Below are 42,113 nucleotides of genomic sequence, written 5' to 3' on the forward strand. Positions count from 1 at the left end.
TATTTAAAGTATTAGATTATAATTGACATGTGTTATCCACTTATATTTGCATATGAACTCAGTTATGTTTACATTTGTAACAACTTAACTATACAAACATTAGTTTACAATGGTAAACAAGGAAGAATTTATTAAAAGACTAGAAAAAGTGTTGGAGTTTTACGACTTATCAGCCTCATCTTTTGCAGATAAAATTGGTGTACAACGCTCTTCTATCTCTCATATATTATCTGGTAGAAACAATCCGAGTTTAGATTTTGTGATGAAGATTCTTCAAAATTTTCCTGATGTGGAATTATATTGGCTCTTAAATGGTAAGGGTAATTTCCCTCCTAACGAAGATCAACATACGCCAACTCTCCCAAAGGAAAATATTATCCCAGCAGAAAAAACGAATGTTGATTCTAACGAAACTATTAAAACTGAAATTCCTCCTGCTATAAATAATACCTTTCCTATTTCTGAAAAAAATGAAATCGCTCGTATTGTAGTTTTTTATAAGAATGGTACCTTTGAAGAATACAAAAACAAACAATAGATGAGACTTTCTATTTTAGCTTGCATTCTTTTAATCACACTTACTTCTTGTTATCAAAGAGAACGAAACTGTAAAGATTTTAAAACTGGAGAATTCGAATTTACTTATACTTTAGATGGTGTAGAGAAGAAAAGTAGGTTTATACGAAATGATACTTTAGAAATTGATTATTACGAAAATCGAATTGATACAAATTCTATCCGTTGGATAAATGATTGTGAGTTTATCGTTAAAAAAATGAATCCTACTTCTATGAAAGATTCCAAAGCTATCCATATGAAAATATTAGCTACGGAAAAAGACTCTTATATTTTTGAATTTTCAGCTGTTGGAGATCAGAAAAATAAATTTAAAGGAACGGCCACTAAGATTAAATAAAATAATTTACCCTAAAAAAAGCCCTTGTTTTTACTTAAAAGTATAGAACAAGGGCTTTTATATGACTATAGGTTTGAAATAAGATTACTTTTCACTTCTAATAATCTTTAATATTCTACTGTACATTATTTCTGACTATACCTCTAAAATTTAATAAATCATTATTACTTTGATTAGTAATGGTATTTTCAATTCTATTTATCAATCAGCCTTCTATGATAATTTATCTGACCTAGATGATAGTTAAGGTGACTTAATAAATGAACTAGTAAATATTCTATCGTTTCAACATTTGGAAACTTCATGATTGGATATTCCTCCTTCAAGTCTCTCTCTGTAAGCGGACTCAACGAGTCTTCGATCATTTTTATAGTTCCTTGTACACTAACTATCAACTCGCCTCTAGGAACATCTTTTTGAGTAAATTCAAGCTCTCTATTTCTTATATAACCCGTTTCACCTATTTCTTTCCCTATGAAAGTACGTAAGTTTCCAATTAAATGCAATGCTAAATTCCCTGCTGAATTGGAAATCCCTTTTTCTACTCGCCAAATATGCTCTTCATCATTATAAAGTTCTAATTCAGTGATTAACTTATTCAAGTCTCTTTTAAAAAAGGTAATTAGCTCGTTTGGATTCATTTGTTTGATTCTTTTAAGTAAAAATATATACACTTACTCCAGATGCAGTTTTATTCAACAAGGATTTTATATATCCCTGTTTGAGTGTCCAATTCAGAATTTGATACTCTTATTTCATTATATTGAGAAAAACTACAGCAGTTTTCAGATTTTCGCTCCACATCAACATATAAGTCAAAAATATGATCTTCAGAAATATTAATATTTAGATTTACTATTTCTGTTTCCCAACCAATAGACCCAATTTGAATAAGATTAAGATTGTCTTCAGAAATAAATGTGTATGCTACAGATTGGTTATCATTCAAACTGTCCGTTATTATGATATCTTCAGGGTTATAAGTTTCATTGGTAAACAAATTTTCACCACTTGTTTTATCCAAAACTTCAAACAGGAAAGTGTTAGGAGGTGTAAAACAGTCTTGGTCACAGTTATCATCATTGTTACAACTTTGTAAAATGATAATCAATGTGAATAATAATAAATTTATTCTTTTCACTTAATGCAGTTTTAACTGGTATTGGTTGTTAAAAATACATATAAATGTTAATAATAGTCAATATAGATTCGTGTATTTATGTTATGTTTTTACATAGAGAACAATTGGAGTCTCCAACTAACTTCCCATTTTTATCAAACTCATATTTACAACATTCATTAAACTGTTTCTTCAAAATATCTTTGGCTCTCTTAATTCTAACTTTTACATTTTCAAGAGTGATTCCTAATTCTATAGCTGCATCTTTTTGTTTTAATCCTTTAATATAAATCATCTCTATTACTTGCTTATAAATATCCGGCAATTCATTTATAAACCTATCAAAACAACAGATGTGTTGGTATTTATGTGAAGAAACCTCTTTATTTACATCCAATGTATTCGAATAAACTGACTTTTCATTAAAGTAATTTGCTATTTCGTTACGTGCAATTTGATAAATCCAAGCCTTTACTTTCTCTTCTCTATCAAGGTTAGGTAAATTTTTATGGATTTTTAAGAATGTATTTTGAAAAATATCGTTTGTAGCGTCTTTACTTTTAACTTTTTTGAGAATAAAGAAATACAATTCGTCATTAAAGTTATTCCATACCTGTAGCGTTTCCATAACAAAAAAATAAATTAATAAAGGTTAGCACTTAATCTAACCTTTATTAAAATTAACAGCAATTACATTTATCACATTCGCATTTAGAGCAAGGACATTTATTTTCCAAACAATTTCCACAATTGCATTTAACGCAATCACAATTTGTGCATTTACATTTACTCATGACTTTTAGATTTATAGTTCACTAAGTAGACTAATAAACATTAAAAAAGATACATTTTTTTATCATTTTCTGTAATTTTCAATGTTATAAAGCGATTAAATACATAAAATTTCTCTTATTCGGGTACCTTTATAACTTGTCCTGTTACAGAACATGTAGACTTTACGGTGTTATACATTGTACCAAATTTTTCAATATTCTTTTTTAGGAGATCAATATTTAAATTCTCATCATCACTATAAACCTTTAAGTTGTAGTTAATCTCATCCATTCTTGGAGGTTTCTCCAATCGGATTGCTTCAACTGTTATTTCAGCCTTATCATAATTAAACTTCATCATGGTAGAAAAACGCTCTACATTTTTAAGAACACAGGCCGAAAAGGAACCCAAAAAGAGCTCCGCTGGATTTGGAAGTGTACTTTCTGCAGCTGGAATAGTTCCAAAAAGTAAATTCGATTCTTTAATTTCTATTGAAGCATTATTTTTTGAAGAGGAACTAGCAGTAACTTTATAATTCATTGCGATGTATTTACGTTAATAGCTTTAGATGTGTTTCGATTATGCAAATAATGAAACACCTAAATTTAGCAAATAAAAATTATAGTTCCCCCTATTAGCTGAAGGATTTACGTTAGTAGCTATGATTATATTAAGAGATAACTTGCAGTAGTACAGACACTTTATTTTGCATCCTTTTTTAATTTATTAGGACTGACCTTTTACTACAAAAAATTTGTTGTTCATTATTTAAGTCTTTCCTCAATAGCATTTTTATAATCTAAAAGCCTTTGCGCTATTTTTAGATTATGGTCTTTATCTGAAGTCAATCCCATAGAATCCATTTCTATTTTACTCAACTGATTTGCTATTATCTTAGTTCTTTGTTGGTAAATAGTTATTCTATATGTTGACGTGTTCCTTTATTATTCCTCTTAGATATTCAAAATCAGATTTCAAATGCGTACGATTTTTCTCGATTAGAGTAAGTAATTCAATTTTTGAGTTGTCCTTTAATAAAATAAACATTTTTCCATTAAAAGTATCCTTGTATTTATTTATTTCATATACCAAATCTTGAATATTTTCAGCATCATATTTTTTGGATTCTCTTGTTGAAAGTAATTCTATAGAATTTGGTGAAAAAACTTTTTTATACTTACTATTCTTTGATAATTTATAAGCGTTTCCAATCATTACAAAACCTGTTCCACTTAAAAGTAAAAGAATGATTCTCAAGAACAGATTCATAGGAATGTCCATTCTATTAATCAAACCCGCAAAGAAAAAGCACAGCAGAATAATTAATATTCCAACGATATATTTTACAATTACTTTTTTAGTCTTTCCAATCGTAAGTTTTTGAGCGTTCACATCATAATCAAAAATTAAATTATGTCTTTTAAATTTTAAATCTAACGTGTATAATATTTTTTTATCCATATGTCTGCATTAAGGTTTGCCAACGTTTTGTGTAAGATTTGGTTAAGAATAAAAGTATTTAAAATCTCTAATAAAGAATAAATATACTAAAAAAAGAGTATATATTTCGGGATAAAATTTAACAGTTATAAACTATATCTTATGTTGCGCCCGTTTAGAGAGTTTAAATAATGAATGATGCTTGAAAACTGTTTTTTATACGTAACGTCTTGGTCAAAATCTCTATTTTTTTCTGGTTATAAGTTTAATTATTTACAAAACCTATATTTAGATGCATTGGCAAATATCAACTTCTATTCAACCAATTTTGCCATTGAACGTATTTCTTTATTAATAATAACAGCGTTTTCCTTGTCTGTTATGATAGAACCGTGATTTGCTTCTACATAAAGTTGCTTTCCATTGGTAGATAATTCTTTGAGTTCCTCTTGCATTTCAAACCATTTTTGAGCATCCCCATACTGATCTGTAGCTGTAAAAACTAAAACAGGCAATGAATCTAATGTAGTTGTGCTACCTGCTCTAAGTAGAATGTCATTATTTATAGCATACTCTTTAAGATACCTTCTATACACATCACCAGATTGCACAAGAAGATCCATTTTACGGTTCTGGCACTCTTTTGGTAAGCCTCCATCAATAGGTTTTGAACTAGTTATTTGATTATAAACTCCCATAATTCCAAGGTCGGAAAGTATGGAAAGAGTTTTAATTAAGAATATCTGATTTTCCTCAAACAATCCATTTTCTGCCAATCGCTCCCATTGTTCTGGGTGACTCGAATCTATAAAAACCATTCCTTTTACTTCATTGGGATATAGATCTCTAAAAATCCGATTATAAGGACCACCCATAGAGTGCCCCACTAATATATAAGAAGGCTTTTCTCCGCTTTCTTCAAGCAATTCATGTAATTGGTGTGCATAAAATTCTGATGTTATACTATCTTTACTTGATTCGCTAAACCCTTTCCCTTCTCTATCATAACGCACAACTCTCATGTCTTCTTTTAATCCTTCATTAATCCAATGAAACATATCTGTATCGCCCCCTGCACCAGATTCTAATACAAGAGTTGGTAAATCATTTTTATTCCCCTCTGCTCTTATATGAAGTTTAGTTTCATTAACACTCACCAATTTCCCTGGCGGAACAGGCTTCGAACTAAATAACCGGAAGCATAAACCTGATATTAACACTAGAATAATAAACCCTACTAAAATTTTACCAATCCACTTAAGTATTTTCATTGTAGTTTTCATAAATGTTTTCAAGGAGTTTAAACAAGATTAGTTCTGTCTTAAAACACCAAATTTAACAAATAGAAGTTGGAATACCCTACTTATTGTTATGTATAAAAAATATGATAAAGCGTGTATTGAAGAATAAAAAAGCTTAGAGATTCAATTAATAGAATATCTAAGCCTAATATAAGAGTGTCTAATATTTGGAAGAAGTGATTTGCTTTTTACCTCAGTTCTTTGCTGTGTGCAGTTTTTTATTTCAGTAGCTTTTTAATATCCATTCTCTGATGTAAAATTCTAACGATTTCGACAATTTCATTTTCGACCTTTCTGTAAAAAATCAGATGTGACTTGATTTTTGATACTCGATAATTTTTTCGAGTTTGCTCCGCGGATTTTCCAATCAGATAGTTGTCCGATATAAATTCAATTTCATCAATTATCAATTCATAATATCTGTCAGCTTGCTCTTTAGACCATTTGTGAAAAGTATAAACCCAAATATCATTTAAATCATCAATCGCTTGTTTACTTATTCGGTATTGACTTATACTCATAAGTGTTTACGATGTAATTCAGCCAGGTTTTCTTTCGGATCAAAATTTTCAATAAAACCACTATTTTCTCCGACTTCAAGAGCTTTAATTAGTTCTCTTTCTTTTTTCTCTTCACGTTCTAGTAGCCGTAATGCAGAACGAATAACTTCGCTTACAGAGCCATATCTACCTGAATCTACTTCTTCTCTGATAAAATTCTCAAAATGATTTCCGAGTGATATTGATGTGTTTTTTCCCATTCGACTATAAATTTTACTCAAATATACCAAATCTTGGTAACATAGCCTAATTGCACACATCTAACAAACGAACTAGCTATAACAATTCAATTAAGAAACTATTTACGGGAAACCGTAATCAGAAAAAAAGTATAGATTAAAGAGTATAGAATAGAGAAATGCCTTCTGCAAATTTGCAGATTAGCGAATTTGCCATACTAAATATTAACTTTGACAAACTAGACTAGCGCTTTTCATAGGTACCATTGTTTACAGTAGTTTTTATTTTTTCATTCCTGTATTCTATATAATATTCTTTATTTCCATTTTCAATAACCGCTTCAAAAGCTTCGTAATTTATTATCTATGTGCAGTTTTAATGCCTGTAAATACAACAAAGCATGCAGAGATATTTATGAACGAATTGTAGCAAAAGGGAAGAGTAAAAAACTGGCTTTAATAGCTTTGTGTAATAAGCTTCTAAAACAGGCTTTTGCCATCGCCTAATCAGGTTTAATATATGATGATTCTTATAGAAGTACTTTAGTGAAAAGTTAATGCTTTTTTACTTGTTTTTTACCACAGTACTTTGTTATATGCAGGCTTTTAACCTCTCATAATTTTTAATAGTTCTTGAATTTCTATAGTTGAATCTAATTTTCCATATCCGTTTAATGTCAATTTTCGTATTTTTTTGAATTTGTATAAATTATTAATAACACCTGGCGTTGTATATTGAATATCAAAATACCAGTGATGGTTATCAAATTTTAAATTTAATTCACTGAATATATTTTGAAGACCTTCTAGAATTTCCCATAATTCTTTTAACGAAATATCATATTTAAAAGTTTTTTTTCTCTTGTCGTTGTGAGCGTAATATTTATTCCGTAAACCTTCTATTTGCTCAAATTTTGTAGAAATCGTTGATAAATTATCACATAAATCATTTAATTCTTGTAGTGAAATTGAATTTTCCCAATCTATTCTTTTTAAGTTTATTTTACAGAATTCAAGAAGCTTTTGAATATTGTGGTCTTCCTTTTTTCCAATTAATTTAAAAATATCAATAATGAATAGTCTTATGTAGTTTCTATATAGTCTATTAAAAAACATAGACTCGGTTAAGATTTCTTTCTCTTGTGAATTATAACTTTCGCTTAAACTTTTAATATCCTTTTTTATAAATTCTAGTTCGAGTAATGTATCTCGAATTTCAGATAATCTTTTTTTTAAAATTAGTGTTTCAGCTCTCATTTTTCTCAGCTTGCATATAACGTGTTTGTATAAGATTAGTTGCGTGGTTTAAGCACTAAATTTAGTAAATAAAGCACAGATAGAAAGTCCGCAAGGACTTTCGTAAGTAGGCTATAACCAGCAATTAATTTTATACGGTGTTGTGCCTAGTTTATTAACTTCTTTATTTTTGTTATCCATTCCATTTCAGTTTCTTCTTTAAATAATGGTTTTTGCAAAATCTCAATATATTTTTCTGCAAATCTTATTTTATTATAACCTTGGTTGTCATCGAAAAAATCTTTAATGTCGTCTTTTTCGCTATCTCTTAAATCAAAAGTAGAATAGGAGTTAGTTGCATTATCTCTAACTTCACAGTTTTTTATAATGTTTTTAATACTCTCATATTCTTCTGTAAATTCAATTAGTGTTTGTTTATAAACGTATGGACTCAAACAATCTTCAATTTCCGTTGGAGGATTCATTGAGTTTCTATTTACATCTATAAGCTCTGTTTTTAAATTCTCTTTTTTATTGTTCCATAATCTATAAAAAAACAAATTTTTATTATTATTTTCATAATCAACTTCAACCCTTTCAGAATCTGTATCAATAAGACAAATTACTTTTCCGTTTATAGTATAATCTGGGTCTTTAATTGGAGATAATAAATTGTTATATAATTTTCGAACTTCTTTGAAAGACCCTAAGGGAAGTATTCTTAATTTATTATTTTCAATTTCATTTTTGAACATTATTTCAAAATATATTTTTTCTGAAAGACCTTCACAAACTATCCAGTTATAAGGTTCGTCTTTTAAAATTGAAAATAAAATAGATTGAACTAAGTCATTATAGCTTTTCATATTATAGTCAATGGGTAATTTTCCCTTAGCTTTTTTTCTTGCTTGTGTGATTGTTTCTCTATAATTATAAAGATTAAAGAAATCAGCAGAGTTTTCATTTGATGATTTCTTACGTATAGAAGTTGCACTACCATTTAACACAATAGGAAGAAATCCATACCAATGAGTAGATATAATTATTTGATGTTTGTTTTTTGTTAAACTAAAAAGTTTTTCAAATTGGTCGTAACAAGCAGAAATATGTAACGAAGCTTCTGGTTCATCTACTGCTAGAATTATATTTGAATTTGTGTTTTTGTTTTTTAAAAGAAATGAGTATGCGACATCGATTAGTGCTTTTCTTTTCTCTCCTGAGCTTAATTCGCTGACAGGTATTAGTTTAGATCCGTTTTTCGGCTTTTTGTTTAAAACTTTAATTGAAAAGTATGCCTCAATTATTTTAGAAACTAAATCAGGCATTGTTAAGCTGTTCTTATGATAGCCTTTATACTCATATTCCTCTAATATACTTTCAACATCTTTAACGAAAAAATTTAAATCTTTATTAATTTGTTTTAATGTTCCTGGTTTAATTGCTTTAATAATTTCATCTTGAATGTTTTTATCCATCAGTTTCTGCATTTCTACAGTTTCTAATTTTGTATAGGTAAATACATCAGTTTCTACGGGAATATATAAGTAAGAATAATGTGAGATGATGTAGTCATAAAAACCTTTAAAATACTCTTGTATTTCTTTTTCAGAAGGTTTTACTGAGGGTTTTTCCCCGATAAAATCGAGATAGTTTTGATAGCCTCCAAAATATATAGAATTATCATTGTGTTTTTTACCAACAATAAGTATGAAATAATCATCTTTATTATATGACTTTTTTAATTCACCTATATGCTCATTAAATGCAGATGAACTTTTTGTCGGAGCTTTAAGATTATTGTTCCAAATAAAATTAGATAATTTTTCAGCTTTTTGAAATAGTTCTTGGTCAGCTAATTTTGTATTTCTTAATTTTTCTTTTTTAATTAAGAAAACTGGAGCTATATATGGAAAGTTATCTCCACCAACACCTTCATTTTTAGCTTCGTTATTTATTGGCCAATTGTTGTTTTTTTGATTTAAAACACAATCAATAGCTTCTAAAACAGAACTTTTTCCGACACCATTTTCACCAATTAAACTAGAAAATCCAACTCCTTCAGAAATAGGAATGAAAGTAATTCCTTTATAAATTTTAAAATGTCTTAAAAATATTGATGTTATCATTCAGTTTTTTTCTAATTAGGCACAACTATTAGATAAACGCACTCACGCTTATTTCTCGCTCAAATATAGTAATTCAATTAAAAAAATATTTACAGGAAACCGTAATCAGAAATAAGAGAAAAGATTAAAGAGTGCAGAATAGAGAAATGCCTTCTGCGACTTTGCAGTTTTACAACTTTACAATACTAAATATTAACTTTGAAAAACTGGACTAGTGCTTTTCATAGGATACGGTGTTGGCAACAGTTGTTACTTTATTTTTATTGATGTTGAATAAATTTTACTCAAACCATTTGAATTTTCTGTAATATATTTTTTAAATTCTGTAATATTGTTAAATTTTTTTGGATTAAGGTTTCTTCTTTTGCTTGTAAAATATAAGATTTGGTTTTCCTCATCATAAAAAGGGCAATATTCCATATATTTCGTATTAATGGGAGTCCCTAAATTTTTCGCTTTTTGCCATTCTCCACTTTTGTCTTTTCTTGAAATGTATAAATCACCACTTCCTTGACCATCTTTCTCATTATATTTTGTGAATAACAGAAAATTTTCTTTTTTGGATATAAAAGCATTAAATTCATATCCATCACTATTTATATTCCTACTCAAAAGGATAGGAGCTAAATATTTATCGTTTTCCCATTTACAAAAATAAATATCATCTTTCCCTAAACCATTTGGAGAATCCATTGTGAAATATAGATTGTTGTTGTCGCTAACTGAAGGGTAAAATTCATCTAAATCTGAATTAATAGGTTTTCCAATGTTTTTAGGCTCGGACCATTTATCATCTTTATTATTTCTGTCAACATACCAAATGTCAAAATCTTTTTTATCATTATTGTTTGCATCTATTGGTTTGTCCGAAACAAAAAATAGGCGGTTTCCATTTGCGGATAAAAATGGCTCTAAATACATATACGAATCGCAAAAAGGTAATAGTTCAGGTTCTAGCCATTCGTTATTTTCTTTTCTGATACATGCAATTTGTGAAATTTCTGAAAAAGGACTTTGTATAGTAAAAAAAGCTTCAGTTCCATCGTTAGAAATGCATAAATCTCGTACATTGTTAAATTGATTTAGTTTCTCATTAAATTGAATAATTTCATTTTCATTTTGAGCTAATAATGAATTTGAAATTAAAATTAACAGAATTATTAATTTAATTTTAATCATAACTATTTTTCTGTTATTTTTTTCTAATTGTTGCCAACGGTTTAGCTATGAACAGTACGGTAGCAAACCAGCGTTTGCTTTCCGCCACGCACATAGCGAAATCTTTTGGTTTTCTTTTTTTCTTTGTCCCGCTAAAAAGCAAAATCCCAAAGATTTTGTAAGCATCATAAAAATACACAAACCCAGCGACTAAGCTCGAAGCCCTTATTGTTTATAGGTTTTGTTGTATGCCGTTTTTATGAGACCCACAGGACATCCACTTTTTCAATAGTCCATTTCTTATTTTTTTGCAAATGAAAAATTAATCCTTCTCCACAATCCCCACTTCCAGCGCATATAAATGATGTATAAACTATGGCTTCATCATACTTTTCATTATAACTTATTGAAGAAATTTGAATCATTCCAATATGAGGGCTTTTGACATCTTGGTCTCTCAAAACCTGTAATTCGTACCGGTCAAAATTCTTTATTTTAGTTATGTCCCACTTTTGTTTTGCTCTAAAATCATCGGTTGAAAATTCACTTAACTCATGGAAAGTTAAATAGCCTTTTATATCCTCAATATCTGATTCTCTTAGATTTGTATGATTCAAAACAAGTAGTGATTGGTATTCTTGAGATTCATCAATCCAACCCAGCCCATTTTCATCATCAGATCTGTGTCCTAGAGAATGATTCAGGACTTCGGATATAATTTCATAATTATCCTTTTCCTTTACTTCTAATTTGCATGAAGAAAATGCAAAACAAAAGATTATGAAGAATATATAAATACTGGTGTTTTGTTTCATTTTTTAAATGGCATACAACTATCAAACAAACGCTCTCACGCTCATTTCTCCCTCAAATATAGCAATTCAATTAAAAACTATTTACGGGAAACCGTAATCAGAAAAAAAGAGTGAAGATAAAAGAGTACAGAATAGAGAAATGGCTTCTGCAAATTTGCAGATTCGCGAATTTGCAATTTTACAACTTTACCATACTAAATATTAACTTTGAAAAACTGGACTAGCGCTTTTTATAGGTACCATTGTTTACAGTAGTTTTTATTTTTTCATTCCTGTATTCTATATAATATTCTTTATTTCCATTTTCAATAACCGCTTCAAAAGCTTCGTAATTTATTATTTATGTGAAGTTTTAATGCCTGTAAATACAACAAAGCATGCAGAGATATTTATCAACGAATTGTAGCAAAAGGGAAGAGTAAGAAACTGGCTTTAATAGCTGTGTATAATAAGCTTCTAAAACAGGCTTTTGCCATCGCCAAATCAGGTTTAATATATGATGATTCTTATAGAAGTACTTTAGTGAAAAGTTAATGCTTTTTTACTTGTTTGTTACCACAGTACTTTATTGTCATACGTTTTTTTAATTTTGGTACGAAGTCAATTTCCCGTTTTCAAAATATAGATAAATGTTGTCGTAAACCCATTGTTCGTGAACTCCCCAAGAACCAACAGTTCTGTTGATGTCTTTGGGACTTCCTAATGAGATAGTTGCCATTTCTCTGTTCATTCCAGTCCAATAATATCCTTCTTTTAGTTTATCAAAAGTTTTTTGTCCATACTTTTTAATATACTCTTTTTCTAATTTGGCATATTCTCCTTTTTTAAATTTAAGCTTGTTTTCGTATTCTAATCTTTTTAATTCTTTTTGTTCTTGCTTTTTTACTTTTATAAATTCATATATTTTTTCGTTCTTTTCAATCCACATCTCACTCATATATCCACAAATTGAATCAGTACAAACTCCAAAATAACCATCAAAATAATCTAATAAAATAACTTCTTTTTTTTCTGTCAATTTGGTGATTATTTCTCCCATTACGTTTGAAGATTTTTTTATGTAAGCACCTTCTCTTGCAGTAGAAACTAAAGATGAGTCCGAGACCATTTTTTTGATTTCTTTAGATTTCAAAACAGCTATTTGAATTTCAACTTTTTTTAATGAATCATTTAGTTTATTTATGTCAGTAGTCAAATCTTGTTTTAACTTTTCTAAATCTGAAATTTCCCTTTCTTGAGATAATACATTTAAGGAAACTAAAAGTATAATTAAAGTAATGATTCTCATTGATTTTCGCTTTTTTTTTTAATATTTACCAACGTTAAATATATGCATTCGTGCGAGCGGAAATACAAGGAATTTCAAGCTAAGCACGAGCACTGTTTGTATTGCGTTATTGCAGATATTCCTGTCCTCAGACTTAAACCACTAACTTCGCATGATGTATATATAGCTTAAGTTAGCAATTCCTTAAATTAGATATATTAATCAGAAAGAAAAAGCGTAGAATAAGGTTATGATATACGTTGAAACCTAGATTTCGTCAACATTGAAAACCCCTACGCTTTACTACTCTAAATTCGTTCAGTTCCCTGCCTGCCGGCAGGCAGGTGTGAGACTTTGGATCTCGTTTTTAAGTTGTAGAATTCTCAGTAGTTATTTCTTTCCAATCCTTTTTTTATTATGAGTAAAGTTAAAGAATTTATTGGTATCGATGTTAGTAAAGATTTTATTGATGTTTATGATTGTAAAGGTGAGTTTCATCAATTTACAAATAGTTTGTCAGGCTTTAAACAATTAAAGAAAATCACCAATAGTTTGTCTCATTGTATTGTTGAAGCTACAGGTTATTATCATATACAATTAGCCTATTTTTTATTAGAGCATGATATAGCAGTCTCTGTAGAGAACCCTTTGAAAGTAAAGCGTTTTATCCAGATGAAATTAAGTAAGGTAAAGACTGATAAGAGTGATGCTAAACAACTTTATGAATACGGACTAAATCAGAAGCCAAAATGTTGGGAGGGTCATAGTAAGAACCAACAAGAATGCTTGCAAATAGTAAGGTTATTAAGTGTTTACACAAAACAACCTACTCAATTAAAAAATAAAATTCACGGCGAATCTGTATTGGGAATCCCTTCCAAAGAGGTTTTGAAATCTTTAAAAAGACAGTTGAAAAATATAGATAATGAGCTTGTGAAGTTGGAAGCTATATTGTCTGAAAAAGTGAAATTAGCGTATCAAAAAGAAGTAACTTTATTAAAATCAATTCCAGGTATAGGCGAGAAAACTGCATTAATGTTGTTGGTGTTTACAAATGGTTTAAAGCAATTTAAATCGGCCAGTGAACTTTGTAGTTATGCAGGTATTACACCTACCACGAGAGAGTCTGGAACGAGTATAAAAGGTAGACCTAGAATCAGTAAAATGGGTAATCCTAAACTTAGAAATTTACTATTCATGTGTAGTTTTAATGCATGTAAATATAATCGCGCATGTAAGGCGCTTTACGAGCGTATTGTTACAAAAGGAAAGAGTAAAAAGTTAGCATTAATTGCCGTATGTAATAAACTACTTAAACAAGCTTTTGCTATTGTGAAAAATGGAATGCCTTATGATGAAAACTTTGTTTCAAGATTGAGGTAAAATCCTTTGGTTTTTACCTCAGTTCTTTGTTGCCCACCGTTTTTTTTATTCATACAGATTGAGCAATCTGCACGTTTTCCTTTTCTTTCAGATATTCAGAAACTAATTCGCTGTAACACATTAAATTCCCATACAATGTACAACCAAGGTCAAAATTTTCCACATCATATTTTTTCAAATTTTGTGTCAAATTTCCTGTTCCTGCAAATCCGCCCGAAAAGTATTTTAGTTCGTCATTCTTTAAGTCATTTGCAAATCTCTTGTTCATTTGTTCGCAACTCAATTCGTGATATTCCGTTAGCGTTTTTTCATAGCGCTCAATCGAATAATGTTCAAAAGTCAAGTTTACGGTCAATGATAAAGCTATTAACGCAATTCCAAAAGCGAAATAAGTCAGAATTCGGCTTTTCATTTTTAATTCTCTTGGCAAAAAGTAAAAAATAATGGTCAGTACGACAAATATTGCTGGTAGATAAAATTCCGTTTGATATCCGTTGTCTTTTAAGTTTAGATAACTAAAAATTCCGAACCCAATTCCGAGGATTAATATTGGTAATATTGTGTATTTTAATTTCGCGTACATTTTTTTTTCAAATGTGTGGTAACCATTAGATAAACGCACTCACGCTTATTTCTCCTTCAAATGTAGCAATTCAATTAAGAAACTATATGCGGGAATCCGTAATCAGTATAAAAAGTGAATAGATTAAAGAGTATGGAATAGAGAAATGCATTCTGCAAATTTGCAGATTAGCGACTTTGCAGTTTTACAACTTTACAATACTAAATATTAACTTTGAAAAACTGGACTAGTGCTTTTCATAGGTACCATTGTTTACAGTAGTTTTTATTTTTTCATTCCTGTATTCTATATAATATTCTTTATTTCCATTTTCAATAACCGCTTCAAAAGCTTCGTAATTTATTATTTATGTGCAGTTTTAATGCCTGTAAATACAACAAAGCATGCAGAGATATTTATGAACGAATTGTAGCAAAAGGGAAGAGTAAAAAATTGGCCTTAATAGCTGTGTGTAATAAGCTTCTAAAACAGGTTTTTGCCATCGCCAAATCAGGTTTAATATATGATGATTCTTATAGAAGTACTTTAGTGAAAAGTTAATGCTTTTTTACTTGTTTTTTACCACAGAACTTTGTTGTGTGTAGTTTTTTATGTTTTGAAAAATTCATCCATTATTCCAATCAATAATTCTGATTCAATAATTTCATTAAGAGATTCAATATTTTTATTAACAAAATCAAGGTCTTCCATTATTAAATTTTGTTTATCTAAAATTTCTCCATCTAATTTATATCCAACCCAAATATGATTTTTAATATCTCTTTTCAATGACTTTAGTTCTCCAAATTTATCGTTATGAGCAAATATTGATGAGTAATGCTCCATAGTCAATAGTATTTTTTGAAACTGACTGACTTCATCTCTTGTTAAATTCGGTGATTGATTTATAATTTGTCTGTCTAATTCTCTAAAATCTATTGTTTTACTTATGATGCTAAACCTATATGCAGAATGTATGATTTTCTGCAAATTGAACAATACCATAAAAGCATCTCTCGGATGAATTGTGTTTTTATATTCTTCAAATTGTTTTTTAAATAGTGATGTTGCTTTAGAAAATGGTATTTTTTCGGTTCTTACATTATTTCCATCAATTATACTAAAGTCAATAGTATTTAGAGTTAGCTCCTGATATGCAAAAATCAATTCCTTTTTCAAATACATAACAAGAGCTGTCGCTTCTTTTATAAAATAGAAATCCTCTCCGTGTAAAGAGGATTCCTCCCAAGGAACTTGTTTCCCATTTGTATCTTTTAAAACGTTAGTTCTTGTGTTTTTGAATGCTCTTTCTAGTGGTATATTCGGGATTTTTAAATTATTTAAAAGATGTTTTGTATATATACCATTTCTGTCTTCTTTCCTTTCGATTGATGTCATATTTGGACTAGTTGCAAATGCAATCAATGTTCCCATTGGTGCAACCATTCTTGCAAGTCCTCCTGTAATTCCTTTTATTCCTGATTTAAATGGATTATTTCTACAAGCATCTAGAATAATTAAATGCATAATTTGAGATTGAATATCAATGTTTAATAATAAATCTGAAGCATTGATACAGAAATAAGGGATTTCTTCTGTTATAGAAACATTAGCATCTGAGGGGACAATGAAATTATCGCCTTCTATTTGAAGTCCGTGACCAGAAAAATATATAATTGAGATTGTATCTTTTGAAATCTTTTTCTTGTAATCTGCTAAAGATTTAATTATATCTTTTTGAGTTGGATTGAGTAAAACTTTAGTATTGAAACCACACTCTTTTAAAAAATCTGAAACATCTTCGGCATCATTCTCACATTTATCGAGTATATCGAGTGATACATATTTATTAATTCCGATTACTAATGCTTCTTTGTTCATTCTAGATTTGATTCTGTGGAAATTACACACAACGTGTTTGTATATGGTTTGTTGCGTGGTTAAGCAACTAAATTAATAAATAAAAACCGAATAGAAAATCCGCGAGGATTTTCGTAAGTAGGCTAGAATTAGCAATAAATTATATACGGTGTTGTGGTGTCGTTTTTAATTTTTCTATCAGTTTGTCATTAAATTCAATTAGTTCAACAATTTCGGAATTCCAACTGTCCTCAATTATTTCTCCAAAACCTGTATAGAAAACGTCCCAATTGAGATTGAAACTTTTTCCAAGTTCAACTATAAATCCGCTCAAGTCATTTCCTTTCTTTTGTAATTCCGCCATAAACCAATTTCCAAATCCGTTAGCAGATTCTAATTCACTTGAAAATGACAAATAATATTTTGGAATCTCATTTTCGTAAATAATTGTTTCATTATACTCTATTTCCAAAAAAGGTAAGAATCTTTTGCTTCCTTCTCCTTGAACTAAATAAGATTCAGTTTCTAATATTACTTTATCCATTTAGATATTTTGGTTCGTTAATTTCCTTTTCAAATTCTGTTTGTCTAAAAAATGGCCAAACTTGGCCATCTCCAGTTTCTTCATTTTTCAATTCATTCTTTTCCGATTTTTTAGGGTATCTTTTGATAGTTATTAGATTTAAAATCCATTTAAAAGGATTCGAGAATTTTGGGTCTTTCCATTCGTATTCATTGTCAGATTTTAGAAATAGAATAAATCTCTTAATATGGTTTTCAGCCTCAACAGTCAATTTATCTTTCCCAATATTTTTATGTTTCCTCAAATCATCATAACAAAACCAAAACTCACTTTCAACAGCTCGAACTCCTTTATCATCTGTTCTGTAAATCGGTTCTATTCTGTCCATAAACTCAAAGTTAGTTATTGTTCCAGATAGATAATGACGAAGGTTTTCGGCTAATATGTTTCTATGATTTCTGTTCATTTTAAGGGTTTCGTTAAATGCACCACAACGTGTTTGTATATGGTTTGTTGCGTGGTTTAAGCACTAAATTTAGCAAATAAAAACCGAATAGAAAATCCGCGAGGATTTTCGTAAGTAGGCTAGAACTAGCAATAAATTATATACGGTGTTACCAGCAGTTATTTTTCATTCACTATGCTTTTCATAATCTTCTCTTTCCCAATATCCATTTTCAAATCGATTATTCATAATGTCCTGTCGTAATTCAGTTAAGACAATTCCCAACCAATTTGTTCCTTTCCATTTTAATGGGTTTTCAGAATTTTTATTATCAGAAGTTAATCCAATTCCCCAAACATTATCATAAGGACTTGCTTCAACTATCGTTTTACCTTTAGTTGAAAGTAATAAATTCAAATATTCAGAATTTTGCTCAAATTTTGCTTTATTTCCCTTATATACAATGTCTAATGCGTTTTGATTCCAGATTTTTAAGTCAAAGTTTTTTACTTCACGACCTAAAGATTTCTGTTCTCTCACATTTTTAGTCATCATTATTTTTTCTGCAATTTCATTGTCATTAAATAATTTAGCCTTCCCGTACATCATATATTGTTCAGCACTATTAAAAGTTAAACTATCAATTTTGAATTCAGATTTATGCCATTGAGAAAATGGGTGCTTTGTTTCGTAAAAGAAATAGTATTCTTCTTGTAAACTTTTAGGGTTATACCACGAAATATCTCCTCCCGATAATCCTAATTCTAAATATTTAGTGTTGAAATAACCTGGTTCAAAAGATTTTAAAGGAAAATCTGGAGCAGTAATAAAGCAGGTTCTCTTTTCGTTTGCTACATTTATACCCCTTTCCAAATGTCTACGAAGTAATTTTGGTAAATGACCGTATTCTATTAAAAATTCTAATAGTTGTTTAGAAAAGGCATTTTTATTTTCAGTAAAATCTTTATCCAATATAACTTCGTGCAAACTTGCGTGCATTTCTCCGTGAGTTAATTCCGAAGTTCCGATTTTATGTTGATAATAACTGAAGTTCATTTTTTTTCTAATTGCTGGTAACGGTGAGTATAAGAAACGTAGGGCGGGTAATAAGCAATACGTTTCGTGTTGGTACTAAGCCAAATATAATATTTTGCTTTTATTTTTTTGTTGAAAATGCCAAATTTTATATTTGGCGACTTTATAAATAAACACAGGTTTTCAAATTAAGCCTAAACCGCTTTATGTTTTTTATACATTGTTGTAAAGCGTTTTATAGGTCTTTAATTTCATCATCGTGTATTTTTAGTAAATCTCCTGTTTTAAAATATATTTTCTCTAATGATTTAAATATCTCGTTTAATTCAATTTTTTCTGAGAGTAATAGAAGAGAATGAAGCAAGAATCGTAAAGAATTCAATCCCATATAAATAGAAAATGACATTTTTTCAAAAAGGTGAAATTTTCTGACAGATTTCCCTATATCAGAATCTCCAATTACGAATGATTGTAGATAATTGAAAGTATCTTCAGACCCCGAATGAATAGAATCGGAAGCAGAACTAAACAATGTTAAATATTCATTTTCAAGATTACAAGATTTAAATCTATCTCTTGCATTTGGCCATTTGTGGCTTTTTAAATCAAAAGAATCATTCATCATTTTTTCCATTGGTTCAAAATCTGATCCTACTTTTTTAGAAAAGTCTATATCTAAAGAGTTTTTTGCATTGAAATCATTCCATTTTCTTACTTTATTTTTATGATGTTTTATATAATTATTCAGGTTTCATTTGGCTCTAGAATCATTGTCAGAACCAAGAATGTAGATTATGTTTAAAGAATACTCTATGGAAACTCTTGATAATACTTCAATAGATGTAAAACTTTTTTCATTTAAGTTTAATTTTATTGATTCAATCAATTCAATATTTGAATAAAGAACTTTAGATATTACTACTCTTATTAATTTTGGAATTTGTTCAAATTGTAATATGTCTATATCCTCAATAAGTTTAATTGTTTGATTAAGATATTCTTGGAAAGTTTCAATTTGGGATTGATGTTTTTTAAAATAGTTTCCTCTTCTAGATAAATCTTGAATAAAGTCTTTTTTTGAAGTTTCTTCTTCTGTCACTTTGGTAATGCTTTACAACTATTAGATAAACGCACTCGCGTTTATTTCTCCCTCAAATATAGTAATTCAATTAAGAAACTATTTACGGGAAACCGTAATCAGAAAAAAAGAGTAAAGATAAAAGAGTACAGAATAGAGAAATGCATTCTGCAAATTTGCAGATTAGCGACTTTGCAGTTTTACAACTTTACAATACTAAATATTAACTTTGAAAAACTGGACTAGTGCTTTTCATAGGATGCACGTTGTTCTACGCAGTTTTTATTTTATTCCAAATGGTTTTTCTTTAATCCCTACTAACCAAATTCTACCATATTTATCTGTCAAGTATTTAGAAATTCTCTGATTATTTTCTCTTGCATTTTTCATTGAAATGGGATCGACGGCACAATTTTCTTTTATTAGCCCAATTCCATATTTTTTCTTAAATTCTGAATATTCAGCGGGTATTGAATTATCAATACTGTGCACTATAAAATTTACATTTTCGTCTAAAATTCTATTTTCAATTTGCTCATCTGTAACTTCTAACCCTAAATACGCTGAGTGATATTTAGAAATTAATTGAATTTTAATAGTGTTCTTTCTGTTAGTAATTCTTTTAGGATAAGAAATTAATGCGATAAAATCTTTTGTATCAAATCTAAATTGATATTTTCCTTTTTTTGGCAATGTTATTTTAAAGTTTTCAATTTTGGATATTGCAATTTTTTCATCAGTTTGATTAATATAGAATTCTCCTGAAATGGATTTTTTGCTTGTTATATTTTCAAAAATTACTTCTGCTACTACTCTTTCATTTGTTCTAGTTGCATTTGCAACAGTAAAAGCCATAGTTAAAATCACTGTTAGTAGTATATTTTTCATTATTTCTATTTTTTTAAAGCGTAATTAGTTTGGTTATGCTACTCGGTTAGAGAAAATGTTTCTTAGTTTGCCAAATGTTTTACAACGTGTTTGTGTATGATTTCGTTGCGTGTTTCAGCGCTAAAGTTAGCAAATGTTTTATTTTAATTTCTCTATTATTCTATCTACCGTATTACTTAAATGACTATGGGTTTTATTTCCTTTTTTATTGGTGACAATGAAAACTCCTATTTGGTTTTCTGGAATAAGAGTTAACCAACTAGAAGTTCCAAATGTTCCTCCATTTTGGAAAATTACATTCGGTTTGTTTTTGTCAATAAATATTTGCCAAAAAAGACCATTATCAAAATCGTCCCATAATCCGAGTAGATTCTTGTGGGAAATTTTAATCACATCGTTATTTTGATTTAAATGAAAAGCAGTATATTGCATCATATCACTAATATTTGAAACAATACCTCCTGCTGCTTTCATTGGCATTTCCGGTTCAAAAGGCATTCTTTCGTTCTTATCATTATAACCTTGTGCCAAGAGTTTTTTATCTTTCTCGGTCAAAGTTATTTTAGTGTTTTCCATTTTTAAAGGAGTCAAAATTTTACTTTTTAGGATTTCTTCATATGACATATTGTAAATATTCTCCAAACAGAAACCTAATAAATTTGCTCCAGGGTTTGAGTACCCAAATTTTGATCCTGGAGTTGTATCTATTTTTACATTATGGAGTTCCTTGAAAAAATCTTTTTCATTAAAACCTTCTTGCAGTTCTTTAATGAGAAAAGGAAGTTTTTCTTGATCTGGATTATCAAAGATTTCAGATTTGTTAGGGAAAATAATTGGTAGACGACTTCTGTGAGTTACTAAATGTCGAAAAGTAATTGGGTTTCCTTGATATTCTAAATTTGGAAAATCATCCTTCAAATATATGCGAATATCATCATCCAGTGTGACTTTTCCCTCTGTTACAGCTTGCGCTAGTAATACTCCGCTAAAAGTTTTTGTCAAAGAACCTATTTCATAAATTGTTTCACTTGTGGGAGGAGATTTTACTCCTTTGGTTAACTCACCTTTATGGAATTCATATATTTTCCCTTTGAAGTAAACACCTACGGATGCACCATCTATTTCTTGTTTAGAAATTAATGAATCTAGTTCGCTTGAAATTAATTCACCTATATCATCAAACTGAGAGCTCTTTGGTTTGCAACTAATAATAAGTATGAGGAAAATAAATGGTAGTACTCTTTTAAATTTTAGTGTCATTTTTTATTTTTTTATTAAAGACGATTCTTTTTTTGAAGTGTTGCAAGTTTTACAATAATATTTGCTAACATCAAAATAAACCTCCATTTAGGTCAAAAGGTGTCCCGTTTAGGTCTTTTAATGATGTTTTTGGGTCCATTAACTGAAGTTTTAAAGGCATCGGTTAAAATTTTAGGTGATCAACCTAAAATTTTAGCTAAAAAGGTTAAAGTTTTTGGCCTCCCAACCTAAAGTTTTAGGGTCGAGACTTAAACACATCTATTTTTTATCTATATACATCATTAAAACACCCTAACGGGTCTTCAAATCACCTAAAACTTTAATAAACATGCTCAAATCTTTCAGTTAAAAGGCTTAAAACTTTAGGGTAAGACCCTAAAATTTTAGGTAATGGAGCTAAATGCTTATGTCTAGCAGCTAAAAACATCATTAAAAGACCTAAACAGAGGTTTAAAAGATCTACTAGTTGTATGATTTTGATGGTATTTATAGTTAAAAGGCCTAAAAATGTGACTAAAAAGGGTAAATGCATGCAAAAATCCCTTTATAGCTGTATCGTCTTTTGTAAAACTATAAGTTTTGCGGTAAATCATCATACAAATTATCTCACCGCTGCGGTATATAGAAGATCCTGCAAGGGTGCTATAGAGAGCATCAGATGTGTGTTACTGTCCAAAAAGCAACAGATCTATTAACTACGCCCCAATAACACCACATTTTCAGGGGAATTGGAGCGTATAAATAGTATTTAATTTATAAACTGTACGGTTTTACTATTTCAGCAGCTAATATTATAACGTAACTACCTTGCCTGTTTTTACAGATTCGTCACATGCCAAAGCTACTTTCAGGCTGTTTACTGCATCTTCTAAATGCGCGGTAAGATCTGTATTATTAGCAATCGCATCCAGAAAATAGCGTTGCTCTCGGTTGCACAACTCCTGGTGATCTGGCTCGTCTTTTAAATGGATCCAGTCATCTGGTTTTGTAAATTCATTATCTTCATCAATAGCAGCGTGGTGCACCTTTAATTTTTCAGTTTTAGTATGACTATCAATCGTATCAGATTCTCCAGCGGCACTAGCTTTATCAGCAACAATAGAAACACTTCCTTTAGGTCCAAATACATCTTTTATAAAGAAAGCAGTATCGCTCACCATTGGTCCCCAGCCGGCTTCATACCATCCTACAGAACCATCATCAAAGCGTATTTGTAGTTGTCCGTAGTTATAGTTATCCTCCGGAATATCGTCTGTAAGTCGCACTCCTATGGCGCTAACTTGCACAGGCTTTGCGACTGCCATTTGGCACATTACATCTATATAATGCACGGCACAATCTACAATAGGACTCAGTGTTTTCATTAAATTACGATGTACATCCCACATATATCCGTGACTCTGCTGATTTAAATTCATTCGCATTACCAATGGTTTCCCCATGGTTTGTGCTACTTCTATAAATTTTTGCCAAGATGGATGGTGTCTTAAAATATACCCTACAACCACTTTTCTATTCATCTTTTTTGCCACTTCCACTACCCTTTCTGCGCCTGCAGCCGTACTAGCAATTGGCTTCTCTAAAAAAACATGACACCCCTGCTCTAATGCTGCAATACTATAGGCTTCATGCGTGTCTGGATAGGTAGAAATACAAACGGCATCTGGTTGGGTTTCCTTTAAAGCGGTGTAATAATCTGTGTATAGCGGGTATTTATTCCCTAATGCAGCATTTAGAACTTCTTTACTTTTTCCGGTGGAAACAAGCCCACATATTGCTACTTCTTCATTTAATTCGTGGTATGCCTTTGCATGAGATGCGCCCATGTTTCCGCAGCCTACCACCAATATTTTTAGTTTACTCATTTTAGTTTTTGGTTTTCGGTTTCTTATTTTAAGGTTTACTAATACCTAGTTGCTCAGCTCTAGTTACTACAAATTAACAATATAAAATACATAAGCAAAACTACCTAACTCCAATGGAGCGTGCTCCCGTTTGGTAGTAAAAGTCTGTCTGCCATTTGTGGGCTGTGCAATAGCTTTTTCTGGAAATAGCCATACTTTTATGCTCTTTGCAAAAAAACAAGTTTTTATTAGTACGTGTTTGTTTTATTACTGTGAATATTTTAAATAATTTTGCAGCGCCAAATAATAGGTATAACACTTTTTAAATATACAAAAATGAAGAATACAGCTTTAACAGATATTCATATTGAGTTGGGTGCAAAAATGGTTCCTTTTGCGGGGTATAACATGCCTGTGCAGTATGAAGGTGTAAATATAGAACATGAAACTGTAAGATCGCAACTGGGCGTTTTTGATGTGAGCCATATGGGGGAATTCCTAATTGGAGGGCCTAATGCCTTAGCTCTTATTCAGAAAGTGAGCAGTAACGATGCTACAAAATTAACTGTTGGAAAAGCGCAGTATTCTTGTTTACCTAATGAAGATGGTGGTATTGTAGATGATTTAATTATCTATAAAATGAAGGAAGAGCAATACCTATTGGTGGTAAATGCTTCTAATATTGAAAAGGATTGGAATTGGATTTCTAAATATAATGAGGCTATTGGTGCAGATATGCGCAATGTGTCAGACGATTACTCGCTTCTTGCTATCCAAGGGCCAAAAGCGGTGGAAGCTATGCAATCTATCACTCCTGTTGATCTTTCTGCTATTAAGTTTTATAATTTTGAGGTTGCTGAATTTGCTGGTGTAGACAATGTTATTATCTCTGCTACAGGATATACTGGTAGCGGTGGTTTCGAAATATATTGTAAAAATGATGTTGCAGAGAAAGTGTGGAATAATGTGCTGGAAGCTGGAAAGGAATTTGGAATTAAACCAATAGGACTAGCGGCTAGAGATACTTTGCGATTGGAAATGGGGTATTGTCTCTACGGAAATGATATCGATGATACGACTTCTCCTCTTGAAGCTGGATTAGGATGGATAACAAAATTCTCTAAGGATTTTGTAAACTCTGAAGCGTTACAACGACAAAAAGAAGCTGGGGTCTCAAAAAAACTTGTTGGTTTTGAAATGGTAGAACGTGGAATTCCAAGACATGGTTATGAGATTTTAAATGATAAAGATGAGGTGATCGGAAAAGTTACCAGCGGAACAATGGCTCCTTCTTTAAATAAAGGTATCGGTATGGGGTATGTTTCTACAGAAAATACTGCGGAAGGTACTCCTATTTACTTACAGATAAGAAAGAAAAAAGTTGCTGCCAAGGTTACAAAACCTCCATTTTATAAAAATAAATAAAGAGAATTAGAGTTCTCTTAAAAAAGAAAGGCAAATTTATTGAAAAGGATATTGATTTTAGGAGCTAGCGGATTTATTGGAGGGGCACTTTATAAAGAGTTATGCCCTTACTTTGATACTTATGGCACCTATCACACAGGTAAGATTTATGCTGATAATAAGCACTTTTTTCATTTTAATATGGAAACAGACGACTTGTTTGAGGTGCTTACCAAAGTGCGACCCACTATTATTATTTCTGCCTTAAGGGGTAATTTTGAAGCACAGATAGATACGCACCTCGATTTGGTGGATTACTGCCGTGCTAGCAATAGTAAATTAATATTTTTGTCTTCTGCTAATGTTTTTGATGCTTTTAGCAACTACCCTTCTTATGAGTTCGATAAAACGCTATCGATGAGTACTTATGGGAAGTTTAAAATAAAGATTGAAACTGCGCTGATGCAACTTCCAGAGAAGAATTTTGTGATTGCAAGATTGCCAATGGTCTTTGGAAGTAGCTCTCCGCGGATGAAAGAGCTTAAATATTTTCTTGATAAAAATGATGCCTATGAGGTGTTTCCAGATTTGGTGATGAATGTTACCAATGCCGATAAACTCTCGCAGCAGATTCACTATATCGTTAATAGAAATAAAAAAGGAATTTATCATTTGGGGAGTTCAGACCTTATTCACCATGATGAGTTTATAAAAGAAATCCTTGAAACTATTGGTCACGAAAAGCCTTTGCTTAAAAATGTGTATACCTCTAATTTTGATCGCTTTCTAGCTGTACTTCCAAAGGATAATATGCTACCAAAGCACCTTGTTTTTAGTCATTATGATATTATTAATGAGTTGGATGTAAGTTAAATATGCCTTTCAATCTCTTAAAGAAACATATCGCCAAACATATTACCCTCTCCAAAGAGGAGTTAGCCATCTATTGTGCTTCCTTTTATCCAAAAACACTCTCCAAAAAGGAATATTTATTAAAACAAGGGGCTATCTGTAAGTTTGAAGGGTATGTTACCAAAGGGTGCTTACGTGTTTTTACGCTTGATAAAAACGGAAAGGAACATGTTTTATATTTTGCCGTTGAAGATTGGTGGGTAACAGATATTGATAGTTTTACCAATGGAACCCCCTCCTATTTATCTATACAGGCGCTAGAAGACAGCGAGGTATTGCTTATTGATAAAGAAGGTAAGGAGCTGCTCTATGAAACGTTGCCTAGTATTGAAAAACTATTCCGGGTGATGTCTCAAAAAGCTATGGTTGTATTACAACAAAGAACAATTAGCAATAATAGTAAGACTGCAGAAGAACGCTATTTAGATTTTATAGAAAAATATCCTCATATAGTACAAAGGCTTACAAACCTACAATTAGCCTCCTATTTGGGAATTACTCATGAGTTTTTAAGTAAAATTAGAAGTAAGATTATCTCAAAAAAGCAATAACTTTATCATTTATTGAACTTGTTCAATGTTTTTTAGTACTGATATTCACAACTTTGTACTATCAATAAAAAACAACAAAATGAGAAAAGTAATTTCAATCGTAATCTTAACAACATTAATTCTATTTAATATGGAAGCACAAGCACAAAGTTTCAAAACTATCCAAAACACTAATTTAGATGTAGATATTTACTACGCCACAGAGAATAGTTTCGGTGTTGCATCTGTAATTGTTTCAGGAGAAAAAGAAGCAGTTTTAATCGATACACAATTTACATTAGCAGATGCAGAAACTGTAGCTCAAAAAATAAAAGCATCAGGAAAAACCTTAAAAACTATCTATGTATCACATGGAGATCCAGATTTTTACTTCGGTTTAGAGGTTTTTAAGAAATATTTCCCTGAAGTAACGGCTTATGCCGCTCCAGAAACAGTAGAACATATTAAAGCTACCGCTCAAAAGAAACTAGAAGTTTGGGGCGAGAGATTAGGTAAAAACATAACTTCGAATGTAGTATTGCCACAAGTTTTAAAAGGGAACTCTATAGAAATAGAAGGAAAGAAGCTAGAAATTATTGGTTTGGAAGACTCCCCTTCTAGAACTTTCGTATGGATACCATCAATCAAAGCAGCTATAGGAGGTATTAATGTTTTTGGAACATCGTTTAATGTGTGGATGGCAGATGCCCAAACTCCAGAAGCTAGAAATCAATGGCTTTCTGTATTAGACAAAATAGAAGCTTTACAGCCAGATATTGTTATTCCTGCACATGGAAATACAGAAAGCGCATTAGACGCTTCTGCAATAGCACACACCAAAAGCTATATTAAGTTCTATGAAGAAGCTTTAAAAGCAAATAAAACTTCAGAAGAGTTAATTAAAGCTATAAAAGCTAAATATCCAACATTGACTTTTGATACTGCGTTACAAATTGGAGCGAAAGTGAATACTGGAGAAATGAAATGGTAATAAGACACATCTTCAGCTTAGCGATACTTTTTGTATTGCTAAGCTGTACTATAAACACAAACAAGATGACAAATTTAGAAATTATAAAAAGCACCTACGAAGGAAAAACATCTGAAGAGAATGGAGAAAACCTAGCTAAATATGTAGCCAAAGATATCTCCTGGACAGAAGCTGAAGGATTTCCGTATGCAGGAACTTATATAGGTTTAGAGAACATAGGTAGAAATGTTTTTAGCAGATTAGGAAGTGAATGGATTGATTATAAATTTACTCCTGAAGACTATCTTTCTGATGGTGATAAAGTGGTTGCTTACGGAACATATACAGGAATATATAAGAAAACAAATCGCCCATTTAAAGCTAGAGTTGCTCATATTTGGAAGCTTAATGAAGGGAAAATTATATCTTTTGAGCAGTTTGTAGATAGTAAAATGGTTACTGATGCTATGTAAAAATCATTCCACAGTAAACTTATAATAGCAGCACAACGTTAGTTTTTTTATGTAACGTTATGTTGCTATTTTTTTATCTCTTCCTTAGAAGCTTTCACACTTCGGAAACCTTCTATAAATACAGCACTTAGAATAAGTTAACTAAAACTTTGATTGATGTAACTTTTAAGTTACCTTTATCGTGATGAAAAGAGTTAGGAAGTAATACAATACAAGAATTATTTCGAAGATTTTTTACTTGCACAACCAAAAAAGGTTCAGGATAAAATATTTAAGGTTATTGAAATGATTGAAACATATCAACATGTACCAAAAACATATTTATCTGCGATTAAGAACCATGCAGGGCTTTATGAAGCACGAATTAAATTAGGATCCAATATATGGAGAGTTTTTTGTTTTTTTTGATGAAGGAAAATTAGTTATACTTTTAAATGGATTTACAAAAAAGACTCAAAAGACACCTAAAAAAGAAATAAATAGAGCTATCCGATTAATGAATAATTATTACGAAGAAAAAAATAGTAAAAATGGAAACTAAAAGCTGGAAGGATATAAAAGATAGTGTATATGGAAAGAAAGGTACTGACCGAAGAGATGAACTCGATAGAGATTTTGAATCATTTAAAATTGGATTGCTATTACGAGACGCTCGCGAGAAAAAGAACCTTACTCAAGAACAATTAGGCGAGCTTATTGATAAAAAACGAACTTATATTTCTCGTGTGGAAAACAATGGTAGTAACCTTACTTTAAAAACTTTATATGATATAGTAGAAAAGGGACTTGGTGGAAAAGTAAAGATTTCAATAGAAGTATAACACTCCTAAAATATTAGTTTTCTTATTACAGATTTTCCTTAGAAGCTTTTACACTTCGGAAACCTTCTATAAATACAGCACTTAGAATAAGCATCCCACCAATAATAGTATGCCAAGCGGGAAATTCTCCTAAAAACACGACCCCCATTAATATCCCATAAATAGGCTGCACACTACTCATAATACTAGCTGTGGTGGCGCTAAAATGCTTAAAACTCATTAATAATAATGTATGTCCTATTGCGGTGGTTACCAATGCCAGAAAAGCAATGGGTAGCAACTGCTCTTTTACAAGGGTAAAGTCAGCCTTAAACAACAGCGGACTCATAATAAATACAATAATCACTAGCTGATAGAGCATCAGTACAGAACCGTTGTACTTCGCTACTTTTGGTTTCATAAGAATATTACGAAGCGCATAAAAAAAGGCAGAAGTAACACCAAATAAAACTGCTATAAAGTGCTGATTCTTAAAACTTACTTCTGGCACCAAAAAGTAAACTCCTGTAAGTACCAATACCGCCAATGCAATGTGTGCTTTTTGGAATTTAGTTTTTAAAACTAGAGGCTCCAAAAAGGAGGTAATTACAGGATAGGTGTAAATAGAAAGCATCCCAATGGCAACACTGGAGAGCTTTAACGCATAGAAATAAGTAACCCAATGAATTCCAAAAAACACCCCACAGAGTAGCACTACTTTAATATCTTGACGATCGGCAATCTTTAAATTAAACTTTTTATACCTACAGAAAGCATAGATAAATACAACAGCTAGAATAGCTCTAAAAAGGATAATCTGCTCTGGCGGTAACGCTATGTATCTCCCTAAAACTCCCGAAGTACTAATAAGAAGTACAGCGAGGTTTAGTTCCAATATGTTTTTAAAATGTTGTTTGGTTGCAGTCAATGAAATAAAAATCTATCTCAAGAAATAATTCTTAAGATGGTTAAATACTAAATAAATGTTGGTGTTATTTACGCCTAAAAGTAAGTTATCGAGTTAACTCTTTCGCTTTTTCTTTGATAATATCTCCTACTGGTCGGTTTTGGATATTACTTTCTAACCACGAGATTATATCTAAATATAAGAAAGCACGCTTCTCATAAGGGTGATTCTCATACTTTTTAAGCGATTTATGGAGTTTTTTAAACTCGTCTTTTAATTCACTTGGGAAAATCTCTCCTAAGTTTCTTAAAAACTTAATCATTTCCTTTTGTACGGCATGGAGGTCGTTCATCTTTAATAAAAACTTATAGGTGCTCTTAAGTTGGATCTCCAAATGGTAATCCATTCCAGCCTCATAATGCGCAACCAAACTTAAAACCCTAGCAAAACACATAAGATCCTCTCTCATGGTTAGGTTTTTATTATCAATAATCTTTTTAAGATATAAAATACACTTCTTATTGTCTCCTACTCCAAAATATAAACACGCAATTTTATAGTACAATACCATAATATGGTGTTCATCAATTTTATCACGATGTAATTTTACACCATCTACAATCTCCTTTTCTAAATAAAGACCGTCTTCAAAAGTACCTTCTAAAAAATGTAGGTTTATTTTATTGCTATAGGTATATAAAAATGCTAAAACCTCCAAGTTATCATTCTTCGGGAATTTATCACTAGCAATTACCTCTTGTAGTTTTGTGAGTGCTTCTTTAAATCCACGACGATTTTTCACATAAAACATCGACTCCAATAGGTAGTTATTTCCTTTTAAGAAAAATACAGGATTTAAGTAAATCATCTGTTCATTTTCATAAAACAACTCCACCCATCTTAGGGAATACTTATAACACGATAAAAAATCTTGAATAAGAAAACTATACCAAAGTTGTGCTTTATAAAGCCATAGCTTCTCTCTAAAGTCTAATTCTGAAACTTTAAATTTCGGCAAGTGAGCTTTATAATATTCAGTAACCCATTTATATTCCTCGTCGCTTTTTACGTATCCAAATTTTAACATGATCCCGTATAACTGAAGCGACAAGTTGGATAATTTACTTGTTAGCACATTCTGCATGCTTAATTCTTTGGCTTGAATTGCCAATTCGTCCGCACGACCACTTATACTCCGGGTTATATATTGAGTTTCTATTACTTTTTCAAGCTCTACAATCTCATAAGCTACTACCTTTTCTTGGTTTTCTATGGCTAGAGACTTCGCTTTATCTAAGATTTTTAAACTCTGCCTGTAAAGGCCTTTATGATATAGAATAGTAGCAAAATCTAACTGCTCACGAATTTGCAAACGCATATTCTGATTTACAGGATTTAATCGTAAGCTAACTAAGATCTGCTTGTATAAATGAGCTTTTAAATTGGAGAGCTGCTGCTTTTTAACAATCCCACTTTTTAAGATTTCAGATTCTTTATAATCATTCATCTTATCTAAGAGATTGAATAATGCCAAAAACTTAGCATCAGCATTTACTCCTAACCTATTAACATACAACTTAAATTGTCTCTTTTCTGATTTAGAAAGGGACTTAACTAATATAAATAAAGTGTCTTTTTGTTGACTTGTCATTGTAAAAATAAAACTTCAATTAACTGATTATCAATTAATTATTATTCGATAAGTATACTTAAGCATTGTAAAGAAATGGTTAAGCGGGCTTAAAATTACGAATACATAATATAAATTCGTATAACAAATTTGAAATTACATTAAATTATCAAGATGAGTAAAGAAAAAGTCCAAATCTTTGACACGACATTAAGAGACGGGGAACAAGTACCTGGATGCAAGCTTAATACAGAACAAAAGCTTGTTATTGCAAAACGTCTTGACGATCTAGGTGTTGATGTAATCGAAGCAGGTTTCCCTATTTCAAGTCCGGGAGATTTTAATTCCGTTTCAGAAATAGCTAAAATAGTAAAAAATGCAACTGTATGTGGGCTTACCCGCTCGGTAAAGAAAGATATTGAAGTAGCTGCAGAAGCTATTAAGCATGCTGTAAGACCGAGAATACATACTGGAATTGGAACTTCAGCTTCACACATAAAATATAAATTCAAATCTACTCCTGAGGAAATTATAGAGCGTGCTGTTGCCGCTGTAAAATATGCCAAAACATTTGTAGAAGATGTAGAATTTTATGCAGAAGATGCCGGTCGTACAGACAATGAATATTTAGCACGTGTTTGCGAAGCTGTTATTAAAGCTGGAGCTACGGTATTAAATATCCCAGATACAACAGGATATTGCCTACCCGAAGAATACGGTGCTAAAATGAGATACCTTAAAGAGAATGTAACTGGTATAGACAAGGCTATTCTTTCTTGCCACTGTCATAATGATTTAGGACTAGCAACTGCAAACTCTATTGCTGGTGTTGTTGGTGGTGCCAGACAAATAGAATGTACTATTAATGGTATAGGAGAGCGTGCAGGAAACACTTCTTTAGAGGAAGTAGTTATGGTATTACGTCAACATCCATATTTAAACTTAGACACGAATATAAATTCTAAGTTATTATATAGTACTAGTAAAATGGTTTCTGAAAGTATGGGAATGCCTGTACAGCCTAATAAAGCTATTGTTGGTGCGAATGCTTTTGCTCACAGCTCAGGAATTCACCAAGATGGGGTTATTAAAAACAGAGAAACCTATGAGATTATCGACCCTGCAGATGTAGGAGTTACAGAGTCTGCAATTGTACTTACTGCTCGTAGCGGACGTGCAGCCTTAGCTTATCGTGCTAAGAAAGTAGGTTATGAATTAACTAAGTTACAATTAGACGAAGTTTATAAAGAATTTTTAAACTTTGCAGATAGAAAGAAAGAAATCGTTGATAGTGATATTCACCAGATCATCGAAATTAGTAAGATAGATATTAAAGCAATTGCTTAAAACTGTTTTTTATAGCATTCTTTATACAAATAGAATGTTATAAGAAGATATTTATTTAGCCTCAGGGTTAAAATGATTAAAAAAAAGAATTAATGAGTAAAACGTTATTTGATAAAGTTTGGGATAGCCATGTGGTACATACTGTAGAGAATGGACCACAAATATTATACATAGATAAACATTTAATTCATGAGGTTACGAGTCCGCAGGCATTTAATGAGCTTGAAGAACGTAACATTCCACTATTTAGAAAAGACCAAATTGTAGCTACAGCAGATCATAATGTACCTACAAAAGACCAACATCTACCAATACAAGACTTATTGTCTAAAAAACAGGTAGAGATGCTTACCGAGAACTGTAAAAAACACGATGTTACTCTTTATGGTTTAGGACATCCGTATCAAGGAATTGTACATGTGATGGCTCCAGAACTAGGAGTTACACAACCGGGAATGACGATGGTTTGTGGAGATAGCCACACCTCTACTCACGGTGCTTTTGGTACGATTGCTTTTGGTATCGGAACAAGTCAGGTGGCACAAGTTTTTGCGAGTCAGTGTTTATTGCTTTCCAAGCCTAAGAGTATGCGAATTACAGTAAACGGAAAGGTTAAAAAAGGCGTTTTACCAAAAGATGTAATTCTATATATCATTGCAAAATTAGGAACCAATTCTGGAACTGGATATTTTGTAGAATATGCTGGAGATGTTTTTGAAGCGATGACTATGGAAGGCCGGATGACGGTTTGTAATATGAGTATAGAAATGGGTGCTCGTGGAGGAATGATTGCACCAGATGAAACTACTTTTGAATATGTAAAAGGAAAAGAATTTGCTCCTAAAGGGGAAGAGTTTGATAAGAAAGTAGCCTATTGGAAAACATTACCAACAGATTCAGATGCTGTTTTTGATAAAGAATACACTTTTGATGCAGCAGACATCGAGCCGATGGTAACTTATGGTACCAACCCAGGGATGGGAATAAAAATTACAGCTGCTATTCCTATTCAAGATGACGTTTCTTTTGAGAAGTCTTTAGCTTATATGGGCTTTAAAAAGGGAGAAAAACTATTAGGGAAAGACATAAATTATGTTTTTATAGGAAGTTGTACGAACTCTAGAATTGAAGATTTTAGAATTGCTGCGGAATATATTAAAGGGAAACAAAAGGCAAACAATGTAAATGCATTAATAGTTCCTGGATCACAGCAAGTAGCAAAACAGATTAAAGAAGAAGGTATTCAAGATATATTTGAAGCTGCTGGTTTTGAAATGCGCCAAAGTGGATGTTCTGCCTGTTTAGGGATGAATGAAGATAAGATTCCCGCTGGAGAATATTGTGTATCTACATCAAATAGAAACTTTGAAGGACGCCAAGGGCAAGGAGCGCGTACCATTCTTGCGAGTCCGCTAGTAGCTGCTGCTACTGCAATTGCAGGAAAAATAGTAGATGTTACCGAAGAAGTAGACGCTTTAGAATTGGTTTAATAAAATATAAGAGTAACGTTATAAACTGGGTTTTTAAAATAGGATACTGAATTTAGTCCACTATAAATTAAAACACGTAGTTTAATATCACAATACTCGATACTAACAATATATAATGGAAAAGTTTACAACATTAAAATCTAAGGCGATACCATTGCCAATAGAAAATATAGATACTGATCAAATTATACCTGCTCGTTTTTTAAAATCGACAAGTAAAATAGGATTCGGGGAGAACCTTTTTAGAGACTGGAGATATGAAAAGGATGGTTCTGAGAATAAAGATTTTGTTTTAAACGATACTACCTATGAAGGAAAAATCCTAGTTGCAGGAGATAATTTTGGATGTGGGAGTAGTAGAGAACACGCAGCCTGGGCGTTAACTGATTTTGGACTTAAAGTAATTGTTTCTAGTTATTTTGCTGATATTTTTAAAGGAAATGCTCTTAATAACGGATTGCTACCAATACAAGTAAGTCCTGAAGCATTGAAAGTGATGCTAGACACTATAAAAGAAAATCCAGACACTAACTTTGTGGTAAATTTAGAAGAGCAATTTATCGCTATGGAAGGAACGGATATAAAAGAAAGTTTTGAAATCGATGCATACAAAAAGACATGTATGGTAAATGGTTATGACGACATCGATTTTTTAGTCAGCAATAAAGATAAAATCGAAGCATTTGAAGCTTCTAGAAAATTTTAATACAACACACCACTATGAATATAGATATAGCAGTATTATCGGGTGACGGAATTGGTCCTGAAGTCACAAAACAAGCCATAAAAACATTAAAAGCAGTCGGAGAAGTATACAATCATACATTTACTTTTAAAGAAGCCCCTGTTGGTGCTATTGCTATCGACCAGACTGGAGATCCATTACCAGAGAAGACTTTAAAATTATGTCTTGATTCTGATGCGGTTCTTTTTGGAGCTATTGGAGATCCAAAGTATGATAACGATCCTTCTGCAAAAGTACGTCCAGAGCAAGGATTACTTAAATTAAGAAAATCGCTTGGATTATTTACTAACATCCGTCCAATAAAGGCCTTCCCTACTCTAATTGAGAAATCTCCATTAAAGGAAGACCGCATTTTAGGAACCGATCTTACTATTTTCCGTGAACTTACGGGAGGTATTTATTTTGGTGAGAAAAAACTAAATGAAGAAGGAAGTGTAGCTTCCGATCTTTGTGAATATTCAGATTATGAGATTGAGCGTATTGCTCATTTAGCTTTTAAAGCTGCTCGTGCAAGAAGAAAAAAATTAACGTTGGTAGATAAAGCCAATGTATTGGAGACTTCTAGACTATGGCGTAAAGTGGTTACCAATATTGGGAAAAGCTATGATGATGTAGAATTAGATTTCCTTTTTGTTGATAATGCAGCGATGCAAATGATTTTGAATCCGAGTCAGTTTGATGTTATCCTAACGGAAAATATGTTTGGAGATATTATTTCTGATGAAGGAAGTGTTATTGGAGGTTCGATAGGATTATTAGCTTCTGCTTCTGTAGGAGATGAAAATGCAATGTTTGAACCTATTCACGGATCTTTCCCACAGGCAACAGGAAAAGGAATTGCAAACCCAATTGCTTCTATATTATCTGCGGCTATGTTATTGGAGCATTTTAAATTATTTGAAGAAGCAAAAGCCATTAATAAAGCTGTAGAGAAAGCATTAGAAATTAATTTTGTGACTCCAGATTTAGATGTAAATAGTAAGAAAACAACTTCTGAAGTTGGTAATTTTATTGCTGATTATATTGCAAATGCAGAGGAAATAATTAATTATAATCAAGAAAATATTGATTACGGAAAATCAACTATTATCTAAATAGTTGCTACTTATATATTTGTGTACTTAAAAAGGGTGCCTAAAAAGAAAACATTCTGATTTATAGTTTTTAAAGCATTGTAGAACTGCCTTTAACTTATAAAACTAGATTAAGTATTGTGATAATTTTTAGCCGCCCTTTTTTATTGTATTCAGCTGAAATTAGAATTTAATAGCATTAAAAATTAATGGTTTCCTATATGAAAAGTAACAGGTTTTTTACGCACTATTTATTAAATCTTGTTAGCCGCCCTTTTTAAAAATTAATGATCATTAATTTGAGTATATTCAGAAGTTGTGTGTAATGCACAAAAAACGATGAACTTCAATAAAAAATGAGACAAGAAATCAAAGATGAAGCAATAGAACAACTTGAAAAAGATATACTTTTTGGATTTGAAAACGAAGATGATTTACTTGAAAGCATAAGTGAAATGTTTTACGATGAAAGTGACTTCGATGAAGAATGGTTAAAACAAGAAATCGATAGTCGATTAAAAAAACATAAAGATGAAAGCATAAAATGGGAAAAACCAACTGATTTTGAGAGACTGGTAAAATCCTTTGATGAATTGAATAAAAATAGAATTGTGTCTCTTCACAAAGCAGGGCACACCAAAAGCGACGGAGAAGATGACTGTTCTGAAATTATTTCAGAATTGAAAGAAATCGGAATTAATGCTAAAGGTTATTGCTATTACCATACACAGGATTTAGAAAGAGCAATTGGAAAAGAAAAAATGCTACTCATTGGTTTTGATAGTTACAACCGTGATGATAAACTTGCAAAAGAAGTTGCCGAAAAAATAATTGCTGTTTTAACAGAAAATGGATTTAAAACCAAATGGAATGGCTCAATTGACACTCGGATAGAAATTCTAAATATAAATTGGAAAAAAGCAGTTGACAATATCGATTATAATTATGGTCGAGTATTTGAGATTATCGAAAAGCACCATACACCAGAAAAGATCAATATTGAAAACAAGAGTAAAAAGCCATTTTGGAAAATATGGTAGAAAAAAGCACTACACACAACAATGTGTATAATTAATGGCTAGTTCGTGCTTGCTTACGAAAATCCTCGCGGATTTTCTATTCGGTTTTTATTTGCTAAATTAGTTGCATGGTACACGCAACTAATCATACACGAACACGTTACCATACATTTGAAAATGAAATTTACATTAATCATCTTTTTATTCTTTTCTCTTATAAGAGTCAGTAATGCTCAACAAAAAAAAGATACAATATATAAAGCATACATAGCTGTTGAAAGTGAGGAAATTGAATTCTACAGTGTAAAAAAAATTGAGTATTCAAACGCAAAAGAATTTCAAGGAAGTTATCATTTCGGTGATTCAGAAGCCGAATCTGATCTTAATATTATTTTTTCTAATAGCAAGTTATATGCAGAGACAGAATATAGTATTTGGGAGAATGAAGCCTGGATTGGAAAAACTGATAGAGTGAGTATTAAATATGATAATGGTAAAATAATTACAAAAGAAGGTAATTATAAAACAGAATTCTTTATTTATGAGTGTATAGATAACTCCAACTTATTTCTAAAAAAAGGAACAAAAGGAATTGGATTTGCATTTACTAAAAATGAAAACAATCAAATTTATCATTATATTCAATTTAATGAAGGACAAAAAATCATAACAATAGGAAAATATCCGGAAGCTAGTTTTGTCAAACTAACTAATAGTGATTTACTCGAATATAGCAAGGACGAATTGAAAATTGTAAGAAATGAAATATTCGCTAGAAATGGATACATTTTTAATGAAGGTGGTAAAATGGACAACTATTTTTCTAACAAAGATTGGTATAACTCAATTAAGAAGACAAGCAACCCAAATTTGAGCGATATTGAAAAATATAATGTGAACTTGATTTTAAGATTAGAAAAATAATAAAAACGCATTTTACACTAACCGTTATTTTCTCCTCTTTCATATTTCTAACATTCAATCCAATTTTATTAATCATATAGGTCTTAATCCATAATTTTAAATGTATTGAGAGCTGATATAGTTGCTTTCTTTCGAGCAGAAGATAAATCACTTATCATAATTTCATTATCATTTGGGCTTATTCTTGTGGCAAAAAAATAAACATTACCTTTTCTCTCAAGGTAGCCTACAAACCATCCAATACTTTTTATTTGCATTGAAGTAAGAGAGGTGGTTTTTTCAATTTCAACACTCCAGTTTTTCCTATCTATGAATTTTTCTATTTTGTATTCAGCTAACGGTCTTAGGGTATGAGTAGTATTGGAATTATTGTTACTACATTTTGGAAAGTAAGATACTTAATAAAATATAAAAACGGTTCAAGTTATCACTTAAACCGCAATTGCTTGTACATAATGTTGTGCAATACTTCTTTACGTTTGATGTTTAACCTTATTTTTCTAGTTTCTTGTCAGCTATCAATTCCATAAAAAAATCAGATAACTTCGAAGCTCCATTATTTCCTCCATCATCTATATTGGATAAAATTATAACGGTATAATTGTCGTTCATAAAATCCATTAATTCACAATGTATTCCGTACCAACCACCACTATGGCCAAGAATAGTTTGGTTGTATCTTTGGTCAACACCAATACCATATCCCATATGTGTATTATAACCTTTCACTTTTGGTTTAAACATTAATTCCGTTGTTCCTTTTTTTAGTAGTTTATAGTTTCTTAAGGCCTTTGAAAAGTTAAATAAGTCGTTTACAGTTGAATAATAAAATCCACCTGGTGAAGCTTTTGTTAAATAATAATCATTCTTTTTCAAGATTTTGTTTTCCCCAAACATTGAGGTATATCCACTTGCTTTATTATTTACAATAGAATCGATTTCCAATTCGGTTGTGTTAGGCATTTCAGCGGGTTTGAATATATTTTCCCTTAAATAATCATAATAGTTTTTACCACTAACTTTTTCAATGATTAGACCAAGAACCACCATTCCTGTTGCACTATAATTATATTTAGTTCCGGGGTTTGATAAAAGTGTATCATTAACAAAAAGGGGCATGAAGTCCGAAATTGTCTTGTATTCTAAATTTTTTATTTTATTCTCGTCTGCCACATAAAAATTATTAAGTCCTGAAGTGTGGGTAAGTAATTGATGAACCGTTACGGAATCTCTTACGAGTTTGTTTGGGTAATCAGGTAAATATTCTCCAATAGGACTATTCAATTTTAACTTTCCTTGCTCGTAGAGTTGCAAAGTTGCTACAGCTGTAAATAGTTTAGTAATAGAAGCAATATTAAACTTAGTATCTATTTTATTCTTTACATTGAATTCGATATTTGCTAATCCGTAAGCTCTTTGTTCAATGATACTATCGTTGTGGGCAACCAAGACTGTTCCCGAAAAATCATCCCCATTTAAACTGTTTAAATATGAATTGATTTCAGTTTTTTTTTGATTATTTGATTGACCGTAAGATAATATTCCAATGAATAGCGTAACTGCCGTTAGATAAGTTCTTAAGCTTATGTTCATACTTTCAATTTTCTTTTGTTAGTTCAAGCAACAATGCTTCTAAAACAGTTTTCTTAATGTTCATTTATCACGTTCCAAGATAAAAACAGCTATTGAAGTATCCAGTTGTGGAAAATATAAAATTACGATTCCCAAAACCCACCGTGTCCATAACTTGTATAACTCTTTACTTTACCAGTTGATAAACCTAAACCATTTTTGTTATCCTTACCATCTTTAGTTTCGATTCTAGTAAAAATTTGATTCAGCGTGTTTCTGTCCTTTATGACTTTATCATTTTCAGCTGAAGATAGACTTATTTATATTAATAAGCGATAAAGCTACTACAGAGGCAATAACTCATTCTCCTTCCCTCCTATTTATTTGTTTCTTTTGCGTTAGGGATTGCAGCAAGCTACCGTGTAGCGCGTAAAGCCCGCCACTTGTGAAGCAAGAGGAACGCCCAAAAAATAACAAACAAGACATAGTCGCTCATAAATTACCCTAAAAGCAACAAAAGAGCAGTTTTTATGAAACTACTTTTCGTGGAATAATCTGTAAAAAAGCACTGCTTTCTACCAAATAAAACCATTGTAAATTAAAGCCTAACTTGTAGGTAAAGGCGCACCAACAGCGATATCACAACGGTGACCAGGTTGCCCGTGTGCAGGGTTAAGCGTAGTTCCGTTGATGTTTAACAACGACCCATCTACGGGAGCAGTCAATGGCGCACCCACGGCGATGTCGCAGCGATGGCCCGGTTGTCCGTGTGCAGGGTTCATACCGCTAGCAGTTGTATTTTGTGGTGTATTTGTGTTCTGAAAAGATTCTACTGGCGTTTCCTTTGCTGCAGCTTCACTATCGTATCCCTCTAAAGTGATCGTAGTGGATTTAGTTTCTGCAGTACTTATAAAGTAATACGCTCCAGCTCCAATTGCTATAATACAAGCAAAAATAATACCTATCTTTTTCATCTCTTTAATATTTAGGCTATAAAAATAGAGAAATTATTTTACTTTCCATGGGTTGACTTTTAATCTACTCATATAGTTTTGATGCTGAACTATTACAATTTTTTTGATTCCATTTTCGTCGGTTATAGGAAGAAAACCATAATCATAGCAAAAGAAATAATTCCCTCCTTTAAAAGGATATATTGTTGTAAAAATTGAAAACTCATATTCCATAGCATCCAATACTTCTTTCCTAACCGTTGCTTTACCCTGTGGGCAAAAGTGAGCCAGAATCCCTCTATTTTTACGAAGTAAACTATTGGTATATTGAATTAATTTTTCGTGAGCAGCTTTATTGTTATTATGGTGATTACTTCTACATTGGGCATCACAGAATTTTTTATCTGATCTACCATGTAATTCATCGTTGCAAAAGGAACAAAATCTTTTTTTCATAAGTATATTTTAATTTAAATCTATTTAAAAAGAATCTCCTCTTTTATTGAATAATAAAACTTGATAAAGGAATTTCCTTGCGTTTCTTTTAGGCATAGCAAGAGTCGGTGAGCATATATTATACGTTTATATTCGTATGTAAACGCTTATAAATATAGTTATAATTAATTTATAGAGGATTTTTGCTCTAATAATGAATCCGCTACAAAAAACATATCAAGAATCTTTACATCTATATTTAGATAGACTTAGGTTAAGAAATTATAGTGAGAACACTATAAGGACTTATCAGCATATGTTTAAACAATTTTTAAGGCACTTGTGGCCTTTGCCATTACATAAATTAAGTAGTGAACATATAACGGATTACCACCTGGAACTGATTGTAGACAAAGGTTATTCTGTGTCTTATCAGAACCAAAGTATTAATGCTATTAAGTTTTATATAGAGCATATTTTGGGATATCCTAAGCAGCATTTTGCTTTAATACGCCCTAAAAGGAGTGTGAAATTACCTGTAGTTTTTACATTAGAAGAAGCCGCATCTATTATTAATAGTCCAAACAATTTAAAGCATCAAGCAGTTTTGACACTTATATATGCTTCTGGTTTGCGGATTTCTGAATGTATAAATTTACAGATGACCGATATTGACTCTAAGAGCATGTGTATTTGGGTACGTGATGGTAAAGGCGGAAAGGATAGGATGACCTTATTATCTTGTATGGAGTTGGATCTATTGAGAAGATATTACAAAAAATATAAACCTGTAAAGTGGCTTTTTGAAGGTAGAAAGGGTGAGCGTTATAGCACTTCTAGCATCCGACAAGTATTTAAAAAATCTTTGTACACTACGAAAGTGAATAAGTTGGCTACGGTACATACATTACGTCATTCGTTTGCTACACATTTATTAGAGAATGGAACTAATTTAAGGTACATCCAGAAGCTCTTAGGACACAATTCTAGCAAAACCACTGAGATATACACACATGTTAGCACTGAAAACCTTACAAATATAATTAGCCCCCTAGAATTACATAAAAAAAAGTATATTTGAAAGAGATATAAACGCAATTGCGTTTATTTAATAGTTACCTTCTATTGCCCTACTCTGCTCTTATACTCACTAATCTTG

The 42,113-nt window shown here is 31.2% G+C and carries 46 protein-coding genes and 3 pseudogenes; 21 read left to right on the plus strand and 28 right to left on the minus strand.

Annotated features, from left to right (window positions below; translation table 11 throughout):
* Positions 1–109 precede the first annotated feature (109 nt).
* Complete coding sequence (locus JM658_RS06425; protein ID WP_236958424.1) at positions 110–538, plus strand: helix-turn-helix domain-containing protein; 429 nt, start codon at positions 110–112, stop codon at positions 536–538.
* Positions 539–916: a hypothetical protein gene (locus tag JM658_RS06430; RefSeq protein ID WP_236958425.1), complete on the plus strand. Its 378-nt coding sequence runs from the start codon at positions 539–541 to the stop codon at positions 914–916.
* A 194-nt stretch (positions 917–1,110) separates the two neighbouring features.
* On the opposite strand, the gene JM658_RS06435 is transcribed toward JM658_RS06430, so the two are convergent.
* The 8 genes from JM658_RS06435 to JM658_RS06470 all read right to left on the minus strand — a co-directional run bounded on the left by JM658_RS06435 (position 1,111) and on the right by JM658_RS06470 (position 6,311).
* Positions 1,111–1,557: a DinB family protein gene (locus JM658_RS06435; protein ID WP_236958426.1), complete on the minus strand. Its 447-nt coding sequence runs from the start codon at positions 1,555–1,557 to the stop codon at positions 1,111–1,113.
* Between the two features lie 50 nt (positions 1,558–1,607).
* Complete coding sequence (locus JM658_RS06440; RefSeq protein ID WP_236958427.1) at positions 1,608–2,057, minus strand: hypothetical protein; 450 nt, start codon at positions 2,055–2,057, stop codon at positions 1,608–1,610.
* Between the two features lie 76 nt (positions 2,058–2,133).
* Positions 2,134–2,664 (minus strand): sigma-70 family RNA polymerase sigma factor, encoded by a 531-nt coding sequence (locus JM658_RS06445; RefSeq protein ID WP_236958428.1) that lies wholly within the window; start codon positions 2,662–2,664, stop codon positions 2,134–2,136.
* A gap of 281 nt (positions 2,665–2,945) precedes the next feature.
* On the minus strand, positions 2,946–3,350 hold the full coding sequence (locus JM658_RS06450; RefSeq protein WP_236958429.1) for an OsmC family protein: 405 nt from the start codon (positions 3,348–3,350) through the stop codon (positions 2,946–2,948).
* 381 nt (positions 3,351–3,731) lie between these two features.
* Complete coding sequence (locus JM658_RS06455) at positions 3,732–4,271, minus strand: hypothetical protein (RefSeq protein ID WP_236958430.1); 540 nt, start codon at positions 4,269–4,271, stop codon at positions 3,732–3,734.
* 293 nt (positions 4,272–4,564) lie between these two features.
* On the minus strand, positions 4,565–5,521 hold the full coding sequence (locus tag JM658_RS06460) for an alpha/beta hydrolase (protein ID WP_236958431.1): 957 nt from the start codon (positions 5,519–5,521) through the stop codon (positions 4,565–4,567).
* 248 nt (positions 5,522–5,769) lie between these two features.
* Positions 5,770–6,072 carry a type II toxin-antitoxin system RelE/ParE family toxin gene (locus JM658_RS06465; protein ID WP_236958432.1) on the minus strand — a complete coding sequence of 101 codons (303 nt, stop codon included), beginning with the start codon at positions 6,070–6,072 and terminating at the stop codon, positions 5,770–5,772.
* Positions 6,069–6,311, minus strand: coding sequence for a type II toxin-antitoxin system ParD family antitoxin (locus tag JM658_RS06470; protein WP_236958433.1), 243 nt, complete (start codon positions 6,309–6,311; stop codon positions 6,069–6,071). The genes JM658_RS06465 and JM658_RS06470 overlap by 4 nt, the downstream gene beginning before the upstream one ends.
* Positions 6,312–6,632: 321 nt before the next feature.
* Here JM658_RS06470 and JM658_RS06475 point away from each other — a divergent pair.
* Positions 6,633–6,797: pseudogene (locus tag JM658_RS06475) on the plus strand (IS110 family transposase); the annotation flags it as partial.
* Between the two features lie 99 nt (positions 6,798–6,896).
* Here JM658_RS06475 and JM658_RS06480 read toward each other — a convergent pair.
* From JM658_RS06480 to JM658_RS06495, 4 genes are all read right to left on the minus strand, one after another.
* Positions 6,897–7,547: an AbiU2 domain-containing protein gene (locus JM658_RS06480; RefSeq protein WP_236958434.1), complete on the minus strand. Its 651-nt coding sequence runs from the start codon at positions 7,545–7,547 to the stop codon at positions 6,897–6,899.
* 146 nt (positions 7,548–7,693) lie between these two features.
* On the minus strand, positions 7,694–9,652 hold the full coding sequence (locus tag JM658_RS06485; RefSeq protein WP_236958435.1) for an AAA family ATPase: 1,959 nt from the start codon (positions 9,650–9,652) through the stop codon (positions 7,694–7,696).
* A gap of 249 nt (positions 9,653–9,901) precedes the next feature.
* Positions 9,902–10,831, minus strand: a complete 930-nt coding sequence (locus JM658_RS06490) for a TolB-like translocation protein (RefSeq protein ID WP_236958436.1) — start codon at positions 10,829–10,831, stop codon at positions 9,902–9,904.
* 236 nt (positions 10,832–11,067) lie between these two features.
* Positions 11,068–11,625: a hypothetical protein gene (locus tag JM658_RS06495; RefSeq protein WP_236958437.1), complete on the minus strand. Its 558-nt coding sequence runs from the start codon at positions 11,623–11,625 to the stop codon at positions 11,068–11,070.
* A 318-nt stretch (positions 11,626–11,943) separates the two neighbouring features.
* Here JM658_RS06495 and JM658_RS06500 point away from each other — a divergent pair.
* Positions 11,944–12,159 (plus strand): annotated as a pseudogene (locus JM658_RS06500) (IS110 family transposase); the annotation flags it as partial.
* A gap of 49 nt (positions 12,160–12,208) precedes the next feature.
* Here JM658_RS06500 and JM658_RS06505 read toward each other — a convergent pair.
* Entirely contained in the window at positions 12,209–12,913 is a 705-nt protein-coding gene (locus JM658_RS06505) for a hypothetical protein (RefSeq protein WP_236958438.1), read from the minus strand.
* Positions 12,914–13,309: 396 nt separating this feature from the next.
* Between JM658_RS06505 and JM658_RS06510 the strand changes: the two genes are divergently transcribed.
* The gene (locus JM658_RS06510; RefSeq protein WP_236958439.1) at positions 13,310–14,275 is read left to right on the plus strand and encodes an IS110 family RNA-guided transposase; all 966 of its coding nucleotides are present in this window, start codon (positions 13,310–13,312) and stop codon (positions 14,273–14,275) included.
* A gap of 49 nt (positions 14,276–14,324) precedes the next feature.
* Here the strand turns inward: JM658_RS06510 and JM658_RS06515 are convergent, their stop codons facing one another.
* Positions 14,325–14,687, minus strand: a complete 363-nt coding sequence (locus tag JM658_RS06515) for a hypothetical protein (RefSeq protein WP_236958440.1) — start codon at positions 14,685–14,687, stop codon at positions 14,325–14,327.
* 495 nt (positions 14,688–15,182) lie between these two features.
* Here JM658_RS06515 and JM658_RS06520 point away from each other — a divergent pair.
* Positions 15,183–15,398: pseudogene (locus JM658_RS06520) on the plus strand (IS110 family transposase); the annotation flags it as partial.
* A 48-nt stretch (positions 15,399–15,446) separates the two neighbouring features.
* Here the strand turns inward: JM658_RS06520 and JM658_RS06525 are convergent.
* From JM658_RS06525 to JM658_RS06565, 9 genes are all read right to left on the minus strand, one after another.
* Positions 15,447–16,718, minus strand: coding sequence for a caspase family protein (locus JM658_RS06525; protein WP_236958441.1), 1,272 nt, complete (start codon positions 16,716–16,718; stop codon positions 15,447–15,449).
* Between the two features lie 139 nt (positions 16,719–16,857).
* Positions 16,858–17,241 carry a hypothetical protein gene (locus JM658_RS06530; protein ID WP_236958442.1) on the minus strand — a complete coding sequence of 128 codons (384 nt, stop codon included), beginning with the start codon at positions 17,239–17,241 and terminating at the stop codon, positions 16,858–16,860.
* On the minus strand, positions 17,234–17,686 hold the full coding sequence (locus tag JM658_RS06535) for a hypothetical protein (RefSeq protein ID WP_236958443.1): 453 nt from the start codon (positions 17,684–17,686) through the stop codon (positions 17,234–17,236). Before JM658_RS06535 ends, JM658_RS06530 begins: the two co-directional genes overlap by 8 nt.
* A 165-nt stretch (positions 17,687–17,851) precedes the next feature.
* Complete coding sequence (locus JM658_RS06540) at positions 17,852–18,721, minus strand: NADAR family protein (RefSeq protein WP_236958444.1); 870 nt, start codon at positions 18,719–18,721, stop codon at positions 17,852–17,854.
* Between the two features lie 214 nt (positions 18,722–18,935).
* The gene (locus JM658_RS06545) at positions 18,936–19,448 is read right to left on the minus strand and encodes a DUF5677 domain-containing protein (RefSeq protein WP_262911747.1); all 513 of its coding nucleotides are present in this window, start codon (positions 19,446–19,448) and stop codon (positions 18,936–18,938) included.
* Positions 19,449–19,451: 3 nt separating this feature from the next.
* Positions 19,452–19,799, minus strand: coding sequence for a hypothetical protein (locus tag JM658_RS06550; RefSeq protein WP_236958445.1), 348 nt, complete (start codon positions 19,797–19,799; stop codon positions 19,452–19,454).
* A gap of 261 nt (positions 19,800–20,060) precedes the next feature.
* Positions 20,061–20,666 (minus strand): FEKKY domain-containing protein, encoded by a 606-nt coding sequence (locus JM658_RS06555; protein ID WP_236958446.1) that lies wholly within the window; start codon positions 20,664–20,666, stop codon positions 20,061–20,063.
* 138 nt (positions 20,667–20,804) lie between these two features.
* Positions 20,805–21,926: a serine hydrolase domain-containing protein gene (locus JM658_RS06560; RefSeq protein WP_236958447.1), complete on the minus strand. Its 1,122-nt coding sequence runs from the start codon at positions 21,924–21,926 to the stop codon at positions 20,805–20,807.
* A gap of 791 nt (positions 21,927–22,717) precedes the next feature.
* Positions 22,718–23,791, minus strand: a complete 1,074-nt coding sequence (locus JM658_RS06565; protein ID WP_236958448.1) for a Gfo/Idh/MocA family protein — start codon at positions 23,789–23,791, stop codon at positions 22,718–22,720.
* A 315-nt stretch (positions 23,792–24,106) separates the two neighbouring features.
* Between JM658_RS06565 and gcvT the strand changes: the two genes are divergently transcribed.
* The 8 genes from gcvT to JM658_RS06600 all read left to right on the plus strand — a co-directional run bounded on the left by gcvT (position 24,107) and on the right by JM658_RS06600 (position 28,880).
* Positions 24,107–25,195: a glycine cleavage system aminomethyltransferase GcvT gene (gene gcvT, locus JM658_RS06570; protein WP_236958449.1), complete on the plus strand. Its 1,089-nt coding sequence runs from the start codon at positions 24,107–24,109 to the stop codon at positions 25,193–25,195.
* Positions 25,196–25,234: 39 nt separating this feature from the next.
* Positions 25,235–26,047 (plus strand): sugar nucleotide-binding protein, encoded by an 813-nt coding sequence (locus JM658_RS06575; protein ID WP_236958450.1) that lies wholly within the window; start codon positions 25,235–25,237, stop codon positions 26,045–26,047.
* Between the two features lie 2 nt (positions 26,048–26,049).
* On the plus strand, positions 26,050–26,637 hold the full coding sequence (locus JM658_RS06580) for a Crp/Fnr family transcriptional regulator (protein ID WP_236958451.1): 588 nt from the start codon (positions 26,050–26,052) through the stop codon (positions 26,635–26,637).
* 79 nt (positions 26,638–26,716) lie between these two features.
* Positions 26,717–27,607, plus strand: coding sequence for an MBL fold metallo-hydrolase (locus JM658_RS06585; RefSeq protein ID WP_236958452.1), 891 nt, complete (start codon positions 26,717–26,719; stop codon positions 27,605–27,607).
* Positions 27,608–27,672: 65 nt separating this feature from the next.
* A complete protein-coding gene (locus tag JM658_RS06590; RefSeq protein WP_236958453.1) occupies positions 27,673–28,059 on the plus strand; it encodes a nuclear transport factor 2 family protein in 387 nt (128 codons plus the stop codon).
* Positions 28,060–28,344: 285 nt separating this feature from the next.
* A complete protein-coding gene (locus tag JM658_RS17180) occupies positions 28,345–28,467 on the plus strand; it encodes a hypothetical protein (protein WP_317207856.1) in 123 nt (40 codons plus the stop codon).
* Positions 28,468–28,483: 16 nt separating this feature from the next.
* Positions 28,484–28,600 (plus strand): type II toxin-antitoxin system RelE/ParE family toxin, encoded by a 117-nt coding sequence (locus tag JM658_RS17185; protein ID WP_317207857.1) that lies wholly within the window; start codon positions 28,484–28,486, stop codon positions 28,598–28,600.
* Positions 28,590–28,880 (plus strand): helix-turn-helix domain-containing protein, encoded by a 291-nt coding sequence (locus tag JM658_RS06600; protein WP_236958454.1) that lies wholly within the window; start codon positions 28,590–28,592, stop codon positions 28,878–28,880. The genes JM658_RS17185 and JM658_RS06600 overlap by 11 nt, the downstream gene beginning before the upstream one ends.
* Before the next feature lie 25 nt (positions 28,881–28,905).
* Here JM658_RS06600 and JM658_RS06605 read toward each other — a convergent pair whose 3' ends face one another.
* Positions 28,906–29,754 (minus strand): DMT family transporter, encoded by an 849-nt coding sequence (locus JM658_RS06605; protein WP_236958455.1) that lies wholly within the window; start codon positions 29,752–29,754, stop codon positions 28,906–28,908.
* 118 nt (positions 29,755–29,872) lie between these two features.
* Positions 29,873–31,417 carry a hypothetical protein gene (locus JM658_RS06610; RefSeq protein ID WP_236958456.1) on the minus strand — a complete coding sequence of 515 codons (1,545 nt, stop codon included), beginning with the start codon at positions 31,415–31,417 and terminating at the stop codon, positions 29,873–29,875.
* 153 nt (positions 31,418–31,570) lie between these two features.
* On the opposite strand from JM658_RS06610, the gene JM658_RS06615 reads away from it, so the two are divergent.
* The 6 genes from JM658_RS06615 (at position 31,571) to JM658_RS06640 (ending at position 37,994) form a co-directional block, all read left to right on the plus strand.
* A complete protein-coding gene (locus JM658_RS06615) occupies positions 31,571–32,743 on the plus strand; it encodes a 2-isopropylmalate synthase (protein WP_236958457.1) in 1,173 nt (390 codons plus the stop codon).
* Between the two features lie 92 nt (positions 32,744–32,835).
* On the plus strand, positions 32,836–34,233 hold the full coding sequence (leuC, locus tag JM658_RS06620) for a 3-isopropylmalate dehydratase large subunit (protein ID WP_236958458.1): 1,398 nt from the start codon (positions 32,836–32,838) through the stop codon (positions 34,231–34,233).
* Positions 34,234–34,348: 115 nt separating this feature from the next.
* A complete protein-coding gene (gene leuD / locus JM658_RS06625; protein ID WP_236958459.1) occupies positions 34,349–34,939 on the plus strand; it encodes a 3-isopropylmalate dehydratase small subunit in 591 nt (196 codons plus the stop codon).
* A gap of 14 nt (positions 34,940–34,953) precedes the next feature.
* Positions 34,954–36,072, plus strand: coding sequence for a 3-isopropylmalate dehydrogenase (gene leuB, locus JM658_RS06630; RefSeq protein WP_236958460.1), 1,119 nt, complete (start codon positions 34,954–34,956; stop codon positions 36,070–36,072).
* 335 nt (positions 36,073–36,407) lie between these two features.
* Complete coding sequence (locus JM658_RS06635; protein ID WP_236958461.1) at positions 36,408–37,091, plus strand: DUF6891 domain-containing protein; 684 nt, start codon at positions 36,408–36,410, stop codon at positions 37,089–37,091.
* A gap of 156 nt (positions 37,092–37,247) precedes the next feature.
* Positions 37,248–37,994 carry a YARHG domain-containing protein gene (locus tag JM658_RS06640; RefSeq protein WP_236958462.1) on the plus strand — a complete coding sequence of 249 codons (747 nt, stop codon included), beginning with the start codon at positions 37,248–37,250 and terminating at the stop codon, positions 37,992–37,994.
* A 492-nt stretch (positions 37,995–38,486) separates the two neighbouring features.
* On the opposite strand, the gene JM658_RS06645 is transcribed toward JM658_RS06640, so the two are convergent.
* From JM658_RS06645 to JM658_RS06655, 3 genes are all read right to left on the minus strand, one after another.
* The gene (locus tag JM658_RS06645; RefSeq protein WP_236958463.1) at positions 38,487–39,587 is read right to left on the minus strand and encodes a serine hydrolase domain-containing protein; all 1,101 of its coding nucleotides are present in this window, start codon (positions 39,585–39,587) and stop codon (positions 38,487–38,489) included.
* A 584-nt stretch (positions 39,588–40,171) separates the two neighbouring features.
* Positions 40,172–40,540: a hypothetical protein gene (locus JM658_RS06650; RefSeq protein ID WP_236958464.1), complete on the minus strand. Its 369-nt coding sequence runs from the start codon at positions 40,538–40,540 to the stop codon at positions 40,172–40,174.
* Between the two features lie 33 nt (positions 40,541–40,573).
* The gene (locus tag JM658_RS06655; protein WP_236958465.1) at positions 40,574–40,975 is read right to left on the minus strand and encodes a hypothetical protein; all 402 of its coding nucleotides are present in this window, start codon (positions 40,973–40,975) and stop codon (positions 40,574–40,576) included.
* A 193-nt stretch (positions 40,976–41,168) separates the two neighbouring features.
* Between JM658_RS06655 and JM658_RS06660 the strand changes: the two genes are divergently transcribed.
* Positions 41,169–42,035: a tyrosine-type recombinase/integrase gene (locus JM658_RS06660; RefSeq protein ID WP_236958466.1), complete on the plus strand. Its 867-nt coding sequence runs from the start codon at positions 41,169–41,171 to the stop codon at positions 42,033–42,035.
* Positions 42,036–42,113: the final 78 nt, after the last annotated feature.

The organism is Joostella atrarenae, assembly GCF_021764745.1.
GTDB lineage: Bacteria > Bacteroidota > Bacteroidia > Flavobacteriales > Flavobacteriaceae > Galbibacter > Galbibacter atrarenae.

Coding starts and splice junctions, on each gene's coding strand:
- JM658_RS06650 (WP_236958464.1), bottom strand. CDS start 40,540: ATGAAAAAGATAGGTATTATTTTTGCTTGTATTATAGCAATTGGAGCT.
- JM658_RS06425 (WP_236958424.1), top strand. CDS start 110: ATGGTAAACAAGGAAGAATTTATTAAAAGACTAGAAAAAGTGTTGGAG.
- JM658_RS06660 (WP_236958466.1), top strand. CDS start 41,169: ATGAATCCGCTACAAAAAACATATCAAGAATCTTTACATCTATATTTA.
- JM658_RS06580 (WP_236958451.1), top strand. CDS start 26,050: ATGCCTTTCAATCTCTTAAAGAAACATATCGCCAAACATATTACCCTC.
- JM658_RS06510 (WP_236958439.1), top strand. CDS start 13,310: ATGAGTAAAGTTAAAGAATTTATTGGTATCGATGTTAGTAAAGATTTT.
- JM658_RS06555 (WP_236958446.1), bottom strand. CDS start 20,666: ATGAAAAATATACTACTAACAGTGATTTTAACTATGGCTTTTACTGTT.
- JM658_RS17180 (WP_317207856.1), top strand. CDS start 28,345: ATGATTGAAACATATCAACATGTACCAAAAACATATTTATCTGCGATT.
- JM658_RS06600 (WP_236958454.1), top strand. CDS start 28,590: ATGGAAACTAAAAGCTGGAAGGATATAAAAGATAGTGTATATGGAAAG.
- JM658_RS06590 (WP_236958453.1), top strand. CDS start 27,673: ATGACAAATTTAGAAATTATAAAAAGCACCTACGAAGGAAAAACATCT.
- JM658_RS06640 (WP_236958462.1), top strand. CDS start 37,248: ATGAAATTTACATTAATCATCTTTTTATTCTTTTCTCTTATAAGAGTC.
- JM658_RS06465 (WP_236958432.1), bottom strand. CDS start 6,072: ATGAGTATAAGTCAATACCGAATAAGTAAACAAGCGATTGATGATTTA.
- JM658_RS06490 (WP_236958436.1), bottom strand. CDS start 10,831: ATGATTAAAATTAAATTAATAATTCTGTTAATTTTAATTTCAAATTCA.
- JM658_RS06525 (WP_236958441.1), bottom strand. CDS start 16,718: ATGAACAAAGAAGCATTAGTAATCGGAATTAATAAATATGTATCACTC.
- JM658_RS06585 (WP_236958452.1), top strand. CDS start 26,717: ATGAGAAAAGTAATTTCAATCGTAATCTTAACAACATTAATTCTATTT.
- JM658_RS06495 (WP_236958437.1), bottom strand. CDS start 11,625: ATGAAACAAAACACCAGTATTTATATATTCTTCATAATCTTTTGTTTT.
- gcvT (WP_236958449.1), top strand. CDS start 24,107: ATGAAGAATACAGCTTTAACAGATATTCATATTGAGTTGGGTGCAAAA.
- JM658_RS06435 (WP_236958426.1), bottom strand. CDS start 1,557: ATGAATCCAAACGAGCTAATTACCTTTTTTAAAAGAGACTTGAATAAG.
- JM658_RS06445 (WP_236958428.1), bottom strand. CDS start 2,664: ATGGAAACGCTACAGGTATGGAATAACTTTAATGACGAATTGTATTTC.
- JM658_RS06565 (WP_236958448.1), bottom strand. CDS start 23,791: ATGAGTAAACTAAAAATATTGGTGGTAGGCTGCGGAAACATGGGCGCA.
- JM658_RS06460 (WP_236958431.1), bottom strand. CDS start 5,521: ATGAAAATACTTAAGTGGATTGGTAAAATTTTAGTAGGGTTTATTATT.
- JM658_RS06480 (WP_236958434.1), bottom strand. CDS start 7,547: ATGAGAGCTGAAACACTAATTTTAAAAAAAAGATTATCTGAAATTCGA.
- JM658_RS06635 (WP_236958461.1), top strand. CDS start 36,408: ATGAGACAAGAAATCAAAGATGAAGCAATAGAACAACTTGAAAAAGAT.
- JM658_RS06540 (WP_236958444.1), bottom strand. CDS start 18,721: ATGAACTTCAGTTATTATCAACATAAAATCGGAACTTCGGAATTAACT.
- JM658_RS06430 (WP_236958425.1), top strand. CDS start 539: ATGAGACTTTCTATTTTAGCTTGCATTCTTTTAATCACACTTACTTCT.
- JM658_RS06450 (WP_236958429.1), bottom strand. CDS start 3,350: ATGAATTATAAAGTTACTGCTAGTTCCTCTTCAAAAAATAATGCTTCA.
- leuD (WP_236958459.1), top strand. CDS start 34,349: ATGGAAAAGTTTACAACATTAAAATCTAAGGCGATACCATTGCCAATA.
- JM658_RS06615 (WP_236958457.1), top strand. CDS start 31,571: ATGAGTAAAGAAAAAGTCCAAATCTTTGACACGACATTAAGAGACGGG.
- JM658_RS06655 (WP_236958465.1), bottom strand. CDS start 40,975: ATGAAAAAAAGATTTTGTTCCTTTTGCAACGATGAATTACATGGTAGA.
- JM658_RS06485 (WP_236958435.1), bottom strand. CDS start 9,652: ATGATAACATCAATATTTTTAAGACATTTTAAAATTTATAAAGGAATT.
- JM658_RS06455 (WP_236958430.1), bottom strand. CDS start 4,271: ATGGATAAAAAAATATTATACACGTTAGATTTAAAATTTAAAAGACAT.
- JM658_RS06560 (WP_236958447.1), bottom strand. CDS start 21,926: ATGACACTAAAATTTAAAAGAGTACTACCATTTATTTTCCTCATACTT.
- leuC (WP_236958458.1), top strand. CDS start 32,836: ATGAGTAAAACGTTATTTGATAAAGTTTGGGATAGCCATGTGGTACAT.
- JM658_RS06530 (WP_236958442.1), bottom strand. CDS start 17,241: ATGGATAAAGTAATATTAGAAACTGAATCTTATTTAGTTCAAGGAGAA.
- leuB (WP_236958460.1), top strand. CDS start 34,954: ATGAATATAGATATAGCAGTATTATCGGGTGACGGAATTGGTCCTGAA.
- JM658_RS06535 (WP_236958443.1), bottom strand. CDS start 17,686: ATGAACAGAAATCATAGAAACATATTAGCCGAAAACCTTCGTCATTAT.
- JM658_RS06645 (WP_236958463.1), bottom strand. CDS start 39,587: ATGAACATAAGCTTAAGAACTTATCTAACGGCAGTTACGCTATTCATT.
- JM658_RS06505 (WP_236958438.1), bottom strand. CDS start 12,913: ATGAGAATCATTACTTTAATTATACTTTTAGTTTCCTTAAATGTATTA.
- JM658_RS06470 (WP_236958433.1), bottom strand. CDS start 6,311: ATGGGAAAAAACACATCAATATCACTCGGAAATCATTTTGAGAATTTT.
- JM658_RS06610 (WP_236958456.1), bottom strand. CDS start 31,417: ATGACAAGTCAACAAAAAGACACTTTATTTATATTAGTTAAGTCCCTT.
- JM658_RS06515 (WP_236958440.1), bottom strand. CDS start 14,687: ATGAAAAGCCGAATTCTGACTTATTTCGCTTTTGGAATTGCGTTAATA.